The 57,671-nt window shown below is 36.8% G+C and carries 43 protein-coding genes and 1 pseudogene; 33 read left to right on the top strand and 11 right to left on the bottom strand.

Going from position 1 to position 57,671, the window contains the following annotated elements; genetic code table 11:
• The first annotated feature begins 476 nt into the window (after window positions 1-476).
• Window positions 477-3,902, top strand: coding sequence for an S-layer homology domain-containing protein (locus tag ACFCYJ_RS09300; RefSeq protein ID WP_376073565.1), 3,426 nt, complete (start codon window positions 477-479; stop codon window positions 3,900-3,902).
• A gap of 973 nt (window positions 3,903-4,875) precedes the next feature.
• Here ACFCYJ_RS09300 and ACFCYJ_RS09295 read toward each other — a convergent pair.
• Window positions 4,876-5,715, bottom strand: coding sequence for a copper amine oxidase N-terminal domain-containing protein (locus tag ACFCYJ_RS09295; RefSeq protein ID WP_376073563.1), 840 nt, complete (start codon window positions 5,713-5,715; stop codon window positions 4,876-4,878).
• A gap of 644 nt (window positions 5,716-6,359) precedes the next feature.
• On the opposite strand from ACFCYJ_RS09295, the gene ACFCYJ_RS09290 reads away from it, so the two are divergent.
• From ACFCYJ_RS09290 to ACFCYJ_RS09275, 4 genes are all read left to right on the top strand, one after another.
• Window positions 6,360-7,079, top strand: coding sequence for a stalk domain-containing protein (locus tag ACFCYJ_RS09290; protein ID WP_376073562.1), 720 nt, complete (start codon window positions 6,360-6,362; stop codon window positions 7,077-7,079).
• A gap of 664 nt (window positions 7,080-7,743) precedes the next feature.
• Window positions 7,744-9,630 carry a stalk domain-containing protein gene (locus ACFCYJ_RS09285; RefSeq protein WP_376073561.1) on the top strand — a complete coding sequence of 629 codons (1,887 nt, stop codon included), beginning with the start codon at window positions 7,744-7,746 and terminating at the stop codon, window positions 9,628-9,630.
• Window positions 9,631-10,070: 440 nt separating this feature from the next.
• Window positions 10,071-11,960 carry a copper amine oxidase N-terminal domain-containing protein gene (locus tag ACFCYJ_RS09280; protein WP_376073560.1) on the top strand — a complete coding sequence of 630 codons (1,890 nt, stop codon included), beginning with the start codon at window positions 10,071-10,073 and terminating at the stop codon, window positions 11,958-11,960.
• Between the two features lie 71 nt (window positions 11,961-12,031).
• A complete protein-coding gene (locus tag ACFCYJ_RS09275) occupies window positions 12,032-14,527 on the top strand; it encodes an S-layer homology domain-containing protein (RefSeq protein WP_376073558.1) in 2,496 nt (831 codons plus the stop codon).
• Between the two features lie 672 nt (window positions 14,528-15,199).
• Here the strand turns inward: ACFCYJ_RS09275 and ACFCYJ_RS09270 are convergent.
• Together ACFCYJ_RS09270 and ACFCYJ_RS09265 are read right to left on the bottom strand one after the other, a co-directional pair.
• Complete coding sequence (locus ACFCYJ_RS09270) at window positions 15,200-16,453, bottom strand: HlyD family secretion protein (RefSeq protein WP_376073557.1); 1,254 nt, start codon at window positions 16,451-16,453, stop codon at window positions 15,200-15,202.
• On the bottom strand, window positions 16,453-17,130 hold the full coding sequence (locus ACFCYJ_RS09265; protein ID WP_376073555.1) for a hypothetical protein: 678 nt from the start codon (window positions 17,128-17,130) through the stop codon (window positions 16,453-16,455). The genes ACFCYJ_RS09270 and ACFCYJ_RS09265 overlap by 1 nt, the downstream gene beginning before the upstream one ends.
• Window positions 17,131-17,434: 304 nt before the next feature.
• Here ACFCYJ_RS09265 and ACFCYJ_RS09260 point away from each other — a divergent pair, with 304 nt between their 5' ends.
• The 4 genes from ACFCYJ_RS09260 (at window position 17,435) to ACFCYJ_RS09245 (ending at window position 25,986) form a co-directional block, all read left to right on the top strand.
• Complete coding sequence (locus ACFCYJ_RS09260) at window positions 17,435-21,433, top strand: cell wall-binding protein (RefSeq protein WP_376073554.1); 3,999 nt, start codon at window positions 17,435-17,437, stop codon at window positions 21,431-21,433.
• Window positions 21,434-21,633: 200 nt separating this feature from the next.
• The gene (locus ACFCYJ_RS09255; RefSeq protein ID WP_376073552.1) at window positions 21,634-22,713 is read left to right on the top strand and encodes a CAP and S-layer homology domain-containing protein; all 1,080 of its coding nucleotides are present in this window, start codon (window positions 21,634-21,636) and stop codon (window positions 22,711-22,713) included.
• 220 nt (window positions 22,714-22,933) lie between these two features.
• Window positions 22,934-23,848 carry a C40 family peptidase gene (locus ACFCYJ_RS09250; RefSeq protein ID WP_376073551.1) on the top strand — a complete coding sequence of 305 codons (915 nt, stop codon included), beginning with the start codon at window positions 22,934-22,936 and terminating at the stop codon, window positions 23,846-23,848.
• A 218-nt stretch (window positions 23,849-24,066) separates the two neighbouring features.
• Window positions 24,067-25,986, top strand: a complete 1,920-nt coding sequence (locus ACFCYJ_RS09245) for an N-acetylmuramoyl-L-alanine amidase (protein ID WP_376073549.1) — start codon at window positions 24,067-24,069, stop codon at window positions 25,984-25,986.
• A 497-nt stretch (window positions 25,987-26,483) separates the two neighbouring features.
• Here ACFCYJ_RS09245 and ACFCYJ_RS09240 read toward each other — a convergent pair whose 3' ends face one another.
• From ACFCYJ_RS09240 to brnQ, 3 genes are all read right to left on the bottom strand, one after another.
• Window positions 26,484-28,502: an S-layer homology domain-containing protein gene (locus ACFCYJ_RS09240; protein ID WP_376073547.1), complete on the bottom strand. Its 2,019-nt coding sequence runs from the start codon at window positions 28,500-28,502 to the stop codon at window positions 26,484-26,486.
• Window positions 28,503-28,835: 333 nt separating this feature from the next.
• Window positions 28,836-30,215: a S41 family peptidase gene (locus tag ACFCYJ_RS09235; protein WP_376073545.1), complete on the bottom strand. Its 1,380-nt coding sequence runs from the start codon at window positions 30,213-30,215 to the stop codon at window positions 28,836-28,838.
• A gap of 283 nt (window positions 30,216-30,498) precedes the next feature.
• Window positions 30,499-31,818 (bottom strand): branched-chain amino acid transport system II carrier protein, encoded by a 1,320-nt coding sequence (gene brnQ / locus ACFCYJ_RS09230; protein WP_376073543.1) that lies wholly within the window; start codon window positions 31,816-31,818, stop codon window positions 30,499-30,501.
• A gap of 249 nt (window positions 31,819-32,067) precedes the next feature.
• On the opposite strand from brnQ, the gene ACFCYJ_RS09225 reads away from it, so the two are divergent.
• The 4 genes from ACFCYJ_RS09225 to ACFCYJ_RS09210 are packed head-to-tail and all read left to right on the top strand — an operon-like array spanning window position 32,068 to window position 34,098.
• On the top strand, window positions 32,068-32,958 hold the full coding sequence (locus tag ACFCYJ_RS09225) for a C40 family peptidase (RefSeq protein ID WP_376073541.1): 891 nt from the start codon (window positions 32,068-32,070) through the stop codon (window positions 32,956-32,958).
• Between the two features lie 24 nt (window positions 32,959-32,982).
• On the top strand, window positions 32,983-33,486 hold the full coding sequence (locus ACFCYJ_RS09220; protein ID WP_376073540.1) for a hypothetical protein: 504 nt from the start codon (window positions 32,983-32,985) through the stop codon (window positions 33,484-33,486).
• On the top strand, window positions 33,483-33,998 hold the full coding sequence (locus ACFCYJ_RS09215) for a hypothetical protein (RefSeq protein WP_376073538.1): 516 nt from the start codon (window positions 33,483-33,485) through the stop codon (window positions 33,996-33,998). Before ACFCYJ_RS09220 ends, ACFCYJ_RS09215 begins: the two co-directional genes overlap by 4 nt.
• Window positions 33,955-34,098, top strand: coding sequence for a hypothetical protein (locus ACFCYJ_RS09210; RefSeq protein WP_376073537.1), 144 nt, complete (start codon window positions 33,955-33,957; stop codon window positions 34,096-34,098). Before ACFCYJ_RS09215 ends, ACFCYJ_RS09210 begins: the two co-directional genes overlap by 44 nt.
• A gap of 214 nt (window positions 34,099-34,312) precedes the next feature.
• Here the strand turns inward: ACFCYJ_RS09210 and ACFCYJ_RS09205 are convergent, their stop codons facing one another.
• Together ACFCYJ_RS09205 and secA2 are read right to left on the bottom strand one after the other, a co-directional pair.
• Entirely contained in the window at window positions 34,313-35,206 is an 894-nt protein-coding gene (locus ACFCYJ_RS09205; protein ID WP_376073535.1) for an accessory Sec system S-layer assembly protein, read from the bottom strand.
• Complete coding sequence (gene secA2 / locus ACFCYJ_RS09200; protein WP_376073534.1) at window positions 35,206-37,569, bottom strand: accessory Sec system translocase SecA2; 2,364 nt, start codon at window positions 37,567-37,569, stop codon at window positions 35,206-35,208. Before secA2 ends, ACFCYJ_RS09205 begins: the two co-directional genes overlap by 1 nt.
• A 224-nt stretch (window positions 37,570-37,793) precedes the next feature.
• On the opposite strand from secA2, the gene ACFCYJ_RS09195 reads away from it, so the two are divergent.
• Genes ACFCYJ_RS09195 through ACFCYJ_RS09180 form a run of 4 tightly spaced genes read left to right on the top strand, consistent with a single transcriptional unit; the run spans window position 37,794 to window position 39,526 of the window.
• The gene (locus ACFCYJ_RS09195; RefSeq protein ID WP_376073532.1) at window positions 37,794-38,858 is read left to right on the top strand and encodes a glycosyltransferase family 4 protein; all 1,065 of its coding nucleotides are present in this window, start codon (window positions 37,794-37,796) and stop codon (window positions 38,856-38,858) included.
• Between the two features lie 40 nt (window positions 38,859-38,898).
• On the top strand, window positions 38,899-39,036 hold the full coding sequence (locus ACFCYJ_RS09190; RefSeq protein WP_376073530.1) for a hypothetical protein: 138 nt from the start codon (window positions 38,899-38,901) through the stop codon (window positions 39,034-39,036).
• Complete coding sequence (locus tag ACFCYJ_RS09185; protein ID WP_376073529.1) at window positions 39,033-39,335, top strand: hypothetical protein; 303 nt, start codon at window positions 39,033-39,035, stop codon at window positions 39,333-39,335. The genes ACFCYJ_RS09190 and ACFCYJ_RS09185 overlap by 4 nt, the downstream gene beginning before the upstream one ends.
• Window positions 39,332-39,526 (top strand): hypothetical protein, encoded by a 195-nt coding sequence (locus tag ACFCYJ_RS09180; protein WP_376073527.1) that lies wholly within the window; start codon window positions 39,332-39,334, stop codon window positions 39,524-39,526. Before ACFCYJ_RS09185 ends, ACFCYJ_RS09180 begins: the two co-directional genes overlap by 4 nt.
• Window positions 39,527-39,699: 173 nt before the next feature.
• On the opposite strand, the gene ACFCYJ_RS09175 is transcribed toward ACFCYJ_RS09180, so the two are convergent.
• Both ACFCYJ_RS09175 and ACFCYJ_RS09170 read right to left on the bottom strand, forming a co-directional pair.
• Entirely contained in the window at window positions 39,700-40,734 is a 1,035-nt protein-coding gene (locus ACFCYJ_RS09175) for an LCP family protein (RefSeq protein WP_376073525.1), read from the bottom strand.
• A 136-nt stretch (window positions 40,735-40,870) separates the two neighbouring features.
• On the bottom strand, window positions 40,871-41,509 hold the full coding sequence (locus ACFCYJ_RS09170; protein ID WP_376073524.1) for a YigZ family protein: 639 nt from the start codon (window positions 41,507-41,509) through the stop codon (window positions 40,871-40,873).
• Between the two features lie 167 nt (window positions 41,510-41,676).
• Here ACFCYJ_RS09170 and ACFCYJ_RS09165 point away from each other — a divergent pair, with 167 nt between their 5' ends.
• The 14 genes from ACFCYJ_RS09165 (at window position 41,677) to csrA (ending at window position 53,231) form a co-directional block, all read left to right on the top strand.
• Complete coding sequence (locus ACFCYJ_RS09165; protein WP_376073522.1) at window positions 41,677-42,825, top strand: sensor histidine kinase; 1,149 nt, start codon at window positions 41,677-41,679, stop codon at window positions 42,823-42,825.
• Between the two features lie 35 nt (window positions 42,826-42,860).
• On the top strand, window positions 42,861-43,535 hold the full coding sequence (locus tag ACFCYJ_RS09160; protein ID WP_376073521.1) for a response regulator: 675 nt from the start codon (window positions 42,861-42,863) through the stop codon (window positions 43,533-43,535).
• A 248-nt stretch (window positions 43,536-43,783) separates the two neighbouring features.
• The gene (locus ACFCYJ_RS09155) at window positions 43,784-44,326 is read left to right on the top strand and encodes a nuclear transport factor 2 family protein (protein ID WP_376073519.1); all 543 of its coding nucleotides are present in this window, start codon (window positions 43,784-43,786) and stop codon (window positions 44,324-44,326) included.
• 467 nt (window positions 44,327-44,793) lie between these two features.
• The gene (locus ACFCYJ_RS09150; protein ID WP_376073517.1) at window positions 44,794-45,636 is read left to right on the top strand and encodes a DegV family protein; all 843 of its coding nucleotides are present in this window, start codon (window positions 44,794-44,796) and stop codon (window positions 45,634-45,636) included.
• Between the two features lie 114 nt (window positions 45,637-45,750).
• Window positions 45,751-47,118, top strand: a complete 1,368-nt coding sequence (locus ACFCYJ_RS09145) for an ATP-dependent helicase ComFA (protein ID WP_376073515.1) — start codon at window positions 45,751-45,753, stop codon at window positions 47,116-47,118.
• Window positions 47,115-47,705: a ComF family protein gene (locus ACFCYJ_RS09140; RefSeq protein WP_376073513.1), complete on the top strand. Its 591-nt coding sequence runs from the start codon at window positions 47,115-47,117 to the stop codon at window positions 47,703-47,705. Before ACFCYJ_RS09145 ends, ACFCYJ_RS09140 begins: the two co-directional genes overlap by 4 nt.
• Before the next feature lie 84 nt (window positions 47,706-47,789).
• Window positions 47,790-48,203, top strand: a complete 414-nt coding sequence (locus tag ACFCYJ_RS09135; RefSeq protein WP_376073512.1) for a TIGR03826 family flagellar region protein — start codon at window positions 47,790-47,792, stop codon at window positions 48,201-48,203.
• A gap of 313 nt (window positions 48,204-48,516) precedes the next feature.
• Window positions 48,517-48,777 (top strand): flagellar biosynthesis anti-sigma factor FlgM, encoded by a 261-nt coding sequence (gene flgM / locus ACFCYJ_RS09130; protein WP_376073510.1) that lies wholly within the window; start codon window positions 48,517-48,519, stop codon window positions 48,775-48,777.
• 27 nt (window positions 48,778-48,804) lie between these two features.
• A complete protein-coding gene (locus ACFCYJ_RS09125) occupies window positions 48,805-49,305 on the top strand; it encodes a flagellar protein FlgN (protein WP_376073509.1) in 501 nt (166 codons plus the stop codon).
• Window positions 49,306-49,370: 65 nt separating this feature from the next.
• Window positions 49,371-50,918: a flagellar hook-associated protein FlgK gene (gene flgK / locus ACFCYJ_RS09120; protein ID WP_376073507.1), complete on the top strand. Its 1,548-nt coding sequence runs from the start codon at window positions 49,371-49,373 to the stop codon at window positions 50,916-50,918.
• 40 nt (window positions 50,919-50,958) lie between these two features.
• On the top strand, window positions 50,959-51,870 hold the full coding sequence (flgL, locus tag ACFCYJ_RS09115) for a flagellar hook-associated protein FlgL (RefSeq protein WP_376073505.1): 912 nt from the start codon (window positions 50,959-50,961) through the stop codon (window positions 51,868-51,870).
• A gap of 121 nt (window positions 51,871-51,991) precedes the next feature.
• Complete coding sequence (locus ACFCYJ_RS09110; RefSeq protein WP_376073504.1) at window positions 51,992-52,555, top strand: DUF6470 family protein; 564 nt, start codon at window positions 51,992-51,994, stop codon at window positions 52,553-52,555.
• A 14-nt stretch (window positions 52,556-52,569) separates the two neighbouring features.
• Window positions 52,570-53,013, top strand: a complete 444-nt coding sequence (gene fliW / locus ACFCYJ_RS09105) for a flagellar assembly protein FliW (protein ID WP_376073502.1) — start codon at window positions 52,570-52,572, stop codon at window positions 53,011-53,013.
• A complete protein-coding gene (gene csrA, locus ACFCYJ_RS09100) occupies window positions 53,013-53,231 on the top strand; it encodes a carbon storage regulator CsrA (protein ID WP_376073501.1) in 219 nt (72 codons plus the stop codon). Before fliW ends, csrA begins: the two co-directional genes overlap by 1 nt.
• 76 nt (window positions 53,232-53,307) lie before the next feature.
• Here csrA and ACFCYJ_RS09095 read toward each other — a convergent pair.
• Window positions 53,308-54,660, bottom strand: a pseudogene (locus tag ACFCYJ_RS09095) (transposase).
• A 286-nt stretch (window positions 54,661-54,946) separates the two neighbouring features.
• On the opposite strand from ACFCYJ_RS09095, the gene ACFCYJ_RS09090 reads away from it, so the two are divergent.
• The gene (locus ACFCYJ_RS09090; protein ID WP_376073499.1) at window positions 54,947-55,780 is read left to right on the top strand and encodes a flagellin N-terminal helical domain-containing protein; all 834 of its coding nucleotides are present in this window, start codon (window positions 54,947-54,949) and stop codon (window positions 55,778-55,780) included.
• 125 nt (window positions 55,781-55,905) lie between these two features.
• Window positions 55,906-57,606, top strand: a complete 1,701-nt coding sequence (locus ACFCYJ_RS09085; RefSeq protein ID WP_376073497.1) for a motility associated factor glycosyltransferase family protein — start codon at window positions 55,906-55,908, stop codon at window positions 57,604-57,606.
• The last annotated feature ends 65 nt before the right edge of the window (window positions 57,607-57,671 follow it).

The following is a 57,671-nucleotide window of genomic DNA, read 5'->3' as shown; positions in this document are numbered from 1 at the left end:
ACATTCCTCCTTTGGAAATCACGGTATATATTTCTGTTTCTTTACAATTATGACTAATTAATTACGGAAGTCTTTAATATTTGACAATTTCGTATCCATTCCAGAAAATGCTTGGATAATGTTGAGAGTCAGGTATAATAGGTAATGGTTCTATATGTTACCAACCTTAATAAGGTAAAAACATTGGGTTATAGTGGATACCATAATATAACCGGCAAAAAAACCTTCTATATCTAAATTTATGTCATAATGCTTGAATTTAGAGAAAGATAGTGTTATATTATTGTGGAAAGTGAATAAATTTACTAGAATGGTATTCTAATACTCTTTTTCTAGTGAATTTTACTAAAAAAATTTGCTTGTAGGTTTTTTTTATTATTCAAGGAAGCTATAATACATACATTTAAGTTAAGCAGTACTATAGTTTTCGTGAGGATAATACCAATTTTAAGGAAATGTTAGGGAGGAATACAATAATGGCAAAGCAAAACAAAGGCCGTAAGTTTTTCGCGGCATCAGCAACAGCAGCACTTGTTGCATCAGCAATCGTTCCTGTAGCATCAGCTGCAACATCAACAATCAAGGACTTCGATAAAGTAGCACCTTACGCTAAAGAAGCAGTTCAAGCTTTAGTTGACGCAGGAGTAATCTCAGGGGATGAAAAAGGAAACTTCAACCCAACTAACTCAATTACTCGTGCAGAAGCAGCTAAAATCTTCACAGGCGCTTTAGAATTAGAAGCTGAAGGCGATGTAGATTTCAAAGACGTTAAAAAAGACGCTTGGTACTATGATGCAATTGCAGCTACTGTAGAATACGGAATTTTTGAAGGTGTAAGTGAAACTGAATTCGCACCAAACAAAAACTTAACTCGTTCAGAAGCAGCTAAAATTCTTGTAGAAGCTTTCGAATTAGAAGGTGAAGCAGATCTTAAAGATTTCGCTGACGCTTCTACTGTTAAACCATGGGCTAAATCTTACCTAGAAATCGCTGTTGCAAACGGCGTTATCAAAGGTTCTGAAGTAAATGGTAAAACAAACCTAAACCCAAATGCATCAATCACTCGTCAAGAATTTGCAGTAGTATTCTCTCGTACTGTTGATCTTATCGAAGAAGAAGCAACTGTAAAAGTTGACAAAATCGAAGTAGTTGACGCTAAAACTTTAAACGTAACTTTATCTGATGGTACTAAAGAAACTATCACTTTAGAAAAAGCTTTAGAGCCTAACAAAGAAACTGAAGTTACTTTCACAATCAACGATGTAGAATACAAAGAAAAAGTTACTTTCGTTGTAACTACAGCTACTGCTGTTAAATCTGTATCTGCAACTAACCTTAAACAAGTAGTAGTAGAATTTGACGGTAAAGTTGATCCTGCTACAGCTGCTGAAGAAGGTAACTATTCTATTACTGGTTCTAACGATCCTGAAATTGATACTGCAGTAGTTGCTGAAGATGGTCGCTCTGTAACTTTAACTCTTAAACAACAATTTGAGAACCAAGCTGAATATAAATTATCTCTTAACAACATTAAAGCTGGCGATAAAGTTTTAAATGAAAAAGATTTAAAATTCAAGCCTCTTGATAATACAGTGCCAACAGTATCTAAAGTAGAAGCTTTAGGTAACAAAACTGTTCGCGTTCAATTCAGTGAACCAGTTAAAGCTGCTCAAACATCACAATTCCAAATTGATGGTAAAGTAGTTGTTGGTTCAATCCAAACTAACTTAAACACTGTAATCATTAAATTATCTTCTGCTTTAACAGATGGAGAACACACTCTAACTGCTGAAGGTACTGAAGATTACAACAACTTCAAAACAGTGAAAGCTGACACTAAATTCAATGTAGTTGAAGATAAAACTCCTCCAACAGTTGCTTCAGTTGTAAGTGCTTCATTCGAGAAAGTAGTACTTAAATTCTCTGAGCCTGTAGAGCAAGTATTTGCTTCAAACATCTACTGGATGCAAGGTGGAGCTAAAAAACAAGCTTCTTCTGTAAAACAACTTACTGATGATACATTTGAATTCACATTTGTTGGTGAAAACAAACTTGTTTACACAACAGATTTATATGTTACTAACGTAAAAGACTTCTCTGGTAACGTAATTGATAAAGATACTAAAGTTCAAGTAACTCCTGTAATCGATCAAACTCGTCCAGAAGTAATTAGCTCTACATTTGTTAAAGATTCTAACAACAAAAAAATCGCTATCAAATTTACAAAATCACTAGATTCAAAAACAGCTGCAAAAGCTGCTAACTACGTGATTAAAGATAAAGATGGTAAAGTACAACCAATTTCTAGTACTGTTGAAGTAAAAGATAAAGAAGTAGTAATTTCATTACTAGGTACTTTAAAAGATAATACTGATTACACATTAACTGTAACTGGTGTAGCTGATAACACTACATTGAATAATGTAATGCTTCCATACACAACAACTTTATCAGTTAAAGACGTAACACCACCTGAATTTAAACAGGTTACTCGTTTAAACAATAAACAACTTTATGTTGCATTTAATGAAGCAATGGCAACAAGTGGAGACGGTTCAATCGTTGACACAGATAAATATACTGTTACTGCTCCAGACGGTACAAAATTAACAATTGCATCATTTAATGTAACTCAAGATTCAAAAGGAGTTATTCTTAACTTCTCTAAAGATATTCCACTTGCAGGTCCTAACTTTACAGTAAAAGTACAACTAGTTAAGGATTTAGCTGGTAATCTTTTGAAAGATTTAACTGAAACGCTAGCTGTTAAAGATCACACTGATACTGTCATTAATTCAGTTGAAGCTACTGCAGTAAATAAAGTTGAAGTAGAATTCTCTAACCCAATTCAATCACTAGTTCAAGGTGATTTCTCATTTAATAATGTTGAAATTGCTTATTCTGAACTTTCAACTGATGGTAAAACAGCAACTTTCACATTAAAATCAGATTTAAATGAAGATGCTACAAAAGACAATAATGAAGTTAAGTTAACTGTTAAAGATAAACCATCAACTGTTGATGTATTAGGTAAAGCTATTGAATCTATTACAGGTAAAAAAGTTGACGACAAAATCAAGGCTACTGTTGATAAAGTATCTGCTGTTGCAAACAAAGCAAATCAAATCAGAGTTACTTTCAATGAAGCTGTTAAACTTACAGCTGATAATGCATTCTCAGATTTCACAGTAGTTGATGGTCTAGATTCAACAAATAAAGTTAAAGTAACTGATGCAACATTAGAAAATGCAATTGATGATGCTAGTAAAACTGTTATCTTAACTGTAAATACAAATTTAGTTTCTGCTACAGTTGAAGTTGCAAACCCACGTTTTGTGACTGATAAAGCTGGTAATGTTATTGCTAAGATGGAACCAATGTCTACAGAAACAGATAAAGCTGGTGCTGATGCAAAAACAGCTTTAAACACTGCAATCGCTACTGCACAAGAAAAAGTAGATGCTAATGCTGATGAAGGTGAAACAGCTGGTCAAAAAGTTGATGGATCTAAAGTAGATTTAGAAAAAGCTCTTGCTGATGCAAAAACAGTTAATACTAATGCAGCTTCTACATTAAAAGAATTAACTGATGCAAAAACAGCATTAACTAATGCTATTGCAGCTTACGATGCTGCTACAGTTGCAGATATTTCTAAATCTTTAGTTGCTCCAAAGTTATCAATGGGTGGTACAAAAACAGGTACTATTACAGGTATTACAGCTGGAGCTACTGAAGTATTAAACGTAACATCTGCTCAAATTAACTTTGTTACTGTTGATGCTGCAACAGGTTTAAAAATTACTGCTATTGCTGAAGGTACTTCTGAAATCACTGTTCAAGTGAAAAATGCAAAAGGTAAAGTAATTAAAACAGGTAAAGTTTCAGTTAAAGTTGACGCTTAATAAAACTAAAAATAACTCTATAATTTGATTGATTCAATGAAATGAGTAGAAATGAAAACCCCATCTTGCATAAAGCAATTGTGGGGTTTTCTTTCTTTTTAAATTAAAATTATCAAATAGATGTAAAAAAACTTTTTTGTAAATAGTCGATCTACAAGTACATAATCCCATTGCACCAATGCCGTGCTGAATTTCAAAAAGTATAAAGTCAAGAGAAGTTGTACTTTGCGGTTGTTGGGGAACGTTAGAAGTCTCGTTAGAAGAGGTGGACCAGAACCTATAAAACTAACAAGATGACAGCGGGTTCGTAGTAGTTTAGAAGCTAGCCGTTATATGATAACATATGAGAAGGGTAAAACTAGCAGGAGCGAAGGTATCCAGTCAGTAGTAATTCAATAAGAAAATTATTTCTTTCCAAAGGTAAATCCTGAGGCAATCATATATAATTGTCTCTTTTTTATAACTGTGAATTTTATACATCCTTAATTAACTCTACTTAACTTGATTGTTGTTTTTATCAAATTAAAACGCGTATTAGAATTATTAATAATCCTAAAACTAATTTTTTATCATTTTGAAAAGGATAGAATGGCGTAGAATAAAAAACAAAAAAATAGCCTCTATCAATCCATGTAAGAACTAATAGAGGCACTAACTAAGAAGTAAAGCTGATACTACAACCTGAATACCGATTAAGATAAATCATCATCGATTTCCTGAAAATCTTGAAGTTCAAAAATAAAAAGAGCGTAAGGAACTGTCCCATCTTCAGCAAGGAACAAGGTAAAGATTAACGATTTCATGGGTACAGTAAATTTTATAAAGAACGATACCACGCCCAAAAACATCGTGTTTTGGCAACAGCATTGCTAGAGTATTTTTATTTGTATTTTATAGAAACTCCTGAAAATCAAATCATAAGCCATTTACATTCATTTTAAGAATTTATGGTTTATGTTTATTTTCGTGGGTATCATTTTACATGATTTTTATTGATGATTTCCTGTACTGTAGTTTTAATATTGCGATCATATTTTATATCTTTAAAAGTACCCTTATATGTCTTTTTTATAGATCCGCTATTAATATCAGATAGTACGATTGTATAATCACCTGAAGCCTTACCATTAGCAACAGTTCCATCTAAAAGCATATAAGCATCGTGCGGACTAGCAAATCCTGTACCACCGTTTGATACTCGAACGGTATGCTCAGAAAAGAAGTCTCGAGTGTTATCTAGTAATGAAGTAAAGACAAAATCACTTACAACTTCTCGTGAGGAATTGGGCTGATCGACTTCCTGATAATAACGATTTTCCGAAATAAGTTCTAAATTTAGAGTTTGTAAATTCACAAAATAGTATCTTTCAGCAAGTTCATATGTTGTAATATAAACTGTTTTCGTTTGATTATTCCAATCAACCTTTGCACCAAGTGCTTCACTAATAAAACGAAGAGGTACTAGGGTTCTACCATTAATAATCTGAGGAGCAACGTCTAAAGCAATCTTTTGCCCGTTAACAGTAGCAGTCTTGCTACCAATGACTAAACCAATTTTTTTTGTACCGCGAATAGCTGTAATTGATTTTGTTTTTGCATCCCATTGTACTGTTGATTCTAATTCCTCGAAAATTGTTCGCATTGGTACTAAAGTCCGTCCATTAATAGATACTGCGCCTTGGTCAAATTGTATAACATCACCATCAATTTCTACTTTAATGGCAGTTGCAGCCTCTGCAGAAGGGGCAAATGAGAAACTAATTAAACATAAAATAAGTGCTAGAGTAATTCTAGATGTAATTTTTTTGATCACTTTAAATCTCCTTTAATCATAATTAAATTGGGTAAATAATAGATTGATTGTCAGCTAATATCGCTGATTTAAACCGACCGACCCCATCTCTACAATCTTTGTAGGGTGTGCGCTTGTTTTAAAGGGGTGGTTTAATGAAGGTCTTTTGATAGTCAGTTTTGAGGTGACTTGAAGACTATTTCTACTGTTAGTTGATGGTCGCTCTTATTTGTCTTTGACAAGTGAGTGAGTTTTTTGCCGTTCCTTAACGCCTTGCAATTATTTCTTCTAATTCTTCATTTATGTATCCAACCTTCCTCTAACGCTTATTGTATTTATTATATAAGTGTCCCTCAAGTATGAGTATTTTCCTCTGTTAGCATGATTTACCTATAAGATGCTGTATGAAGCACTACCACCCTTAATCGTTTGCTCTTTGCACATAATCGCTACTTATTACTTATCCAAGCAATTCAACTGAACATAGTTCTGAAGATTTAGATGTCATAAATAGAGTAATAGTGCTTGTCGCTTAGTTTGTATGTAATAAATAACATAACTCTGAACAAAGAGAAGTAAAAAAGTCTTGTAATATAATTGCAAATAGTTTTAGAATAGTAAGGTAAGGAAAATATTACTATTTATGTGAAGGAGGACGATTAAATATGTTTAAATTATTTAATCGTGATAAAACAAAAGGTTTTATCATGGGCGTTGTATTTGTACTAGTATTAACAGCTAGTCTTGGTACAGCATTAGCAGCAGGCAAATTAGCCAAAATTACGGTTTCAATTGGTGGCATTTCACTGTATGTTGATGAGAAGTTAACAATATTAAAAGATGCAAAAGGTAATGTTGTTGAACCTATTGTTTATGATGGTACAACTTATTTACCAATACGTGGAATTTCAAGTGTTTTTGGTAAAGATATTAAATGGGATAGTAAAAAATCAGCTATTTATATAGGTAAGGAACCATCTGTAGGGCAAATAGATATTGCGGAAGTACCAATGTATGCAGGGGGGGATATAAGAGTAGGGGAAAATGCTGCATTTGATTTATTAGATAAAAAAATTCAACCATTCAATCGTTTTGGTGGTGATAATAGTTATACCTATATTCTTAATTCGAAATACAGTGCATTGCAAGGAAGCTTCGTTATTCCTTACACTAATTTGGGCAGTGCTAGAGACGGAACAGTAAGATTTTTTAGTGTTGACCAAAAAGGCAATGAAACTTTAATTGAAGAATATTCCCTTGAAGCTGGTGATGAAGCCATTAACGTAAATGTTAATCTAACAGGTGTGAATATTTTGAAAATCGATACAAAAAAAGGTTGGCCCAATTATAGTGCCCTATACAACGTAACTTTATCGGGGATTTGATACAAGTTACCAGGACACCTACTTGGTTAGATGTTGCTAAGTGAGAGAAGTCTGTCGGAGAGAAATCTTCGACAGACTTTTCTTTTTTATCTTTAAGCAAAAGATAGGAATGATATTTATTAAAACGCACGCTAGGTAAATAAGTTGATTGAAGTGGAGACTGGGCGACTCCTCGGGGATCAGTAATAGAGGAACGAAGGCTAAAACCATCACATCCTGTGATAACGCCTTCGTGACCAACATCGTGTTGGCCCGAGACCCTGCAGCGAAGCGGATGTTTTCTGTGCGAAAGCGTAGTGCTAACGTAGCGGCAGCAACAAAAGCGGCTCATCGGACGCCCCCAGGAAAGCGCCCAGTCGGAACGGAAATCAACCACACGTTATGCTGATGAGCTATTTTTTTGAAAGCAGTTTCTATGTTTCCCCTGATTGATTCGTTATTTGGTGAAAACTATAAGAAGAATGAACACACTTAAGAGATGAATAGTAGAAGTTCATAGGGGTTTGGAAAAGCCTTAAATCTCCGTGAAGCTTTTGCAGGAATGCGGTTTAGGCATACAGTACCTAATTCTACTTTTTTCGATAAGAATGCCACATTTTGGGCTTTTTTCATGTTAAGATGAGTAATAGAAATTAGAAAATTTTTGTAGAAAAAGGAGATAAGGATGTTAAACAAATTAAAAGCTTTTTGTATGGTGGCGGCTCTTGTTTTTGCTTTCATATTGTCTGGACAAACCTCCGCGTCAGCTGCTACTGACAAAGGGATTCAGATACGAAATAATGTGACGATTAATATCGATGGAGAAACGATTCAAATCAATGATCCCATTTTAAGTAAAGCGGATCATCTTCTTTTGCCGATGAGAGCTTTGTATGAGGCGATTGGTGCGAGTGTTGACTGGAGCAAGGAAAACAATACTGCCACAGCTTATCGCAATGGCAAAGTTATTAATTTAACAATTGATTCAATGACAGCCTTAGTAGATGGGCAAGAGGTTGAAATGGATGTTGCACCACTTATCTATAAGGATAGAACATATATGCCATTGCGCTTTGTTTCTGAAAACTTTGATGGAAATGTCGCTTGGGATCCTGATACACAAACTGTTACTATTTTATTAGATGATTCTTCAGAGAAACCTCAAGAAGATCCATATATCTTACATGTAAATAATAAGCGTATTGTAATGGATGATCCAATTGTTACGAAACAATCTAGATCTTATATTCCTGCTGATTATTTATCTGATTATTTAGCGGATTCTGCAGGTAATTGGCTGCCAGATAAATCATTTGAATTACAAATTGCTGGCATGAGCCTTGTCTTCAAAGACGGTAGTAATAACGTTTTGATCAACAATGAATCTGTAACAATAGAAGAACAGCCGTTTATTCAAAAAGGTAAAATGTACGTTCCTATTACTTTTGTTGTCAATACATTGGGAGGAAACCTACGTTATATTAGCGAAAAAAGAGAAATGTATATTTATGTTTATCGCTATATGTATACAAGTGACTTCCTAGAAAAATCTTTTGGTACTACATCATATCCTCAACCTGTTCCTTCTGCTCGTTTAGAAGGAGATCGTGATTTGATGGTCAGTGATAATCCAGAAAATTTAACGCACAGTCTACTACCTAAATCAAATGCTACGCTTGCACAATATGAAGTTAAATCTACTTCAGCTACTAATAAGCATCGAATATTTGGCTGGCATTTAAATAAACTTGGAACAGAAGTAAAGATTGGTATTACGATCGAGAATACTTCAAGCACTGAAAGTATTAAGGTCAGCAGTTCTAAAGGTATTACTCAAATGTCTGGGAATAACTGGATAGGTCATGATATTGGGTTATCGATTGCAGATGCAACGTTAAATGGAAAACTAAAAAGATCTGATAGTACTGGTATTGTTATCGCACCAGGAGAAACAAAGGTTATTGAAACACTCGAGTTGTTCCCCGATTATGTCGTTGGATTTTTACATGATATAGATATCCAAGCTGTTAATGGCGGAAGTACAGATTATATGATTCGAACAGTATTAACGAAGAGTAATAGTGATTTAACAAAGATCAAGACGGACGCTGTGGCAATTGATGAATATGCGAAGCATCCACGAGGTGCTTGGCCGAGTGCTACTATTCTAGCAGAACTTCCAGAATATACAGTAGATACACAAGAGGTAGGTTATAACCTATCAAATGGAAGAACAGATCATTTGCTAACGACAGAAAATTCTCTGTCACAAATCAATGGTGCATTGGGGAATCCAGGTCACTTCGGTATGAACTATAAGGTATCGATTCCACTTGTAAATGATTCAGGAAAGACAAAAACGATCAAGGTTAAGTTAACTGGTCGAGGTGGCTTATATAGTGGAGCAGTGAAGTTCAATGGCAAAGTGTACTTAGTGCCTGCGTTGCGAACAAGTTCAGAATATGTTGAATTTGAATACAAGATGAAGGGTTCATCTGATAAGATTGAATTAGAATTAATCCATGCAGGTGGCGTAAATCTTCCGGTAGCTATTTATGTAGAAACAAAATAAATGAAGTCCCTGGCACGAATCTGTTTTTTACAACATCTTCGTGCCAGACTTTTAAATGAAGAAATAAGAAAACTAGTAGCAATTGTTGTACTATCTTTCGTTTTAATTAAAAGCCTTTTCTAACATCTACGAAACGAATACATTGGGCGAGAACCAATCGTATACGTAATGATTTCACCATTTAAGCTTTTCTCCAAATAATTTAAACTCCGTAATGTTCATATTCCATTTTTCATTTGGTGCTTTTGCTTTAATTGGTAAGAGATTGAAAGAAGAAGTTCACAGAGCCTTGGAAAATCCTAAGATTTCCATGCAACTTTTGCAGGTATAGGGTTTAGGTGCCAGTACCTAATTCGACTTTTTTCGATACCAGCACCACTTTCTGGACTTTTTTCATGTTAAGATGTTCTATAGATTAATTATGGAAAAAGGTGTTTAAGATGTTTAGTAAATTTAAGACTTCATGTATGATTACCGCAGTAGCTTTGGCTACGATATTGCCTGGACAAGCCTCTGCATCAGCTGCTAGTGACAAGATTCACGTGAAAAATAATGTTTCTATTAATATTAATGGTGAGACTCTCAAAGTGAATGATCCGGTTTTAAATAAATCTGATTATCTTTTTTTACCTATGAGAGCTTTGTATGAGGCGGTTGGTGCCAGTGTGGACTGGAAGAAAGAAACACTTACTGCGTCAGCCATTCGAAATGACAAGTCAGTTAATTTAACAATCAATTCAAAGACAGCTTTAGTGGATGGACAAAAGGTGCCAATGGTTGTTGCACCATTTATGTATAAGGATCGCACGTACATGCCATTGCGTTTCGTCAGTGAAAATTTTGGTGGTAACGTGAACTGGAATCCTACTACACAAACTGTTGATATTTCCTTAACAGATGAGACGCCAGGGAAACCTCAAGGGGACCCATATATTTTACATATTAATAACCAACGCATTGTGATGGAGGATCCAATTATCATAAAGCAATCGAGATCCTATATTCCGGCTAATTATATATATGAAAACTTAGAAGATTCTTCTGGCACGTTGTTACCTGATCAATCGTTTGAATTGCAAATTGCGGGAATGAGCTTTCTTTTCAAGGAAAATAGTAACCAAGTTCTAGTAAATGATGAAGTTGTGACAATGGAAGGGAAACCATTTATGCAAAATGGGAAAATGTATGTTCCTATTAGTTTTGTTGTCAACGCTTTAGGTGGAAATTTACGTTATATTGAAGATAAAAGAGAATTGTATCTTTATGTCTATCAATATATGTATACAAGCTCCTTCCTTGAAAAATCTTATGGTGCTACTTCAAAGCCTGGGATTGTTCCTTCTGCTCGTTTAGAAGGAGATCGTGATTTGTTGATTAGTGATAATCCAGAAACGTTAACGAACAAGCTGATTCCTAAATCTAATGCTACACTTGCCCAATATCAAGTGAAAGCAACATCAGCTGCAAATAAACATCGAGTATTTGGCTGGCATTACAATACGCTAGGGACAGATGTACAAATCGGTATTACCGTTCAAAATACTTCTAGTACGGAAAGCATCGAAGTAATCGACTCCAAAGGGACTAGCCAACAAACGGGGAATAGCTGGGTTGGCCATGATATTGGTTTAACCATTGCGGATGCAACGTTAAATGATAAGCTTAAAAAATCTAGTAGTAAAGGGATTGTCATCGCACCAGGAGAAACAAAGGTGATCGAATCCTATGATTTGCTCAATGACTATATCATTGGATTTTTACATGATCTAGATATTCAAGTTGTCAATGGTGGGACTCCAGCGTATACGATTCGCACAGTATTAACAAAGAGTAATAGTAATTTAACAAGCATTTTATCAGATCCTGTTCCGATTGATGTATCTGCGAAGCATCCGAGAGGTGCCTGGACGAGCTCTACTATTCTAGCAGATCTTCCTGCTTATTCAGTAGATTCACCAGAAGTAGGCTATAACATTTCAAATGGTAGTACAGACCATTTCCTAACAACAGAAAATTCACTTTCACAAATCAATGGTGCAATAGGGAATCCTGGTCATTTCGGAATGAACTATAAGGTGACGCTTCCACTTGTTAATCAAACTGGAAAGGCAAAAACGATCAAGCTTAAATTAGCTGGTCGAGGCGGCATATATAGTGGTGCAGTAAAGGTCAATGGCAAAGTGTATCTAGTGCCTACATTGAGAGTAGGTACAGAATATGTTGAATTACCGGATTACAAGATGAAGGGTTCATCAGAAACGCTTGAGTTAGAATTCATGCATGCCGGCGGAGTAAACCTTCCAGTAGCAATTTATGTAGAAACAAAATAAATGAAGTCCCTGGCACGATTGTGTTTCACAACATGACTTCGTGCCATACTTTTTGATTCGGAGTGAAAAAATTGGCAAAAAAACTAGTAACAATTGTTGTAGTCTGTTTCGTTTTAATGCTAGCAGTAAATCCAAGTGTTGCAAATGCAGCTGTTTTTGATAATAAAATAAAAGAAGAAAAGAAAGAAGTATCGCCACAAGTAACACATATACAGCAAACCTATAGTTCTAATTCTATTCGTGAGTTTGTCAATGTTTTAGATGTTAATTTAACTAATACATATACAAAACTTGAAGTCGGTGTACCAAAACCTATTAACTCACTTCAAACAACAACGAATATGGCGAAGCAAAACACATATGATGGACATCGTGTTGTTGGGGCTGTCAATGCTTCGTATTTCCTAGGAAATGGTATGCCTGCCAACTTGTTAGCTGAAAAGAATGAAATTATTAACTATGGTATTTTGGGAGATACATATGAAAGTCCAACACAAAAGCCTGTTGCTTTTGGTGTATCCAAATCAGGGAAGGCGATCGCAGACTATTATTCTACGAATCTATCCTTTCAAGTAAATGGTAAAAGTTATCCGATTGATCTTATCAATACAGAAAGAACGACTGATAAAACAGTATTATACACACCTGATAAAAAAACAACAGGGTCAAATAATTGGGGTGTAGAAATTGTTGTCTCAAATGCTAGTCAAGATATGAAAGTATTACATTTCGGAGATCGCCTTTCAGGGACGGTTTCAAAGGTAACGGCGTATGGTGCAGAAGGGAATTCAACAGTACCATCTGATGGCTTTGTTATTTCGGTGCAAAATAAAGAGCTGGCAACTGAACTAAGCCAAATTACTGCAGGGACAAACATTGATGTGAATCTATCTATTGATGAAAAATGGATGGACGCTCAATTTATTTTAGCTGCAGGACCTATGTTAGTGAATAATGGTAAGGTAGACATTTCTATGCCAACGAATTCTGGATTCGCTTCAGCGCGCAGTCCTCGTACTGCGGTAGCAGTAGATGCAACTGGTACAAAAGTGTTTGTTGTTACAGTAGATGGTAGATTAAGTGGTCATAGTAATGGCGCTAATTTAACAGAGTTAGCTTCGCATTTAATCTCAATGGGTGCTACTTCGGCCATTAACCTTGATGGAGGCGGCTCTACAGCGATGGTTGTTCGAAATCCGGGCGGCTATTTTGCGAACCTTGTGAACGTTCCTTCAGATGGTGGTGAGCGTCGTGTATCAGCCATTTTACAGGTTGTCAATACAGCGCCACCAGGGAAAGCAAAATCCATTACGTTAAACAATGTGAACCAAGTCATGAAAGGTTCATCCGTTGATATGAAAGTGGCTAGTGCTTACGATCAATACTTAAATCCTATGACCATCAACCCATCTAAGATGAACTGGTCGGTTGAAGGCAATATCGGTGAGATGAACGGTGCAACCTTTACAGCTACGCAAAAAGGGGAAGGCAAAATTATCGGTGAGTATGATGGTGTGCGAACATCCACAACTGTGAAAGTTGTAGATTTATCACAAGAAAAACCTATTTTACTAGATAGCTTTGATAATGCTTCATCATGGACAGTGGAAGTTGCGAAAGCAAATGCTTCCATCACAAATTCTAAAGACTATGCTAGACAGGGAACTGCTAGCTTAAAGTTAAATTACGATTTTACAACAGCAGGATCCGATACGAAAGCAGCTTATATGGTAGCTAAATCACCGATTCCTATTACTGGAAAACCAAATAACATAGGCGTTTGGGTATTTGGAGATGCTGGAAAGCAATGGCTTCGTGGAGTGCTTGTAGATGGTTCAGGAGCAAAGCAGACAATTGATTTCACTAGCCAAGGCGGTATGGACTGGAATGGTTGGAAGTATGTCACTGCGAAAATCCCAAATGATGTTACACTACCATTGAAATTCGAACGATTATACGTTGCACAGCCTACAGCCTCTCTTCAAAAGAAAGGTCAACTGTATTTCGATCAATTACAGGCTGTGTATCAAGACAATCATGAGGAATTAGTCTACACAGATGTAGCGAAAGGTTATTGGGCTTTTTCAGATATCCAAAGTTTGTATAATAAATCTCTTATAAAAGGATACGAGAATGGAACATTTAAACCAGAAGCGTCCATTACACGTGCAGAGGCAGCGACTATTATTGCAAGGGCTCTCAATTTAACAACAACGAAGGCTCCAAGCTTTAAAGATGTCAGCAAGGACCATTATGCATACAGTGCCATTGCTGCTGTAGAGCAAGCTGGGATTATTAAAGGGCAAGAAGTAGGGAAGTTCAACCCGAACGGACAGCTTTCACGTGCCGAAATGTCGGCGATTTTAACAAGAGCTTATAAATTAACAGGCTCAAGTAAAGTAAACTTTACAGATGTTAAATCGACGCATTGGGCGTATAGCGATATCCAAGCGCTTGTAGCAAATAACTTAACAGGCGGCTTCCCAGATAATACATTCAGACCAGACACACAAATTACGCGTGCACAATTCTCAAGCTTCTTGAATAGATGCTTATCATTAAAATAATAAAAGCACATATGACAAAACCCTGTAGGATTGAAACTACAGGGTTTTGTCATTTTGCAATGTTCTAGCATTTAAAAGCATTTGCGGCTGACGCTTCGCTTCTGCACATAAAACATTCATTGCTGAGCTATTATTACTATAAACTAGGAGATACTCGCTAAGTGAACTAGTTGATTGGAGTGGAGACTGGGCGACATAATAAAGTAAAAAGATTCACGCACAGTTTTGTGTGTGAATCTTTTTTTGCTCTTGGCAGGTGGATGTCGATAAAAATTAAAAGTTGGGTGATAAAACGTAAAAGTTAGTCGATAAAATTCAAAAGTTGGGTGATAAAACGTGAAAGTTAGTCGATAAAATTCAAAAGTTGGGCGATAAAATGTAAAAGCGTTCCGATAAAACTTAAAAGTTGGATGCCATTTTGTTAAAACGTATGTCATGTGGATAAGTTGATTGTGGAGACTGGACGCCCCCAGGAAAGCGCCCAGTCGGAACGGAAATCAACCCCTACTTTTGCCGAAAAGTCATACTTTATTTAATAAGTTATTTTTCGTTTTATAATGACCAATGAAAAAATCCGCTTAGATTTCTGTGAGGAGAGCAAACTGTTGCTGCTCTGTTCTTGCTCACAGAAATTGAAGCGGATTTTTACTATATAAGACTCAAAAATACATATTAGAAAACAATATATTTAATATAGTGTTTCCAATCTAATTCCTTGAAATGTTTCCATTGGATTTTTTCGATAGGCATTGTACGGAAGGCATAGGCTGAAAGATTACGTTGTTTATCGGATAGCATAGGCGTTCCTTTATCTAAGCTGTCAGTAAAAATAGCTGACTGTGCAGTTTTAAAGTTAACATGAATATCTTTTAACGCAATTTTTCCATCCTGTCCAACAATGTATATTTTTTTACCTTTCTTTTTAGTAGCATGCACCCACGATTTATCTATTTTATAAGAATCAGATGCTTCGTTGACAATAATAGAGGCTTTGCCAGTAGTCGAAAATGGAATGTCCTCCATTGCATCATCTTGTTGCAACACTACTTCATAATTCGTTGGTTGAGGTAAAGCTGTTGTTTTTGCAAGTTCATTCCCCCAAATAGAAGAATCATCTGTAGCAATCGTTTGTTTTTCAAGTACAGTGCCAGATAAGGAATCTTTCAAATGTTTTACTTTAAAATCAACGGTTTGACCTTCCGATACTTTTTGCCATTCATCCTCTGATAAATAGGCAAGCATTGTTTTTTCAGTAGAATAGATTTCAAATGTGACTGTCCCAGCTTCCTCTTTAACGGCTGCAATAACACCGTCCACTGGGCTAACGACACCTTGGCGAGCTTGTATTTGTTCAATTTGTGCATCGAGTAGCGCAATTTGACGATCTGTCTCGGCAATATGTCGATTCAACAGGGCCACTGCTGTTGATGGTGAACTTTGCTGTCCTAGCTCCAATTTTAGTGTGACAGATAATGTGCCGTTTATTTGGTCCGTATTGACGGAGCTTTTCGGATCAGCATCATCATAATCATTTTCGATTTGAGAGAGCGCATCTTCTAAATCATTTCGTTCATTTTCATAGGCTGTACGTTCTGCCTCAAGCTTTGTTACTTCATTATCAACTTCTTCTGTTTTATAGGTAGCCAGTACATCATTAGGCGTTACTTTTTGGCCACGCTTTGCATTCACCGCAGATAAGCTTGTTGCATCAGCTGTAAGCGTGTATGTTTCAGCTGGAGCAACAATCGTTTCCTTATTAACACGCTCTGTATTTGTACCTTTATAGGCTTTTTGAAATTCATCGATAAAGTAGGATCGTGTAATTTTGCTATCGTCTTTAAAGACAAAATAAGCATTTACGCCGACTAATAGCATTGTCAACACGATGGTCAAGCTTGTCCAAGGCTTTGATTTGAAAAATGCCATTATCCTAACCCCCTAGTAATCCATTCTTTAATTGGTAATACACTAATCAGACCGACAAATAAGGCCATAAATAGTTGTATACCAATAATTTTTACGACTAATAGTTTTCTACTCGCCTCTTCCTCCCATTTAGAAAGGAATGTGTACTGTACAACAATTGTTAGCATCGTCGCCACTGTCAATTGATTGAGCGTAAATAAGACGTAATCCGTATTCATCACCTGCAATGCAAGGGGCGCTAATGAAAAGAATGAAAAGAGTGTTGTATAGCCAGTTAAGTAGAAAACAGCAAATAATATTGTTTTTTCGATTAATAAAAATGTGACAACATATAATTGGACTTTTTTAATCCATGTATAGGGGATGTCCGTTAATAGATGTAAAAGGTAGGTAACACCGTAATAATGGAAGCAAAAATAGACAATAGCCCACAAAATGGCACCAAGCATCGAAAGGTAACGAGCCACGTAGTATTCATTATGTAAATCCATTGCGAACAATGTCGTTAAAGTTTCAGTACCCATCCCCCAATACTCACGTGCAGTGAATAACAGAATGAATAAGATGAAAACCGTCAACGAACGTCTTTTGTATCCAATAATCTCACCTTCTTCTACAATCTTAGTAAAGTAGGTTGGATTTTTTAAGCTATGCCAAAATTTATAACGGTAAAACATATACAGTTTCCTCTCTTCCAAAATAGTAAATATCAAAGTTGTAGTATACACCTTGTTAAACGATATTGACATATAAAAATAGCTGTTTTTTTCCAAAAAATTTGTAAAAAAAACACTTTATGAAACTACATGTCGATTGATGAAAAACATCATATAAAACTATTGTATAGTATAATAGAAAAAACTTCCTGTATTTCTATCTAGTTATTATGAAAAAACTTTTGATACGCTTAATTTTGTAAATAATGGCTTGAAATCACATGGATTACACCGATATTAAAGTAATGAATCGAAAAATGAAAGGGTGGTTCGATTGAATCGAAAATTGACGGCAGGAGTCATTACGAGTCTATTACTGGCACCTACGGCTATAGCGAATGCGCAGGAAAATGATGCACAGTCTCGCGTATCAACTCAAACAGAGCAAGTTGCCAACGTTAACGGAGTAGCTGCCGCAACGACAAAAGAACAAATGATAGCACAATTTGCGAAGCTTTCCGAGAATTCGACAGCGGATGAAATGGTTATTGCAAAAGGTGATGTAGCAAATCTAGGAACTTTTGGTTTTACTAGCGATGAGATTGTTTTTATTCAAGCGAAGTATGACTATGTTGTCGAGCAACGCCGACTATTAGGCAAATTAAAGGAAATAGGGAATAACATTAGTGCAATAACGTATACAAGTAAGTCATTTATAAATGATGTGACAACTGAAGATAATAATTTTAAAACATTTTTAGGTAGTAAAGAAGCTGGTGATTCCTCTTATTTAAGTGTCCAAGATGCTTTTGGCAAAGCAGTGGGAATCGCTCTTGTTAAAGCTAGCGATATTGCCTCTACAATTCGCGGTACATCCTTACAATATGGCTATACTGAAGCAGAACACAATGCCTATTTTAAAACAAAGGGTGCAGATATTGATCGGCTAAAAAAATTAGTGGTTGATGCAACGGAAGCAGAGAAAGCCACTACCAAATTGGATGCTTTAGTTATGATTTTGAAGCAAACATCAGTAGATCCTTTAGAGATTGCTAAAGCAGTAGAAGCTGTTACAACAGAATATAATGCACTAACAGCGGATCAAAAGAAAGTAGTCGTAGCCTATAATCCAAATAACGATTCTGAAACACCTTATAAAAAGTATACCGATGCATTAACAAATATGTCTTCGGCTAATAAGGTAGTGCTGAGCATAACACAGTTAAAGGCAAAGCAGCCAGCAGACTTTACTTCGGCAACGAGTTATATCAGTGCAGTGACGGCTATTGAAACAGCTTATACTAAATTAGATGTAGATTCACAGAAATTAGTGACGAATTATCAAGATTTACAGCCTTTTAAAGAGGCAGCAGATATTTCTAAGCAAATTACAGCTTTACGCATTTCGAGTGATGCTTCTTATCGTACTGAGGTAGATACATTAAAAGCCTCTTACGATAATTTATCGATTAATAAAGGGTATGTAAAAAATGGAGCGGATCTTGAAGTAGCTGCAGCTAATATTGCTTCTGCAAAAGAGATTGAAGGGCTGATTACTAAAATTAAAGGTGACACAGACAAAGTGGCGGCCATTATTGCTGCACGTGCCGCCTATAATACACCTCCTGCCTTAAATGGATCAACGATTAATGCGGCAAATGTGAAAAAAATCGTCAACAATCTAGCTGAGTTAACAAATTGGGAAAAGATTTATAGTGCGTCTTTAAGTGTGGATAAATTAATCGTTGCCATAGATCCGAAATCTTCTACTTTTGAAAGCAAAACATTTGCTGCCCAGACTGCCTTCGATAAGCTTGGAGTCAATGAAAAAGAACTAGTGAAAAATAAAAGTAGACTAGAGCTATTGTTCTCATTCGCTGATGTATCGAAAAAGGTAAATGCACTAAGCTCGTCTATGAAAGATTATAATGCACAAATAACATCATTACAGAAAGATGTTGCTGCATTAAATGCTGCGGGTAGCGAAGATGAAGCGGTGCTTAATGAAATTAAAGAAAAGCTAACGAGCAAATTGAACGCTCTTGAGAATGAAGAAAAAGCAGTACTAGACGTTATCAGTGAAATTGATAAATTAAAAACCTCTAATAATCTAGTAGTAGATATGCTAAAAGCACGCTCCGACTATAATGCACTTTCATCGGCAGCTAAAAGTCGTGTGACAAACATTAAAATCCTAACAGATTTAGAGAAATCACATAAGGCTGTCGTAAATGTTATTGATCAATTTGAAAAGTTAGATCCAACATCTAAAAGTTATATTTCAAAAGCGAAATCTGCTTATACAGCTTACGCAAAGTTGGACGAGACAAAACAAGGGTATGTCAGAAATCATAAGGATTTAAAAGATAAGGTCGCTGTAACAGAAGTGATTGTTCAAATAAATGCCTTAAATCCATCCCAAAAGACATATAAAGACAATGTCGCGAAAGCAAATAGTGCGTTTAATAATTTGGCTGTAGACCTTAAATCGCAAGTAGTCAATAGTGGTGAATTAGCAAAAGCACAGGGCTATATCGATACTGCCAAGGCATTTGATGATCGTGTCATAGCATTAGCGAATGAACATCCAGATACTTTTGTGGCGAAGGTAGCTGCATTATCTGCAGAGTACAAAACAATGGATAAAAATGCGAAGAAACTAGTGGAGCAGGCAAAAACCTTAACCAATTACGAAAAAAATAATAAAGCGGTTATCAAGGTTATTCAAATGATCGATGCCTTAAATCCAACAAGTAAGGATTATACGAAAAAAGTACTCGCTGCGCGTAAGGCTTATAATGCACTGGATGAAGTATCGCAAAAACGTGTAACGAACTATGCGAATCTAACTGCTGTTGAAGATGTGGCTTCATTGATTGGCCTCATTGCAACATTAAAGCCATCAAGCAAGACATTCTACCAAGATATGAAAACAGCACGTGAGTTGTATGATGCACTACCTCCAGAGAAGCAACAAGTGATTATTAATTATGATGCACTTGTAGCGGCAGAAAATGAGCAAGGAGTAGCACATAAAGTTGTTGAGCTTATTGATTTAACGAAACAACAAGATGGCGACTATTTAACGAAACTCCTGAATGCACGTGTAGCGTATGATCAGCTAACTCCAAATCAAAAGAAGTTAGTTACAAATATTAAAGATTTAACAGCACGTGAAAAAGAAGTAAAACCTATTTTAAATGTGATGCTGCAAATTAATAATTTGGATCCGGAATCCAATAATTTTGTCAGCAAGGTCAATTCTGCGCGTAAGGCGTATGATAATTTAAATAAAGATCAGAAAAAATATGTTACTAATATTGATATTCTACAAACTTATGAGCCCGTATCAAAGGTGATTGAATTAATTAGTAAACTGAAATCTTCAAGTAGTACATATCTTGAGGATACATCTCGAGCACGTTCGCTTTATGATGCGCTAGCGCCAGATAAGAAGCAATATGTAACAAACTATTACTTATTACAAGCAGCAGAAACAAGCATTCTAGGTGCTGGTAATGTCATGCAGATGATTAATGATTTACCGTCTGTTGATCCGAAGCAATATGTGAAACGTATTCAGGAAATTCGTGCAGCTTATAACGCTTTGCCAAAGGACCAACAAAGAGCCGTACAAAATTACAAAGTGTTACAAGATCAAGAGAAGCTTTTAAAGCCTGTTATTAGTGTTGTGGAGGATATTGATCGACTACTTACTGCTAAAGACATGAATAGTCAATATCAAAAGATCTTAAAAGCCTACGATAAGCTAAATGCCGAACAAAGACGATACGTCTATAATGACGATCTATTATTATCATTAGATAGCGTAATAAAAGTATATAAGAGCATTGCAAGTTTAAATCCAAAGGACAAATTTTACTTTGGTATGGTGGAAGCAGTACGAAAAGAGTACGATAGCTTAAATACGACAGATAAGCAAAGGATTACGAATTATTCGATTTTGTTAGAAGCGGAGAAAAGTATGGCCGATGTAAAGAAAGTCGTTGAACTAATTGCCGGCCTCTCACCAACCTCTTCAACGTATTTAGAAGATGTAGCGAATGCAGTCGCAGCCTATAAAGCTTTAGATTCAAAACTAAGAGGACAAGTCATCAATGATGATGTATTAAAGAAAGCTGAAAAGGATGTAGAGGCTGTTCTAAAAGTAGTTCAGGCTATCTCTGTTATTGATCCAGACAACGCGTCATTCGAGAAAAAGGTGTTAGCTGCTCAAAAACTATATAGCTCACTTACGCTGGAGCAGCAGGATTTAGTATATAACTACCGCATTTTAGAAGAATATCTAAAAATGCTTGATTAGTATTAGAAAGGAGGAGTTTTCCCATGCATATTTTGGGGAAACTCCTTCTATACTATATAAAACAAATTTATAAAGTTATAGCCTGTGAAATTCCCAAAAAAAGTGAAACTTTATCAATCAAGAAATCGTATGTAATAGGGAGGTTTACTATAATGTTTTGAGGGGTATTCATTTAAATAATATTAATATAGGAGGTAGCCATGTTTAAAAGGGTGATCAGTATAGTGGTACTTTCAATTGTATTACTAGCTACAACTATTGGAAATTTATCTGGGATTAGTAAGGCAGAAGCGGCATCCTTCATAGCTGTTGATGTGTCTAGTTCATACTGGGCAAGTTCGTCGATTCAACATATGCTATCGAAGCAATATATGACTACATATACAGACAATACGTTTAAGCCGGAGCAAGCGATTACGAGGGCAGAGGCGGCATCTGCAATTGCTCGGTCTATTCAAACAAACTCAGATACTTCGATTTCATTACACTTTAAAGATGTTCCTGCTTCACATCCTTATTACAAAGAAATTCAGAAACTTGTAGAATTAGGTGTTATACAAAATAGTGATGCCTTTCATCCAAGTGAGCCTTTAAAGCGTATGGAAGTTGCAAAAATGCTAGCACTAGCCTATCAGGTTAAAGTGGATGGTAAAAATAAAAGTAAATTTGATGATGTTCCTCCAACACACTGGGCAAAAGACTATATCGAATCACTAACAGACATAGGAATTATTGGCGGAATAGATGCTAAGCATTTTGCACCCAACAAATTAGTGACACGGGCACAAGTAGCAGTTTTTGTTGAACGTAGCCTAAATTTTCAGCAAAAAGTAAAGAAGCTTGAAGTAGCTTATGATTATTTAGCAAAAGATTATATACCAACAATAAATCTTTCAACAGCTTGGTCAAAAGAAGTCATTCGGTTAATCAATGTGGAAAGGGAAAAGAATCAGCTAGCGCCTGTTGAATATGATTCGAAACTGACACAAATCGCTATTATAAAAGCGCAGGACATGGTTAAACGTAATTATTTTGAGCACATTTCTCCTTATTACGGCGCCCCTTGGGATTTAGCGACATTATTTGATTATTCCTATACGAGCTTTGGAGAGAATATTGCAAGATATTTCAAATCGCCGGAAACAGTTGTAAAAGGATGGATGGCTTCTCCTGACCATCGAGATAATATTATGAAAGAGCATTATACAAATACAGGTGTTGCGGTTACACAAGATAGCAAAGGAAATTATTATTGGGTTCAACTGTTTTCGAGTCAATAATTGGTTATGTAACAAAGAGTTGCTAATGTTACATTTACGTTACAGATGTTAGAAAAAACCATTAAATTTTTTCCATTTTTACGCTGATAAAGCCAAGAAACGTTGGTATATCAGCGTTTTTATTATTTCTAAAATCGTTACACAATTGAAAAATTAAAATACCACCTTTTATGATAGTCTATTTATAGGCAAAAAAGTTTAGAGGGGGTATAACAAAAGTATGAATAAAAAATGGTTATTACCGATTTTTGCATCTTTCATGTTATTTTCAACAACTCATATCGATTCAGCTGAAGCAGCGACTAAAACAGAAGTCACTGACACAGCTTCTAAATATTTAGGCATTCCATATAAATATGGTGGCACAACTACAAGCGGTTTTGATTGCTCTGGCTTTACTTCTCAAGTATTTGCAGATTTAGGCATCACATTAAACCGTACGTCAGGCGCACAATACCAACAAGGGACAGCAGTAGCTAAAAGTGATCTTCAAGTTGGAGATTTACTATTTTTCAACACAAGTGGCAGAGGTATCTCACATGTATCTATATACATAGGTGACGGTAAAATGATCCACTCTCAAACTAATCAAGGTGTTAGTTATTCGAACGTAAACGATCCATATTATTGGGGTTCTCGTTACGTAGGTGCAAAACGTGTTGCTACATTTGATGCAGAACAACAAGCTGAAGTAAAGAAAGTAGCAGTTGATTTTACAGTATATGCTTCACGTGCTGAAGCTGCTTCACAAATTGCAAAAGCTTTAAACTTAGATACATCTAACAAAAATAGTGATTTTATCGATGTAAAACCAACATATGAGCATGCAGGTGCTATTGCAGCTGTTGCAAAATTAGGTATTTTTGAAGGCGATGCGAATGGTAAATTCAATCCATCATCACCAATTACTCGTGCACAAATTGCGAAAGTATTAGTTATTGCTTTCGGACTTGAGAATGCTGGTCAAGAAGTAACATTTAGTGATGTACCACAAGATAGCTGGGCTAATCAATATGTTTCTATTCTTGCATCTAACGGTGTTACAAATGGGGATGGCAATGGCAGCTTTGGTATGGATGAATTACTAAAAATCAAAGAACTAAAAATGTTTATTGAAAGATTACAATCTAGATAATATTTTCATAGATGCATTGATTGCAAGAAAAGATCTTTTAAAATAGCTTATAATTAGAGGAGAGTTTGCAATTGCAGACTCTTCTATTTTTATGATAATTTCATTGAAAAGGAAGTGATTGGAAAAATAAACTTAAAAAGTGCTGTCGTATGATGATTTATTTAGTTAATTTTGTTAAAATGAATACTTAAGAGAACAGGAAGGGAGGAAATAAGACATTGAATCTTAAAAAAATTAGTCTTATTTTGTGCGTCTTATTCATTTCAGCTTCTATGTTTACTATACATAGTGAAAGTGTAATGGCAGATACAACTACAAATGTAACATTTGCAGATATCTCCAAAAATCACGAAGCTTATGAAGAAATCAATTATTTAGTAAATTTGGGTGTTATCCAAGGATATTTTGTAAATGGGAAAAGAGTCTTTGGCCCAAATGAGTCTGTGACACGTGAACAAGTGGCAAAAATGGTTGTCGTTGCCTCTGGTAATAAACCATTAGTTGTAAACAAATCAAGTTTTTCTGATGTAACAGTAGGCACTGAAATGTCAGGTTATATCGAACGAGCTGTGCAATTAGGATTCTTTTCAACGAACACACAAGGCAAGTTCTTACCAAAAAAGGCTATAACTCGTGATGAAATGAGTTATGTACTAACAAAGGCATTTAACTTGGACACAAGTGAATATGAAAACTTAGATTCACCATTTACTGACGTAGGTATTACACACCCTTACGTTAAATATGTAAATACAATTTACTATAATGGTATTACAAATGGAAATGGTAAAAATTATTTACCAAATAATACGGTTACACGTGCACACTTTTCATTATTTGTAGCACGTGCGAAAAATGAGAAATATCGTTTAGAGCTACCTGTTAAAGGGACATCTGTACCTGATACAAAAGAGGTTATTGGGCTAGTCAAAGTGTCGACAGATGGTCTAAATATCCGCAAAACACCGGATAGTTCATTAAATACTAACATTGTTGGTACAGTCAATAAAGGCGGCAAACTATCAGTTTATGAAGTTCAGGGCAAATGGCTAAAGGTAACATATAAAGGTGCATTTGCTTATGTTTATAAAGATTATGCACAATTTTTAGATGCAGATGGCAATGACTTAGGGTCTGTCCAAAAAGAAGTGGCATCTAAAGGTGCTATTAACTTATATGTTAAACCAACTTCTTCATCAAAAATCATTCAAACTATTAAAGCAAATGAAAAATTACCAGTTTACAAAACTACTGGCGGCTATCATTTAACGCAAGTAAATGGTTTACCAGGATATATTGTAGCGAACAGCACAACAGAAACAGGTAAAGAAGAACAACCTGATCCAACTCCACCTCCAACTCCACCTACAGCTTCAGGTGATGTAATAGGACGAGCAACTGTTGGAAACCTAAATGTACGTAGTGAAGCAAATGCAACTTCTACAGTACTATTTAAGCTTAACAAGGGCGACTCTGTTAAAGTTAACGACATTAATGGTTATTGGGCAAAAATCGAATACAATGGTAAAGCAGGTTATGTCCATAAATCTTATTTAAAATTATTAAATCAAAATGGCAAACCGTTGCAAAATCGTATTATTATCCTAGACCCAGGTCATGGTGGTAAGGATCCAGGGACAGTACTAGGTTCTTTCTCTGAAAAGAACATTACATTAAAAGTGAGCACACTTGTTAAGCAAAAGCTTGAGAATGCTGGCGCAAAAGTGTACATGACTCGTACTGGTGATACGTATCCTACCTTACAAGGTCGAGTAGACTTTACGAATGCAAACTATGGCGAGATTTTCGTGAGTGTGCATGTAAACTCTGCTACTAGTACATCAGCATCAGGTACTGAAACATATTATTCTGAATCGCCAGGTGATATGTATCAGGAGGATATTGATTTAGCCACTTTTGTAAATAGTCAAATTGTAACCAATTTAAATATGAAGAATCGTGGCGTTAAAAAATTTCCATACTACGTAATTAATAATATGAGCATTCCGTCAATTTTAGTCGAGCTCGGCTTTTTAACAAATACCGAGGATCGCCAAAAAATGACAAACGATGAATCCGTAAATAAATTTGCAGATTCTATCTATAATGGAATTGAGCAATATTACAAAAAACAATAGTTTAGTTGATAAACATAGAAACTGTCTCAAAGGTGATTGACTCACTTTTGGGACAGTTTTTCTATTGTTAAGGAAAGGAAGGGCGGGTAGTCTTTATCCTGATCAATTCTATTGTTTGTCCACTGATTATTTTTATGTTTGAATGCAGGTTCTTATGCATAGATAAATAAATTTAATTTGAGGCTTTGAAGAGGGCTGTTTCAAAAGCTCGATTAGGTTAGGTAACTGCTCGGGTTTACAGTAGAACGGATCAGGTAGGGGAAAGAAGTGCATGGGTTTGCAGTAGAACGGATCAGGTAGGAGAGAAAGAAGAGCTCGGGTCTATCGGAAAACTGATCAGGTAGGAGAAAGAAGAGATTAGGTCTGCTGGAAAATTGATCAGGTAGGAGAAAGAAGTGCTCGCATAATTGATTTAGCCATCGATTTTGGTACAGCTCGCTGATTTTCGCAACATGAAAAAGGCTGCCCCGAAAATAATCGGAGACAGCCTTTATTTGCTACTTCACGGTATTAATGAACTTAACATACTCTTTATTGATGTAAGCTGGTTGTGCTTGGGGTTTATCAGAAAGTACCTCATACCAACCATTAACATTTGTATCGGTTACAATAACGGGCATACCGCTTTTATTAAATGTGTAAAGTGGACTTTGACTTGTTGATGCATCTGGACGAACATTTAGACCAGCTGTTGTCGTACGGCCAATTTTGTATGGATTTTTTGCATCTTTAAAGCCTAAAGCTTTTTCGTTACGGTAGTAGTGTCCAGCAATTTTAGAACCCCAAAATGGATCAGAGGCATACTTCACGTTAAATCCGACTTCCTTAGAGCCAATCACTGCACCATTTGTGTAAGGACCGCCTGGTGTAATGTAATTTGGCTGCAAGAACTTATCAACAAGTTCATTAATATTGTCCACTACACTATCAAACTTTTTATTTAGTGGATTCGTATCATATACATATAAACCAAATAAGTTGTTGAGATCTTGAGCATGGGGACTCATACCATATGCACTCTCATGCTGGGCAAGCGATAAAATAAGCATGGCGTTAATTTGATCATTTGCTTCGACTTCTTTTAAAACTTTCCCTAAACCGATTAACTTACTTTTTTTAGTCGCATTCTTATAAAGACTAGCCCCTGAACTTTCAAGCTCAGCTAACTTTTGCAAAATGTAATTATCTAGTTCCTCTGCTGTATATTGAGTTTTCGCACGTGCAGGTAAAAATTGATAGTAATTATAAGCTTCACCTATCGATGAGCCACTAGCATTTGTGAAATTAATGCCATTCCAGCTAAAGTACTTTTCGCCTTGCTTCATGAAGTCTGGTGCTTTTCCGTACACATAGCTAGAAGAATATTTATTTGATTTATAATCATATAAAGTATGTTTAATCTCACCATTCTCGTTTGTATAGTAAGAACGACCTTTACTTAAAGCAGATGGGATTAAAGTGACATCGGCATGTTTTAAATACCCAACATGACCTGCTAAACTAACTTTTACTTGTGTCGCATCACTGCTTAAATACTGCATTTCTGTATTAGCAGCAACACCGATTTGATCGTTAATTGTTTCAGATTTAAGTGCTACATAATTATTGGTTACAACATAACCAGATGACATTTTCATAATTTTATCATTTAACGTAATGACAAGTGTATTTTTTGACAATGCTTTTTCAGCAGCGTCAAAGCTAGAAAAGCCTTGGTTCCCAACAAGACTACCATTTGAAATTTCTTTTACGATGTACTTAGTAGAGTTGTCATTACCAGTTTCACCATTGTTCCCTGTATTGCCGTTGTTACCGTTATTACCGTTATTTCCTGTATTGCCGTTGTTACCGTTATTACCGTTATTTCCTGTATTGCCGTTGTTACCATTATTACCACCATTATTTTTAACATCGTCCGCTAAAAGTATTAAGCGTAGTACAAATGTAGATGCCTCGCCAATTGTGGCATTATCTTTTGGTAAAAACATTCCATTGGAGCTACCTTTAATAAGCCCTAATTGTGCGCCAATCGCAATGTCTTGGCGGAAGTCTTTAAAAATAGCTGCATTATCCTTAAAAGTAATGGATGACGTACCTTTAGGGATTTTTAGATAATCAACAGCTCTAATTAGCATAACTGCCATATGCTCTCTTGAAATACGGGCATCCGGTTTAAATGAACCATCTGTATAACCGGTGATGATCCCAGCAGAAGCAGCGAGTTTAATATCTGCTGCAAACAAATATGTATCTGGGACATCTGTGAAACTAATATTATCTTTTTTCTCAAGGTTTAAAGCCTTTGCTATGTAAGTAGCAAATTCACCGCGCGTGACAGTGTCATTTGGACGATAGCTTCCATTTGCATCTTGCAGTAATGCATCTTTGGAAATTAAATAGCGTAAACCACTTTCATGCATATGTCCTGAGAGCTCATCAGCATATGCCATATTGGGTTGCCAAATAAGCAAGCTAACAAGTGCCATTAACACCGTTATCATTGATAGTTTTTTCATAGTTTTAATCCTCCTAAGCTTCTATTATTTTAACAAAGTTGGAGAATTAAGATAAGGGTCAAATGTTAGAAATTACATAAAATAAACCAACATAAATTTGCCATTAACTATACTTTTGAGCTATGTTAATAGAAATAGATGGTTAGACAATGAGGTGAAGGACATTTGCGTTTTAGAGGCTTTACAATGAATCAGTAAGGTATTTAATTGGTTTTTCAGTCAGTGGTTTTAGTTAAAAGTGCAAAGTTGAGACGACGAATAATGCACGAATAGAAAAAAACCTCTCACCGACATTAAGTCATGGAAAGCTACTTAAATGGTGAGAGGGATTTTTTAATTTTTGATTGTTATACGCTGATAAAAACCTTGCTGCACTTTGTTAGCTTTTTGTGTTTTTGGATGGACAAGGAGCATATATTCTCGCCCTGGAGATAAAGGTTTGGATGGGGTTACAATTAATGAACGACCATCTATTTTAGCTGTAATAGGCACTTCATTAGCACCTAAAGCAATTAGCTGAACCTTATCCTCAGACAGTTGTGAAGAAAGTGCAACAGGGACTTTCACTGTTAATTTTTTAGTATCCGAAACATTTTTTAAGCTTACCAGTTCTTTATAATTTGTATATTGTGCTTTGATCGCATCATAATGTGCCTGGAAAATAGGGGGAGTCTTTGTTTGAATGTTCGGTTTTACACCGACCTCATTAATTGTCTTCCCTAAAGGACCTGTAAAATTACCGATAGTAAGTTTTAAATAGCTACCATCCTGCAGTTCAAAAAAGCCCTGCATACAGCCTTTTCCGTACGTAGTTTCTCCATATAAAATAGCAGATTGCTGATCTTGTAAAGTTGCTGCTAACATTTCAGATGCGCTAGCACTATAGCGGTTTACAAGAATACGTGTATCAGCTGGGAATTTTTCGTCTTGATTGACTGCACGCACTTTATAAGAGGCATGCGCTTCTTCCAGTAAAAAGGCAATTTTTGCTTTTGGGAAAAGCCCTGTAATCTCCTGAGCCGTTGTTACATAGCCTCCGCCATTGTTTTGTAAATCCAAGATAAAAGAAGTTGCACCACGCTGTTTTAACTGAATTAGCGCATTCTTTACAAGCTCTGCACCATCTTCTGAGAAGGATGACATAGTAATATATCCAACATTCCCAAATAGTAATGCAGATTCCACATTCGGTAATGTGAATTTTTTTCGTGTAATTGTTGTAGTAGAAGTTGTACCATCTGCATGTTGGAGTGACACGCCTAATTTAGTATTTTCATCACCAATTAATAGGGATGAGACTTCTTGCGTGGAGCTTCCTACAACGGATTGTCCGTTAATGACAGTAATAATGTCTCCAGCAACGACACCTGCATCTGATGCACCGCTACCCTCAAATACTTGTAAAATATGAATGCCATCTTCATGTTCTTCGATAATCACACCAATCCCAATTGTTGATAGATCGATGCTATTGATAAATTCCTCAAATTCCTTTTTCGTAAAATATGTAGAATAAGGATCTAACATTTCAATGATTTCAGGAATCGTTTTAGCTTTTTGCAAATTTCCATGGATAGTTCCAACATAGTTTTCCGCAATAATTCCCTTGATTTCTTTTACAAGCTGTTGTTCATTGCTTGCAGCAGAAGCATTTGTTAACGGAAAGATGAAAAAGCTTAGAACGAATATAAATGACCACAATACTCTTTTCATAGGACACCTCTTTTCTAATATATAGTATACATGATTTCCCATATAACTGTAATAGGGCTTTCACCAAAGTTGTAGATGACATTTGTTCTTCATTTAATAGAAGAATCCCACTTCTGATGAATAGTTCTTTTCCTTCGTGCAACGGACGGGATTTCCCACAAAAAAAGAATCTGCTACCCTTTTGCGAAAAAGTAAAGTGATGCAAGATTCATAGACAGTCGTTGTCTAAAGTCTTATTCGCAAAAAAGCAAGCAGATTCTAGTTATCTAATATAAATTAGATTTTATTTTTTTGTTAGTTTATGAATAATCAAGCCGATAAGCGCACCGACTATTGCAGGTACAAGCCATGCTATACTTTGCTCGTATAATGGTAAAGTTTTTAAAATGTTTACATATGGTGCAATAGTAATATCCATTTCCTTAAAACCATCATTTAGACTAACAAAGAATGTAGGAATTAATGCTAAAATGTAAACAATTTTTCCACCTTTAAAGAAGTTATCGAAAAGCGACAGAACCATTAACACTATCGCTAGCGGATAGATGATTAATAATACAGGTAGTGATGCACTAATAATTGTTTCAAGACCTACGTTTGTAATAGCCGCACTGAATATTGTGAAAATTATTAAAAACGTTTTATACGAAACACTAGGAAATAGTTTATTGAAAAATTGAGCATTGGCAGTCAGTAAACCTACAGCAGTAGATATACATGCTAGTAAAATTGTAGCAGATAATATAATAGTCCCGAGTGTACCAAAAAGAGCTTCAGCTGACTTCGCAATTATAGTACCACCATTATCAAAAGCACCAATTGCACTAACACTAGTGTTACCAATTTGTCCAAGTGCTATGTAGACAAATGATAAGCCAATAGCCGCAATAATTCCTGCGAAAATTGTCGTTTTGACTTGTTTTTTAGTATCTGACATACCCATGTCACGCAATGCTTGCAAAATAACGATTCCGAATACGAGTGCACTTAGTACATCCATTGTTAAATAGCCTTTAACAAAGCCTTCAGTCAATGGTGACGTAGTGTATTTTCCTATAGCTGACCCTGGTTCACCCATTGGGGAAATAAAGCTTTTAATAGCTAGTAATAGAATAACACCTAATAGAACAGGCGTTAAAATTTTCCCAACACGATCGACAAGCTTTGAAGGGTTAATAGCTAATAATAGTATTAAGGCAAAAAATATGACAGAAGTAATGAAAAGTGGTGCCCAATGATCTGCTACTCCCTCTGGAAGAAATGGGACGATCCCAATTTCATAGGATACAGAACCCGTACGCGGCACTGCAAAAAATGGTCCAATCGCTAAATAAACAATTGATGTGAAAATAATACCAAAGGTAGGGCCGACACGATTTGCTAGTATTTGTAGATCGCCACCCGCCTTCGCAATCGCAACGATGGCTAATAGTGGTAACCCAACACCTGTTATTAAGAAGCCAATCATTGCTGTCGTTATATGTTCACCAGCTTGTTGACCTAATAATGGGGGAAAGATAATATTTCCGGCGCCTAAAAATAAGGCAAATAATAGTAAACCTACAGCTAAATTTTCCTTGATGAAAAGCAAAATGTTTTTCATAAAAATTAAAACTCCTTTAAGATTGAAAAGATTAAACTTTCTAAAAATTTTAAATACAGAAGTGTATGTTATCATAGGAATACTATTCTTGCAATAAACAAACTCTTATTATTTGTCAGAATATGTAGGATTCAGTAAGATTCAAAAAATGTTTGAAAAATAGTCAGTTTTTCCGATTTCTGATTACTAAAATATCTAGTATGATAGACACACAAGGAAATATTTTAACACGAACGGAGGAAATTTGATATGAAAAAAATAAAAAAATTAAGAATCCTTGCTTTAAGTACTATTGCTACTTCTTTTTTAGCACTACAGACCGCGGAAGCAGCAACATATACCGTACAAAAAGGAGATACTTTATCTAAAATCGCTTCAAACCATAAAGTATCAGTACAAGACATAAAAAGTTGGAACAATTTAAAGGATGATATGATTTATGTCGCACAAAAGCTTGAAGTTTCAAAACAAGCTACTAATGAAACGGTAAAACCTTCAAATCCATCAACAACAAAACCGACAACACCATCAAAGCCGACAGCGATTTCCCATACAGTAGTTAAAGGCGATTCCTTATCCAAAATCGCTAAGCAATATAATACGACAATAAAGGAAATTAAAGACTGGAATGGACTTAAGGTAGACACGATCTACATTGGACAAGTGTTAAAATTATCTTCGGTAGCTTCAGTACCCGAGGATGAAACAGTACATAATAACGGATCTTCAGGTGCAGGAACATCTAAAGATCCTACAGTTAATGGACAAGCTGTTTATAAGAAAACAGTAGAAGTAGCTAATTCATTAGTAGGAACTCCATATGTCTACGGTGGCAACACACCTGAAGGTCTAGATTGCAGTGGCCTTATTTACTATGCCTTTAATCAAGGTGGTTTAAAAATTGGAAGAAACAGTAGTGAAGGATATTACAGTAATACAATACAAGTTAAAAATCCGATAGCGGGCGATATAGTATTCTTCCAAAATACGTATAAAGAGGGTATCTCTCATATGGGTATTTATATAGGTAACAATAAATTTATCCATGCAGGGGCAGACGGTGTTGAAATTTCGGACGTTACATACTCTTACTGGTCTACAAGGTTAGTAGCTTATAAACGATTCGACGCTATAAAATAAAGTAAAAGCGATTTTTGCATATACATGCAGAAATCGCTTTTTTTTATGGAGCTAGGTAGCAGAGAATACCCGCGGAAGAGAGGCAAATACCCGCGGAAGAGAGGCAAATACCCGCGGAAGAGAGGAAAATACCCGCGGAAGGGAGGGAAATACCCGCGAAAGGAAAGAGAATACCCGCGGAAGGAAAGGGAAGCGAATACTCGCGGAAGAGAAGCGAATACCCGCGGAAGGGAAGCGAATACCCGCGGAAGAGAAGCGAATACCCGCGGAAGGGAGGGAAATACCCGCGGAAGAGAGGGAAATACCCGCGGAAGGGAGGCAAATACCCGCGGAAGGCGGAGATACCCGCGGAAGAGAAGTGAATACCCACGAAAGAGAAGCGAATACCCGCGAAAGAGAAGCGAATACCCGCGAAAGGGAAGTAAACACCCGCGGAAGGAAAGAGAATATCCGCGAGAGGCAGAGATACCCGCGGAGGGGAAGCGAATACCCGCGGAGGGGAAGCGAATACCCGCGAAAGGAAAGTGAATACCCGCGGAAGAGAAGCGAATACCCGCGAAAGGCAGAGATACCCGCGAAAGAGAAGCGAATACCCGCGAAAGGGAAGCAAATACCCGCGGAAGGAAAGGGAATGCCCGCGAAAGGCAGAGATACCCGCGGAAGGAAAGAGAATACCTGCGGAAGGAAAGCAAATACCCGCGGAAGAGAAGCAAATACCCGCGAAAGGAAAGAGATACCCGCGGAAGGGAAGCGAATACCCGCGGAAGGGAGGGAAATACCCGCGGAAGGGAAGCAAATACCCGCGAAAGGAAAGAGAATACCCGCGGAAGGCAGAGATACCCGCGGAAGGGAAGCGAATACCCGCGAAAGGCAGAGATACCCGCGGAAGAGAAGCGAATGCCCGCGAAAGGCAGAGATACCCGCGGAAGGAAAGCGAATACCCGCGGAAGAGAAGCGAATACCCGCGGAAGAGAAGCGAATACCCGCGAAAGGAAAGTGAATACCCGCGAAAGGCAGAGATACCCGCGAAAGGAAAGTGAATACCCGCGGAAGAGAAGCAAATACCCGCGGAAGGGAAGCAAATACCCGCGAAAGGAAAGAGATACCCGCGGAAGGGAGGCAAATACCCGCGCAAAGTAAATCAAAAAAATCCCTTCTTTCTATAAAAAAGAAGGGATTTCAATATTTGATCTAGCATGAACAGGCAATAATTAATCCGTGTACCGAAAGCGAAGCGTCAGGTACAAGACTCCCTCTTCAAAAGCAGGGGGATGAACGGCCCGTAAATGCCGGATTGGTGGAGACTAAAAATCAGTGGGGGAAAATGAAAACCCCCTCTGATTAAAGTTTCAGTTTATTGTGTTACGCGTGCTGTCCAACGAGATAGATCGGCATCTTTTGCGTCAACAAGGTCTGCAGGGAAGACAAATGTCCAAGGCTTCGTTGAGTTTGGTTGTACAGTTAATACTGGATCCATTGTAAATGAGCCGTTAGCAATTTGTTTACCTGTTGCATCTATAATTTCTAGTGGTAATTGTTCTAGGTTAATAGCTTTATTGTGTCCATTACGGATAAAAATCGATACATTTAAGTTGCCGTTATCAGCCAGCTTTGCTTGTAAGCCAGTGAAGTTTACTTCAGTTTCACCTAACTTTGGTAAAGTATCAACGATTTTGGCTAGCTCTTCTTTTTGAGCTGCTGGTAATTGTTTTTCCCATGATGGGTCTAGTTCTAATTGATGGCCACGAAGGGAAACGAGATTGAAGGCAATTTTCCAGCCATCTTCAGGAATTTCGTCTACTTTAATTGTAGATTTTTCGAACTCAAATACCCATGGGCGGGCGCTTTCTGCTGGAATTGTGCCAAGTGCTTTAAAATCGAATTTTTTAGATGCTACTAGCTCGTCATTTTTATCCATGATGAAAAGCTCAATTTCTCCTAGCTCGATTGCTTGTGGTAAGGATGAGCGGAAAAATGCACGAACAAGCCATTTACGTTTGTTTTCTTCAATACTAATAGAAGAAAGAGATAGTTGATTTGGTTTCAATGGTTCTAGCTCATTTGCTAGGAAGTTGAAAATGTATTTTTGCTCCTGTGGTACATCCCAATCCGGATGGAATGAAAGCTTTGTCTCAACATCGCGATTATCGCCTGAATTCGTAGTAGCTTTTCCTAGTAAGTCTTGTGAGTCAATTGTGTTTTCTTGAACGATTTTGTCTGATTTTTTAAAGAATGAAAATAAGCCCATTATTGTACCTCCTGTTGTGTCTCAATTGATTTCATGAAGCCTGTAATCTCTATAATGATAGAACGACGTAATTCTTGGAAATTCTTACCGAATAACTCAAGTCCTTCACGTTGGTAAATTCGCATTGGATCTTCTTGCTGGTAATGACGTAAGCCAATACCTTCTTTTAAATGAGCCATTACTTCCAAGTGTTTTACCCAGCCACTATCTATGTAACTAAGCATGATCTGTGGAAGAACTGATATTACTTGTTCATTTTCAGCGAATTTCTCTATATGATTGAGCAGTTCTTGTTCTGAAGGTTGAACGTCAGCTAAAATTTGTTTTACTTTGCCCACTTCTCGGTCAATTGTGACAGGTGTAATGAAAAGTGAGTTAAGTGAGCTCTCCATTTGATCATAATTCCAGTCAATAGAATTAATTTCTTCTGGTGCAGCGTCGAGAACAGCAAATTCAACCGTTTCACGAAGCATTTTTTTTAGCTCGCCCATCAAGTCCTCCCCAGCTAAGATTTTGTCACGTAGACCATAAATAACTGTACGTTGGTCATTGATAACATCGTCTAATTTTAGGTTGTATTCACGCATACCGTATTGGGAGCCTTCAACAATTCGTTGTGTACGGTCAATGAGTTCTTGAGCATCTTTATTTTGAATAATGCCTTCTTCGTTGACAACCATTTTTGTAGAGAATTTTTCAACTTCGTCTTTTGCATAACGGCGGAACATATCATCTTCAATAGAGAGAATGAAGCGGCTTTCACCTACGTCGCCTTGACGACCTGAACGACCACGTAGCTGATTATCTACACGGCGGCTTTCATGCTTTTCGGTACCGATAACATATAGACCTCCAAGTGCATGAACTTCTTCGCCTAACACGATATCTGTACCGCGGCCAGCCATATTGGTAGCTACTGTAACACGACCTTTTTGCCCTGCTTGAGAAATCAGTTCAACTTCTTGCTCAACTGTTTTAGCGTTTAGCAATTGGAATTTTAAGCCTTCTTTTTTTAAGCTATCGGCAACTGTTTCAGACTGCAGTATAGATGTTGTCCCAACTAAGACAGGTTGTCCCTTTTCGTGACGACGTTTAACTTCAGCTGCTACATATTTATATTTATCTTCTTGCTTGTTGAAAATAACATCAGGCTGATCGACACGTTGACGTGGACGATTGGTTGGAATTTGAATAACTTCCATGCCGTACACTTCTCGAATTTCTTTTTCCTGTGTTTTCGCAGTACCTGTCATCCCTGAAAGCTTCGGATACATACGGAAATAGTTCTGAATTGTAATTTGTGCCTGTGCTTTATTTTCATCGGTAACCGTTACATTTTCTTTTGCTTCAATCGCTTGATGTAAGCCATTAGATAGTGAACGACCTTCTAAAATACGACCTGTGAACATATCAACTAGCTCGATTTTGTCATCCTTGACGATGTAATCAACATCACGTTCAAACATGACATGAGCACGAACAGCTTGGATAACATAATGGAAAAGTGATTGGTGCTCTAAGTCATACAGATTATCTATATTGAATGCAGCCTCAACTTTTTCAATACCTTTATCTGTTAGGGAAGTAGCTTTCGTTTCATCATCAAAATCATAATCTTCATCAACTTTGAAGCGTTTTGCTAACATAGATGAGATGCGATGTAATTCATCGTTAGATGGCATTTTACCAGCGATAATCAGTGGTGTTTTTGCCTCATCGATTAGTACACTATCTACTTCATCAATAATGGCGAAGTGATAAGGACGCTGTACTTTATCAGCTAAGCTATATGCCATATTATCACGCAAGTAATCGAAACCGAATTCAGTCCCAACACCATATGTAATATCTGCATTATAGGCTTCCTTTTTCTCGTCTGCCTCCATCATTGGTAAATTTAAACCAACTGTTAAGCCAAGGAAACGATGAATCTGTCCAACGAGCTCAAAGTCACGTTTAGCTAGGTAATCATTGACAGTAATAACATGAACACCTTTGCCTTCTAATGCTCGTACATATGAGGGAAGGGAAGCAACAAGCGTTTTACCTTCACCTGTAGGCATTTCAGCAATATTGCCTTCAGTTAAAACAAGACCACCAATAAGCTGTACATCAAAATGACGCATTCCTAATACACGTTTTGAGGCTTCGCGAACAACAGCAAATGCGTCTGGGATGATGGATGCAATAGGCTCATCTTGTTGTAAGCGATCTTTGAAAATAAAAGTCATTTCTCGTAATTCTGCATCTGACTTATTGACATATGTTTCTTCGAGATTATTAATTTGTTCTACTATTTTATAGTAGCGTTTTAATTGACGAGCACTTGTTTGCTCTTTATTACTTTTGAAAATTGAGAACATGAAATATACGCTCCTTTAAAGTTGTCTAAATGCTAGACACTACATTATTCTATCAAATTTTACGTAAGGTGACTACATTTGGCATGCAGCGTTCTTCCAATCTTAAAAAGAAGAATAATATTTGTGAAATGGTGGAAAATAAATAGAAAAAGTATATTTCGGCGCCGGTTCGTGCTATAATCAATTTGGATTTAAATGTAGATTAATTTTTGAGGAGGAGAGACATGCTCTACGTGTCTATAATAGCAGCATTTGTTGCTTCAATATTGTTAACTCCACTAGTTAAACGATTAGCGTTCAAAATAGGTGCTGTCGACGCACCAAACTATCGAAAAGTACATGCACGAATTATGCCAAGACTCGGGGGATTGGCAATTTTCCTTTCTTTTTTAATAGCTGTGGCTATATTTCAGCCAATTTTAATATACAATGAAAATGGTAGTGATTTTCTACTGGCAATTATTATTGGTGCTTGCATTATCGTAGCAACAGGTGTTGTAGATGATATGCGTGAAATTTCCGCAAAGGCAAAATTAGTTGGCCAACTTATTGCGGCACTTATCGTTATTTTTGTAGGTGGCATTCAAATTGATATGGTTAATTTACCATTTATAGGTGAATTAAATTTTGGAATACTAAGTATCCCTTTGACAATTCTTTGGATTGTTGGGATTACAAATGCCATTAATTTAATTGATGGCTTAGATGGTCTAGCGGCAGGTGTTTCAACGATTGCCCTTATTACTTTAGCTGTCATGGCGATTATTATGAACAATATGTTCGTATTAGCAATCGCAGCCATTTTAGCAGCAGCAACATTTGGATTTTTATTTTACAATTTCCATCCGGCGAAAATCTTCATGGGAGATACGGGAGCATTGTTCCTTGGTTTCATGATATCAGTGCTCGCATTGCTTGGATTTAAAAACGTTACGGTCGTTTCATTAATTATCCCGGTTATTATTCTAGGTGTGCCGATTTCTGATACATTCTTTGCGATTGTTCGTCGTGTACGCATGAAGAAAAAATGGTCTGATCCAGATAAATCACATTTACATCACCGTTTACTGGATATGGGCTTTACACATCGACAAACAGTGCTCATTATTTATGGGATTGCAATGATGTTTGGCTTGGCCGCAGTTATCTTCTCTATGGCAAAAGTATGGGGTGCGATTTTACTCGTGGCTGTCATTTTAACGGCCATTGAGATTTTGGTTGAAGTCATCGGACTCGCGGGTAAAAACTATAAACCACTATTGAATTTTGTGCGGATATTTAATAAATAATAAAGTGAAGGCAATCATACATTTTGTGTGATTGCTTTTTTTGTCGACTCTTTTTGGAATGATTTTGGAGGAATACCCGCGGAAGGAAGGCGAATACCCGCAAAAGGGAAGTGAATATCCGCGGAAGGAAGGCGAATACCCGCGGAAGAGAAGTGAATACCCGCGCGAAGAGAAGTGAATACTCGCGCGAAGGAAGGCGAATACCCGCGGAAGGAGAGCGAATACCCGCGGAAGAGAAGTGAATACCCGCGCGAAGGAAGGCGAATACCCGCGGAAGGCAGAGGAATACCCGCGGAAGGAAGGCGAATACCCGCGGAAGGGAAGCGAATACTCGCGCGAAGGAAAGCGAATACCCGCGGAAGGGAAGTGAATACTCGCGCGAAGGGAAGCGAATACCCGCGAAAGAGAAGTGAATACTTGCGAGAAGGAAGGCGAATACCCGCGAAAGGGAAGCGAATACTCGCAGAAGAGAAGTGAATACTCGCGCGAAGGGAAGCGAATACCCGCGGAAGGAAAGCGAATACCCGCGGAAGGAAAGCGAATACCCGCGAAAGGAAAGCAAATACCCGCGGAAGAGAAGCGAATACCCGCGAAAGGGAAGCGAATACTCGCGCGAAGGAAAGCGAATACCCGCGGAAGGAAGACGAATACCCGCGAAAGAGAAGTGAATACCCTCGGAAGGGAAGCGAATACCCGCGAAAGGCAGAGAAATACCCGCGAAAGGAAAGCGAATACCCGAAACGCCTCTCACCAGGTATAGAAAGCAACTTTCAATAGAATTCCATAAAAAAAACCTTTCCACGAATTGAAAGTGGAAAGGCTATAAGTTTTATTAAGCTAGTTAATTTACCGAAGATTCTTCACTTGAATCACTGTCAGTATCGTTATTTGTGAGGCTTGATGAAGTTTCATCTAAGCCAAGGTGGTTTTTCAAAATTTCTTTTGTTTCATTAACAGACTTTTGATCTAATTGATAATAATATATACCAGTAGACATATCATCAGTGCCTTCTAAATTTAAAGTATCAATACGTGGTACACCTTTTGTTAAATAAGATAAGAAGGATTTCATTTCATCAAATGTCATATCCGTCTTCATGTTATTACCAAGTGCTTGAATGACATCATCGTATTTTGATATAGAACCAACAGAAGCTACTTTATTGATAATAGCTGTAAGAATTTCTTGTTGACGCTTACCACGCTCAATATCGCTATCTTGTTTACGTGTTCTTGCGAGTGCAAGTGCTTCACTACCGTTTAAATGCTGCATACCTGGCTTCAGGTTGATTGTAAACTTGTCGAATTCGTCTAACTCATGTAAAGCATAAGGTACTTCAGCTTCAATGCCGCCTAATGCATCGACTACGTCAATAAAAGCATTGAAGTTCATGCGTACATAATAGTCAATTGGGATATCTAATAAATTTTCAACTGTCTTGATTGTTGTCAGTGTACCACCTAAAGCATGTGCATGGGTAATTTTATCTCTATAGCCTACTTTAGGAATATAAACGTATGAATCACGTGGTATGCTGAGCATTTTAATTGTATGTGTTTTATTATTTAATGTCGCTAAAACTAGTGCATCGGAACGTGAATGATCAGAACCTTGCCCACGATTATCACTATCGTCAACACCGACAAATAAGATTGATACATTATCATGTATCGGCTCTACTTTACTATCGCGAAGTGCAGAAACTTCACGGCCTTCTAATTTTTCGTGTGCTGAGTCGGCTGCATGTTTCACTTGTTTCGTTAGATAAACACCATAAGCAGTTACACAAATGGCCAAACTAGCAACGAGAAGTAGGGAAACTTTTATAATTAAGGAAGCTTTAGAAGACCTCTTTTTGTACTTTTTATTTTTCATTTATATTCTCCTCTAAGTTATGGGGATTATAATACGATTAAACTAAAATTTATACAAATACAAGAAATAATATGCAGTTGATAAAATAGCTTAACGTTAAAATTATACTATGCATAAATAGTTTCGGCAATTAAAACTATTTATCTACAACAAATTCAATAAATTGAGCATTCTCAAATGTAATGTTTGCTTGTCCGTTTGTCATTTCCGTTACCCAGTTTCGGAACTGTTCTTCCTCCTCTTTTAACACGGATACAATAATGTCGACGCCTTCCAAATAGCGAATTTCCTCTAAAGTATACGAAGAACCTCGAATTTCATTTTCTACTTTGCCAAGCCATGTGTAATCAACGGTAATTTTCATCAAATGATGGAGCTTGCGTTCGACAACCTGGGCAGCTAGTAAACCTTCTGTTGTCGCTTTTCCGTACGCACGAATGAGACCGCCACCGCCAAGCTTAATGCCACCAAAGTAGCGTGTGACGACAACGACCGTATCTTTTAAACCTTGTTTTTTTAGGACTTCTAACATAGGGACGCCAGCTGTGCCACTAGGTTCCCCGTCATCATTTGCTTTTTGAATATGATCATGCTCACCAATCATGTAGGCTGAACAATTGTGTGTCGCATTATGATGCATTTTTTTTATGCGTTCAATAAAAGAAATTGCATCCTCTTCCGTTTCTACACGTTCTATATAAGTAAGGAAGCGAGATTTAGAAATAACAATTTCGCTTTCTCCGTATCCTTTTACTGTTAAATAGTTTTCTCTCATCCGTACCAATCTCCTTTTAGGTAGAGTTCTATTCGAGTTCTATTCTATAATTTTCATAAAGAAAAAGCATTAAATTTTAACAGGGTGATGATATAATAGGTGTAGACTATGTAATTGGTCTATTGAAATGGTAAGTAATCATAAGACATTAGACTGGGGAGTAAACTATGTTTTCAAATGATACCTTCGATTTAAAGTCGCTTGATGACATATTTAATCGAATGTTAGAAACAATCATGAGCTCAAAGGACGATATCTTTATTATAAGCGAACAAAGCCGTAGAAGTTTCGAAGATATGCAAAAAGAGCTAGAAATTGTTCGAAAACAAGTTTCAATTGTTATTGATGAAGGCGATGCTTTAGAAAAAAGTACACAGCTTGCCAAGCAAAGACTTGTGTTAGTAAGTAAAGCTTTTGATAATTATACCGAAGAACAAGTTAGGGAAGCATATGAAACTGCACAGGATTTTCAAGTGAAGCTCTCCGTTATTAGAACACAAGAAAAGCAGCTACGTGATAAAAGAGATGATTTAGAGAGAAGATTAAGAGCACTACTCGATACGATTGAACGTGCAGATCATATTGTCAATCAAGTAAATGTCGTTTTGAATTACTTAACTTTAGATTTAAAAAATGTTGGTTTAGCACTTGAACAAGCAAAAATGAAACAAGATTTTGGTATACGTATTATTGCAGCACAGGAAGAGGAGCGCAAACGTCTATCTAGGGAAATCCATGATGGACCTGCTCAGATGCTAGCAAATGTACTAATGCGCACTGATTTAATAGACAGAACGTATCGTGAAAAGGGCATTGAATATGCTTTGGCTGAAATCACTGATTTAAAGAAAACGGTACGTAATGCATTATCAGAGGTGCGACGTATAATCTATGATTTAAGACCAATGGCACTTGATGATTTGGGAATTGTTCCGACATTAAAAAAGTACTTATCGACAGTGACTGAATATAATCCTGGTGTTGAAGTTCATTTCCAATCAAGAAGCACCGAGAAGCGTATACCATCAAACTACGAAGTATCTATTTTCCGCTTAGTGCAGGAATGTGTAACGAATGCCATGAAACACGGAAAATGTAAGGATATTTGGGTAAAGCTTGAGTGGTTGAAAAATGGCGTAAATATCGTTGTAAAGGACGATGGCATAGGTTTCGACCCACAGAAAGTAAGAGACCATTCTTTTGGGATTTTAGGTATGAAAGAACGTATCGAAATTTTGGATGGGACAATCTCAATTACAAGTGAGATAAATCGAGGGACGACGGTTTTATTTAAAATTCCGTTAGAAGTAGAGTAAAATGATTGTTGGAGAAATTTAGGGGGTAAAGACAAATGACGAAGATTATTATTGTAGACGATCACCAGCTATTCCGCGAAGGAGTAAAGCGTATTTTAGATTTTGAAGATACGTTTGATGTGGTAGCAGAAGGTGATGATGGTACAGATGTGGTTTCTTTATATGCTGAAAATCAACCTGATGTTGTCCTAATGGATATTAATATGCCGGGGAAAAATGGCGTAGAGGCAACAGCAGAGTTAGTTAATGAATACCCAGATGCAAAGGTTATTATGCTTTCCATCCATGATGATGAAACATACGTAACACACGCGCTAAAATCTGGATCACTCGGCTATATGCTGAAAGAGATGGATGCTGACGAAATTGTTGAAGCTATTAAAGTAGTTGCGAATGGTGGATCTTATTTACATCCAAAAGTAACTAAAAATTTAGTAGCGGAATTCCGTCGTCTTTCTGAGCATGAAAATAAAGGTAACTTCCATCAAACAGAAATTCGTCGCCCATTCCATTTGCTAACAAAACGTGAATGTGAAGTATTACAATTATTAACAGATGGACAATCGAATCGTACAATTGGTGAGACACTGTTCATTTCTGAAAAAACAGTTAAAAACCACGTTTCAAGCATTTTACAAAAAATGAATGTAAACGACCGTACACAAGCTGTTGTTACAGCCATCAAAAATGGCTGGGTTGAAGTACGCTAATAGCATATATCTGAATTTAAAGCTGTTTTTAAAGGCTACTATATTATTTAGTAGTTTTTAAAGCAGTTTTTTTAGTAGGAACGAATCCTCGAAAAGTGTAACAATTTATACATAGGGATCGATTAAATCGTGCAACATTTTAAAAGCATGGGCGTCATAAGGAAGATGTAGCACCTAAATGTTGAAAATACACAACAAAATTCCTACAAGGGGATTTATATGCTACAATATGCGCGGGAGGTTTTTTGATGTTAAAGAAAAGTTTTCTAGCAGTTCTTACCTTATTAATGTTAACTGCCTGTGGTAATAAAAAAGATGAAATGAGTGCGGAAGATCGACAAAAAATCATTGATGATGGAACCGTCGGATTTGAAATGAATGGTGGACAAATAACAAAGGCAGAAAATGTCCCTGCTGATGAAGGAAAAGCGATATTAGCTGCCTTTAATGAATATATTGAAGCTTTTAATTCAAAAGAAATTGATCGTTATATGCAAACGCTCTCGAAGGATCCAAAAGGGTTCAACTATGATGAAGAAAAAAAATTCACGATAGAAGTATTTAAAGAGTCAGACGTTAAACGAGATGCTAAAGATAATACAATCATAAAATATAACGAAAATGAAGCACAGGTCCATTCCAATATAACATTGCATTTAGTACAAACTAAAACAAATGTGAAGCATGAAAGTGCAGGACAACAAGTGACAGTATTCGTCAAAGAAGATGGACAGTGGAAGGTCACTAGCGTCTTTTATATGGACGACACGAAATCAAGTACTGGCAAATAAAAATGAGGATATCTTCATTCAGGCTCATCGCTAAAAGTTGAGGTTGAGCGATTTCCCGGGCATTAGCGTTAAAGTTAAGCCCTTAGAGCGAGCGCAGTAGCGGAAAGATTAAAAGCATCACGCCTAACCGCTTATTGGACTTGCTTCATTAGAACGGAAATTAACCCCTCATTATGGTGATGAGCCTTTACTCATTCAGAAAAGGATTAATAGGATGAAGATCAACCTCAGGCGAATTTAGTTTGGCTAAGAGGAGATAAATTCTTTACTATATAGGGAATGAATGTGAAATGAATGCTAAGTTTAACTTCTTTCAAAGGGTGTCAATTTAGCAGATGTCTAGAATGATGAAAGAGTGAAGTGACTTCCTCCTATTCGACATTTAGACAAGATTACGTTATGTCGTAATTCATTTCACATTCATTTCTTTTTATTGTAAACTATTTAGAATAGGAGAGTGGACATGGATGAGGACAGCAATCGTAACAGATAGTACTGCATATATTTCGGCTGAGGAACGAGCACGCTTGAACATTCATATGATTCCGTTAAGTGTAAATATCTCAGGTCAACTATTTGAAGAAGAAGTAGATATCACGGCATCTGAATTTTATGATAAAGTACGCGGGGCAAAAGAATTCCCCAAAACAACGCAGCCTCCAATTGGAGAATTTGCCGCTCTCTTTGAAGAGCTGGCAAAAGAGTATGATGAGGTAATATCTATTCATTTATCAAGTGGAATCAGTGGTACATATCAAGGCGCCATTCAAGCAGGCGAGATGGTGGAAGGCATTGAGGTGTCCACTTTTGATAGTGAAATATCCTGTGCGGTGCAGGGTTTTTACGTTCTACGAGCAGCTGAAATGGCGGCTCAAGGCGTTTCAGCAAAAGAAATTCTCGCTTCATTGGCGGACATGAAGCAATCAGTTCGTGCTTACTTCATTGTAGATGACTTAGCGCACTTACAACGTGGGGGACGTCTGTCTGCAGCAGCGGCATTAATAGGTGGCTTATTACAAGTGAAACCTATACTGCATTTTGCGGACAAGGTCATTGTACCTTTTGAAAAAATTCGTACACGAAAAAAAGCATTAAAGCGTGCGGAGGAGCTACTAGCGGAGGATGCTAGTAAGTATGAAGCGATGGACGCTGTAGTGATTCATGCCAATTGCCAGGCAGAAGCCGAGGAATGGCTAGCACAACTAGCAGCAACTTACCCGAACGTTAACTTTAAATTGAGCTATTTCGGTCCCGTCATTGGCACACACTTAGGTGAAGGCTCAATGGGTCTAGGCTGGACAAAAAAATAATAGTAAGTGAGACAGTCTCTACAGCAACTATGTAGAGGCTGTTTTTTTATTTAGCTTATTACTGATAAACCGGAGAACATCACCGATAAAAAACCACATGAAAGGAGCAAAGCAATGACATACAAAGGTTGGGTGTTGCCACCTGCATTACGAGATTTTCATGAAGGACGTATTTGGTTAAAGGAGCATGCCCCATTTTCCAAGGAAGATATCGAGAAATCAATCAATCTTCAATACTTCCATATAATAGAAGGGATTCAAAAAGAGCCACATTTAAAATGCAATCGTTGCCATAATGATCATCCTCAGCAATTTACGACGTTTGATTGTTCAAAGTGCCAGCAGCAATGTATATATTGTAGACATTGTCTGAATATGGGCAGAGTGAGTAGCTGTACGCAATTGATGATTTGGACAGGCCCTCGCGCAATTAGGACAAGAAAGCATTCACTCAATTGGACGGGGCAATTTACAGTGCTTCAACAGCAGGCGGCAAAGGAAATGCTAGAAAGTGTTAAAGCACAACGTTCCCACCTTATCCATGCAGTATGTGGGGCAGGAAAAACAGAGCTACTTTTCCCGTCTGTTCATTATGCGTTAGAGCAGGGCTTGCGAGTATGTATCGCTACGCCGCGTACAGATGTAGTGCTAGAGTTATATCCACGCTTTCAAAAAGTTTTCCCGCAAACGATGATCCATGCTTTATATGGTGGATCACCAAAACAGGTTGGCTATGCCCAGCTTGTGTTGGCGACAACTCATCAGCTTTATCGTTTTGAACGAGCGTTCGATGTCATGATTGTTGATGAGGCGGATGCCTTTCCATATACATTTGATGAAACGTTGCAAAGCGCAGTGCAAAAGGCAAAAACAGAAAACGCACCAATAATGTTGGTCACAGCAACACCTTCGCATAAATTACTTACTCAATATCAAAATGAAAGCTATTCATTTATCCCGAAGCGCTATCATAATCGTCCATTACCAGTCCCTCGATTTCATTCCCTATGGAGCTATGAAAAAAGTTTAAAACGAGGAAAAATCCCACGAAAGCTAAAACAATGGACAGAGGAGCGCCTTGCACGTAAAGAGCCTTTTCTATTATTTTTCCCAAAAGTAGAGTTAATGAAAATAGCTACACCTCTTTTTCAATTATTAGATGACAGCATCATGGCAGTACATGCTGAGGATCCTGGACGTAAAGAAAAAGTGCTTAAATTACGAAATGAAGAAGTTCCGGGTTTACTGACTACGACCATTTTAGAAAGAGGGATTACGATCAAGAATGTACAGGTTGCGGTGATTGGGGCAGAATCAAACATTTTTACTTCAAGTGCACTCATACAAATTGCAGGGCGAGTTGGTCGAAATGCCAATTTTGCAGATGGAGATGTCGTATTTTTTCATCATGGCATTACGACTGAAATGGATGATGCGCGTACAAAAATTCTTTATTATAATAAGAAAGGATTTTCATCATGAATAAAATTGAAACACTGTGCTTATTATGCTCACATCCTTTGCAATCAGCAATCTCATGGAAACTACTTTTAACAAAACAATTTCAACCAACCATTTGTGATAGGTGCTCAGCTCGATTTGAATATTCCTCAACAACAACAGCACTTTACCAATATAACGATGCGATGAAAGATTATTTACATCAATATAAATTTCTTCAGGACGTTGCTCTCGCTAAAGTATTTCGGCAGGAACTATATGCGCGCTTCAAACATGAAAAAGCAACCATTATACCGATTCCTATGCACCCCATTAAGCAAAGGGAACGTACCTTTTCGCATATGGAGGAGTTATTAAAGGCGGCTAATATTCCTTTTGTGCAACTCTTAGAAAAGACGACGACAGAAACGCAAAGCTCCAAAAATAGAGAGCAGCGAATCCATGCGGCTCCTCTTTTCCGCCTAATAGAAGGAGCTAATGTAGAACATAAAGAATACCTTCTTTTTGACGATATAAAAACGACAGGGACAACTTTAAGGCATGCTACAGAGGTTTTATTAAATGCGGGTGCCGAAAATGTCAAAAGCTTCACACTAATTAATGGATGAAAATGCTAATGTGTTGTGTATAATAGATTACGAGTTATATAAGGTTCGTATTTTGTTGTTATTATGCAAGAGGAGGAAGAATAGATGGCAGAGGTTCGCAATTGTCCGAAATGTAATGAGTTTTTTAATTATATAGGGGTCAGAGAAGTATGTCATAAATGCGCTCAATCTGAAGAAGATTTATATCAAATCGTTTATCGCTTTTTACGTAAACGTGAAAACCGTGCGGCGACAGTAGAGCGTATTGTTGAAGCAACAGGAGCTGAAGAGGAGTTATTGTATAAATGGGTACGCAAGGGGCGTTTACAGCCTGCGATGTTCCCGAATCTTGGCTATCCATGTGATAACTGCGGTCATCTAACGACAACAGGCAAGCTTTGTACAAAATGTCAGGATGAATTGAAGTCGGAGCTACGCACATTCGAAGCGGCGAAAGAGTTTCGTGAGAGTGTGGTAGATCGTGATCGTGTAACCTATCACGCAGATCGAAAACGTTAACTTCTTTCAACGAGTGTCCAAACACCCGCTGAAATAGAGGAACTCAGTCTAATACCTTCACATCCTGTGAAAACGCCTGAGTGACCAACATCGTATTGGCCCAAAGCCTCCGGCGGATGTCACGGAATCGGCAAGGAATTCTTTGTGCAAGCACAAAGCCGATTCAGGACGCAATTATGCCGAGGCATAATTGATAGACCTAAAGTGTGTTAATTTTAAACAAAATTAGCACACTTTTTTATATTTGAAAACTTAACATTATGTGAGACAATCCGAAATAATAAGAAGATAAGCTTTTAGATAGGGGGATTACATGAAAATTACATCATATGGGATTAATGCAGTGAACGCCTATAATCATCAGGTGCGCAATGCACAATCAAGCACTAATAAGGCATCCTTCGCAGATAAAATAGAAATTTCAAAGACTGCACAGGAGATGCAAGGGATTTCAACATACAGCACAGAGCGTACAGAACGCGTAAAACAATTAAAAGAAGATATCGCTTCTGGTGAATACAAAGTGGACGCTCGCAAAGTGGCAGAAGATATGCTGAAATATTATCGTTTCTAAGGAATATCAGAAAGGGTGCTTCGCAATATGTCTGTAGACACGATCTGTTCTACACTAACAAAACTAGAAAGAATGCATAAAAGCTTACTTGAACTAGCCATTAAAAAAACCGAAATCATTACAGCTGGCGATATCGAAGCACTGGACCAAATGCTCAAGGATGAGCAGGCACATGTAGCAGCCATTGAAAAGCTCGAGCAACAGCGTCAGAAACAGGTAACGGATTACCTTGGGGCAAAAGGATTTGCTTCAACTGACAAAGCAACTGTCGCTGATGTCATCGAGGCTGCTGAACAACAGACTGAAAAGGACACGCTCACAGCTGTTCGCAATCGATTATTGCAAATTATCAATGACTTAAAAAAACAAAACGATTTAAATCAAAAACTCGTGTTCCAATCACTACAATTTGTCAATCTGACATTGGATAATGTACGACCTCGGACTGAGCAAATGAACTACTCTGGCAGTGAGGTTCGCGGCACAAATTCAATGGCCAAAAAATCATATTTCGATTCTCAAGCATAGTTTCTTGCACCCATGCAAGAAACATTTGCTTGAAATTAAAAACGTTATAAAAGGGAGGAAAAAAAATGCGCTCAACATTTATGGGCTTAGAAGCAAGTAAACGCGGTTTATTTACACAACAAACGGCTTTATATACAACTGGACATAATATTTCCAATGCAAATACATTAGGTTACTCTCGCCAACGAGTAAATATGCAAGCGACGCAAGGTTTCCCACAAGCAGGTTTAAATCAACCTAACTATCCAGGACATCTCGGAACTGGGGTTGAAGCGGGATCGATTCAACGTGTCCGTGACGAATTTATCGACCGTCAAGTCCGTCAAGAAACAAACAAGCTAGGCTATTGGGAATCACGTTCAAATGCGATTTCTCAAATGGAAGATATCATGAACGAACCGTCTCAATATGGTTTAAATGCAGCATTAGAACAGTTCTGGAAAGGGCTTCAAGATGTCAGTACAAACCCAGAAAATGCAGCCTCTCGTCAAGTAGCGATCAAACGCGCTGAACACCTAGCTGAATCCTTTAGATATATGGACAAGCAGCTGAAAACAATTCAGGGTAATTTAGGAAACGAAATTAATGTAGCGACGGATCGTATCAACTCACTCTTAAAGCAAATTGCTGCCATCAATAAACAAGTGCAGGAAGTAGAACCGAATGGTCATGTACCGAACGATTTATACGATGAACGTGATGTGTTAATCGATGAATTAAATAATTACATACCTGTATCCATTAAACGTGTCGAATCTGGCGGAAATGCTAGTGCTGTGGCTGAAGGAAGCCTTACAGTTGTGCTCAAATATGGTACAGAGGAAATTGAACTAGTGAATGGTAGAGACTTTGCTACTATCGAAGTAAATGGCACTGTCGCAGATCCAAGTGGTTCCAAGCAAATTAATGGCAACGACTTGTCCAATGTGTTCTCATCTATTCAAGTAAGTGGACTTGGTAAATCAGAATCCATTACATATGACCAGTTAGAATCAGGTAAAGGGAAACTGTTATCTCTTATTGATTCGTACGGATATGATAGCCCAGATGGGCCAAAAGGTTATTACGTTGAAACATTAGAAGACCTTAATGATTTGGCAGCTAAATTTGCTAAAGCCTTCAATGACCTGCACAAGGAAGGTTATGATTTATCAGGTGTTAAAAATGATGATGATTTCTTTACTGGGGAAAACGGAGTAATAACTGCAGGCAATATTAAGGTAAATGATGTTTTCGTAAAAGATCCTTCTAAATTAGCTGCTTCTGACGCAGCAAATGAAGAAGGAAATGGTAAATTTGCACTTGAACTAGCTAATCTTCAATCAAAAAGCCAAGCTGATTTAAATGGTGCGACATTTAACTCTTTTTATCAAGGAATGATCGGGAAACTAGGAACAGATGGTGAAGAAGCATATCGCTTAAACATGACTTCAGAAAAATTATTAGTAACACTTTCTGGTAATCGTGCCTCAGTTAGTTCAGTGTCCCTTGATGAGGAAATGACAAATATGATTACGTTCCAACAAGCATATAATGCCAACGCACGTATGATTACAGTTGTCGATGAAACATTAGACAAAATCATTAACGGCATGGGCCGTGTAGGACTATAGAAAATACTCTAGCATTATGATAGAAAGGGGCTTTTAAAAAATGCGCGTAACGCAATCCATGTTATCTAATAATATGCTTTTAAATTTAAATAATAGCTACGGTAAAATGTCCAAACTACAAGATCAAATCACTTCAGGTATGAAGATTACTCGCCCTTCTGATGACCCAGTTATTGCAGTAAAAGGAATGGGCTATCGTCGTGATTTAGGTCAAGTAGAACAATATACACGTAATATGAATGAGGTTAATAACTGGTTAGACACAACAGATGAATCGCTCAACCAAGTTGGTGAGCAGATGAAGCGTGTGCGTGAGCTAGTTATTCAAGCAGCAAATGATACGAATACTCCAGAAGATCGTGCGAAAATTAAAACTGAAATCGATCAAATTCGTCAGCAAATTCAGGATGTCGGAAATACAAAAATTGCTGATCGTTATATTTTTAGTGGTACGAAAACAGGTCAGCCGCTTTTTGAAAATGGTACACTTAATACAAATGTAAATTCCGAAGACGTAAAGATTGAAGTTTATGATGGGATTCAAATGAATGTTAATACACCTGGGATTGATTTATTTAAAGGTGTTGATGATTTAATGAATAAAATTTCTGATTTATTAGATCCGAATAGAGTTCCACTTGCTACAGCTGATGAAATAAGTTCAACTTTAGGCGGCTTTAGTAGTACAAGTACGTCGGATGATATTACAACTATGCATAATAAAATACTTGAGGCGCAAGCTGATGTCGGAGCGCGCCAAAATCGTGTAGAATTAATGGAAAATCGATTATCTATACGTGAAGTAAGTGTAACAAAGCAGTTGTCTAATAATGAAGATGTTGATTATGCCAAAGCAATTACTGAAATGGTAACTCAAGACTCCATTCATCAGGCTGCATTATCAGTAGGTGCAAAGATTATTCAACAAACTTTAGTAGATTTTATTAGATAAAATAGTCTTTCTTATGGAAATTTCTACAAAAGCATCAGATTTGAGAAATTTTAGTGCATAAGATTAAAAAGAAGCGTTTGGACATTTTGTTCAAACGCTTTTCTTGGAAGGTGAGAGGTAGATGAGACTCCCGCAAATTCAAATTCATACAACAGATGCAAAAATAGACCTTAATATATCTAAGCCACAACAGTATATTAAACAACCAAAAGCAACACAGCATATTGAACAACCCGCAGCTATTCTTGAAATAAATACAACGCGCGGCGTACTAAAAATCAATTCTTCACAGGCTAGACGCGATTTAGGTTTAATTGGTCCTCTTGAATCAAGCGAAAACTACGCAGAAAAAGGAAAACAAGAGGCTCTCAAGGGAATGGCACGAAGGGCAAAAGAAGGACGTCAGATGATGGAGAACTCTGGTAAAGGACAAGGACGCGCAATAATCCCAAATATTGCGAAACAAAACCACGGTCCCCGCCATGTGCAATTTAATATTAAGTTTGTACCATCTGTAGGTTCAGTTAAAATAGACTACATACCAGGTACTACAGACGTCAATATCCAACGTAGAGAGCCAAATATTGACGCAAAGGTGAACAAACCTATTCACGAATACACACCTGGTAAAGTAACTGGTACAATGGTACAAAGACCAGATGTTGATATTAATGTCATCATATAAAGGAGTGCAAATTAATGAAAATCGCTACAAAATTTTTAGGTGATGTCGAAATTGTTGAACAAGACATTCTGACGTTTGAACATGGTTTGTTAGGATTAGAAGATCAAAAAAAATTCGTAATACTTCCTCTCGATGCAGATCTTCCATTAGCGATATTACAATCAATTGATCGCATAGAAATTGGCTTTGTAGTTGCCTATCCATTCGCCTTCAAAAAAGATTATAGCTTTGACATCAGTGAAGAGGATCGAGAGCAATTACAAATTGAAAAGGAAGAAGATGTTCTTACATACACTATTGTTACAATGAAGGAAACATTCCAGGACTCTACCATTAACCTGTTGGCACCAGTAATCATAAATATAAGTGCAAAATGTGGTAAACAAATTGTTCTTCAAGATAATAAATCCTATCCATTACGCTACCCAATGCAATCATTGGAAGGAAGTGCGAAATAATGCTAGTGCTTTCACGTAAAAAAGATGAATCTATTATGATAGGCGATCAAATTGAAATTAAAATTTTAGCAGTAGAGGGCGAACAAATTAAAATCGGCATTGTCGCACCAAAAACGGTTAAAGTACACCGTTCCGAAGTTTTTGAAGCCATTCAAGCACAAAATAGAGAAGCTCTCTCCACCTCATCAAGTTTCTTAGAGCAGCTGAAGAAAAAATAATTTGGAATCAATTTCATAAATCATATGTTCCAAGAGCTTAGACTGCTCCTTTGAAGAAAACTTACGTTTATAAAAATTACGCTGCTTGAGTTTGTACTTGTAATAAAGCATTTAGACGATCCACTGCCAACTTGCAGGCATTATAAATAAACGTCACCAGGTTGAAATGAAATTTGGCTTTTCTTCCTGTTCTATGACGGATGTTGTTTAACTGAAAATATTGTTTTAAATAAGCATTCACACGTTCTACAGTGGTACGTTCCTTATAAAGTTGTTTCCAAAGTTCAGAGCCACGTGCTGGATACGTGAATTTCCGTAAATCCGTGTCACATTTGATTTTGAAACCCTTCTGACAGAGGGAATCATCACGTAACGGACAGGTTGCACATTCCTTTGGTCTTGTGAATTTTAGTGTGCGGTACTTTTCATCGAAGCTGTCGTAACGGTAGCTATGTTCACGTACACATGTCGGTCTGAAATTCTCATCAAATCCAAGATATTCGCCTTCATTACGGACATTATAGGGAATGACTGTACGCATTTGATACTTATGTAGCTGACGGTAAATTGGTTCATAATCATCCTCTGCATCGAATATAGCGGTCGTGAAATGTTCAGAAAATTGGTTCTCTACTTTCTTTAAAAGAGGAATCGCGGCTTTACTATCTGACAAATTGGCAGATGTCATGAGGCGTCCAACGATATATTGCCCTTTTGTTGTCACGGCGAGATGACCTTTAAAGCCAAACCAAAACGTATTTTTGCCGTCACTGTTCTTTTGGATGCCCCAATTCGGTTCGATGGGTGCATCTTGCCACAGTGTCTCCAGGGGTGTATCGAGTTGATGCCTGATTTCTTTTTCATAAGTCGACTGATTGGCTTTAATTTCCGCTTGTTTCGTAAGCCAATCCTCGCGTTCTTCTTTTGATTTCCGTCCCCGTTTTTTGGGTGGTGTAGGTCCTTTTTTCTCAGAAGGTTTCGCTGCATCGTGTGATTCGAAATGCGTGGCATCGATCGCGAGGTGCTCATCACAAAGTAACCCTTCTATAAAGGCTGTTTCAATCAATGTATCTTGCATGAAATCAGACATCTGATTGACTAATGACGTCGATCATAGCGAATAAGACGCTTCAGAAGGCACAACATTTGAAACAAGAAAACCACAATCTAAGCGGAATAAAGGGTCATTGACCAAACGTTTGATTAAATCCTTGATCGTTGGAATACGCTCGACATTGCGAATAATCAGTGATTGGATCATCGCACCATAGTTTAGTTCACGTGGGGCACCATGCAATGTTCTTTTTAAAAATAACTGAAAAATAGGTTGTACGTCGAAAGTGGCGAAAATTGCATCAAAACGACGGGAACTTTCCATTTCCAATAATTCTTGGATGTCAAATAGGCTCATTTGTTTTACAATAGTCATAGGGCATTCACCTCATTCAGTATGTTAGTTTCGTCGCTACCATTATACCGAATTTGGGGAGGTGCCCGATTTTTATTGTTTCAGAATCCCTGATGCTAAAGGGATTAGAATTATGAAATTAACTCAATTACATAAAAAAATAAAAAAAATTCTAAAATCTATTAAACATTTCCAACTAATTACGATATATAGAGTGTAAGGGGCAGGAAGTACATACATACTACCTAAACCGATATTCCACACGGATGTGGAATAACAAAAACAAACATTCAAGGAGGAATTCCAAATGAGAATTCAACACAACATTTCAGCTTTAAACACACACCGTAACCTAGCTTTCAACAACACTCAAACTTCTAAAGCATTAGAAAAATTATCTTCAGGTTACAAAATCAACCGCGCTGGCGATGACGCTGCAGGTCTTTCTATCTCTGAAAAAATGCGTGGACAAATCCGTGGTTTAGACATGGCTTCTAAAAACTCTCAAGATGGTATCTCTTTAATCCAAACTACTGAGGGTGCATTAAACGAAGTACACTCTATTTTACAACGTATGCGTGAGCTTGCAGTACAAGCGTCAAATGATACAAACGTAACTGCAGACCGTAATGCAATTGGTGACGAGCTTGCAGAACTTGGTAAAGAAATCACTCGTATTAAAGATACAACTGAGTTCAATACTAAGAAATTATTAGATGGTTCTGCTGCAACTGTTAACTTACAAGTTGGTGCAAATGCATCTCAAGCCATGCAAGTAGATTTCACAACTTCAGGTATTGATTTAACTTCTGTTGAATCAGCTGTTGGTAAACTTACATCATCAAATGTAAAAGATCATGATACTGCTACTGCTTTAATTGAAACTATCAATAGTGAGTTAGAAAAAGTATCTGCTGGTCGTTCTTTACTAGGTGCAACCCAAAATCGTTTAGAGCATACTATCAATAACTTAGGCGCTGCATCAGAAAACTTAACAGCATCTGAATCGCGTATTCGTGATACAGATATGGCTGCTTCAATGATGGACTTTACAAAAAATAACATCTTGATGCAAGCTGCACAATCTATGTTAGCTCAAGCTAACCAACAACCTCAAGGTGTACTTCAATTACTTCAATAACAATTAATATTTGAACTTTAAACCGTAGACTTTTCAAAGAGTCTACGGTTTTTTAGATTAGTAGTTTATATTTCATAATTACTACCGATAAAATAGATATGATAAATTTTAAGGGGAGCATAGAAATGGAGTTTCAAATAGAACACCTTTATAGTAAGAATGATTTACCTATTTTAAAAATAAATAACTTTTTTTTGCATAGTAAATATAATCCAATTAGAGAAGCTGAGCAATTTGTTCATAATAAATTTGAAGAAAACAATATACATATATTACTTGGATATGGTTCAGGATATATAGTTAACGCTTTTTTGAATAAATTCCAATTTAAAGAGAAACTAATAGTTATTGATCCATTTATGGAAACTGAATTGATTAATGTTCAAGAAGAACATAAAGAACAAAAGAACTTAGTTTTTTTTAAGAGTGAACAGATAGAACATTTAGCATATTTCTTAAGAAAAATGGAAGTGCAAGATTATCAGACAGCTTTTACAGTTGTTGTCTCACCAAATTATGATAAATTTTTTGGAAAATTGCATCTAGAGGTACTAAAACAAGTTAAAGAAAGTCAATATCGTAGTATCATTGATATAAATACAATCTATAAAAGTACTGATTTATGGCAAAAGAATATTATTAAAAGTTTATTCTATTTACAAACAGATGTGAGTTTGAATGTATTAAGGAATAAATACGAGATGCCAGTTATTGTTGCATCAGGAGGACCATCGTTAACAAAACAGCTACCTTTATTGAAGCAAATAGAAAAAAAAGTAATTATTATAGCAGCGGGATCTACAATTAATTCGTTATTAGCCTACGATATTGTCCCTGATTATGTTGTTGCTATCGATGGTTCAGTAGAAGCTTATATGCACTTTAGAAATAATACATTCGATAACTCAAGATTAATTTACACACCTTCTAACTATAGTGAAATTAGAAAATCGTTCAATAGTGTAGCATATTTGTTTGGAATAAAATCAGGTGACTTGGAAAGTATTTTAAAGAATAAATTTCAGATTGAAGTTCCTCTAATAAGGGGGGGAGGAACTGTAGCCCAGTATAGTTTACACGTTGCTCGTTTCATTTCTTCAGGTCCAATAGCTTTAATAGGGCAGGATTTAGCTTATACAAATAATCAAACACACGCTGAAAATAATGAAAGGTTTGAAGTTGTTGAGTTGTCAGATTTGGATGAAAAGATGCACTTTTTTATCAAAGGTTATAATGAGAAACCGGTATTGACATCTACCGTATTTTATGATATGAAAAGAGATTTTGAGAGACTAATTACGTTGCTTGAGAAACCTGAATGGATTTTTAATTGTACAGAAGGTGGAGTGAAATTAGAAGGTTATAATCAAATTTCTTTTATATCATTTATTAATCAATATGTTTATATCAACGAGATAAATAAGTTTGAAGTTCTTAAAGATGCTAGTCAAAGTAACGTGTCGAAGAAAGAAATTATAAAATATTTAACAGAATCTTTGGAAATTTACTCATTTATTAAGAAACATTTGAATTCAGGAATAAAATTATTAAGTGGCAATATAAAACTTTCTCCAAATCAAATTAAAAAATTAAAGACCATAAATCTAGAAATTGATAATTCGTTCAAAAATATTCCAATTGAAGAAATGATAAGTAAAATTAAATATAGTGCTTCAAGAATATATTTAGAAAAACAAAATGAAACTAGTTTGGAAAAAAACGAAAGAGTCATAAAAGGAACACTGTATATATTTCAACAATTGCTAGAGTCGATTGATACAATTGAGCATTATACAAAAGAGTTATTAATGGAAAGGAGCATCTAAAAGAATAATTTAGTTGATGAAAAAATTATTTATTATAATGATTAATTAGATAAATTAAAAAATGA

This window comes from Lysinibacillus sp. NPDC056232, assembly GCF_042267565.1.
Classification (GTDB): Bacteria; Bacillota; Bacilli; order Bacillales_A; family Planococcaceae; genus Lysinibacillus.
This window is presented reverse-complemented; position numbering and strand designations above follow the sequence as displayed.

Bases quoted from the DNA above. Each gene is read 5' to 3' on its own strand.
- ACFCYJ_RS09285 (WP_376073561.1), top strand. From the start codon at position 7,744: ATGTTAAACAAATTAAAAGCTTTTTGTATGGTGGCGGCTCTTGTTTTT.
- ACFCYJ_RS09290 (WP_376073562.1), top strand. From the start codon at position 6,360: ATGTTTAAATTATTTAATCGTGATAAAACAAAAGGTTTTATCATGGGC.
- flgK (WP_376073507.1), top strand. From the start codon at position 49,371: ATGCGCTCAACATTTATGGGCTTAGAAGCAAGTAAACGCGGTTTATTT.
- ACFCYJ_RS09205 (WP_376073535.1), bottom strand. From the start codon at position 35,206: ATGGGCTTATTTTCATTCTTTAAAAAATCAGACAAAATCGTTCAAGAA.
- ACFCYJ_RS09280 (WP_376073560.1), top strand. From the start codon at position 10,071: ATGTTTAGTAAATTTAAGACTTCATGTATGATTACCGCAGTAGCTTTG.
- ACFCYJ_RS09090 (WP_376073499.1), top strand. From the start codon at position 54,947: ATGAGAATTCAACACAACATTTCAGCTTTAAACACACACCGTAACCTA.
- ACFCYJ_RS09270 (WP_376073557.1), bottom strand. From the start codon at position 16,453: ATGGCATTTTTCAAATCAAAGCCTTGGACAAGCTTGACCATCGTGTTG.
- ACFCYJ_RS09250 (WP_376073551.1), top strand. From the start codon at position 22,934: ATGAATAAAAAATGGTTATTACCGATTTTTGCATCTTTCATGTTATTT.
- ACFCYJ_RS09165 (WP_376073522.1), top strand. From the start codon at position 41,677: ATGTTTTCAAATGATACCTTCGATTTAAAGTCGCTTGATGACATATTT.
- brnQ (WP_376073543.1), bottom strand. From the start codon at position 31,818: ATGAAAAACATTTTGCTTTTCATCAAGGAAAATTTAGCTGTAGGTTTA.
- fliW (WP_376073502.1), top strand. From the start codon at position 52,570: ATGAAAATCGCTACAAAATTTTTAGGTGATGTCGAAATTGTTGAACAA.
- ACFCYJ_RS09225 (WP_376073541.1), top strand. From the start codon at position 32,068: ATGAAAAAAATAAAAAAATTAAGAATCCTTGCTTTAAGTACTATTGCT.
- ACFCYJ_RS09160 (WP_376073521.1), top strand. From the start codon at position 42,861: ATGACGAAGATTATTATTGTAGACGATCACCAGCTATTCCGCGAAGGA.
- ACFCYJ_RS09220 (WP_376073540.1), top strand. From the start codon at position 32,983: ATGCAGAAATCGCTTTTTTTTATGGAGCTAGGTAGCAGAGAATACCCG.
- flgM (WP_376073510.1), top strand. From the start codon at position 48,517: ATGAAAATTACATCATATGGGATTAATGCAGTGAACGCCTATAATCAT.
- ACFCYJ_RS09300 (WP_376073565.1), top strand. From the start codon at position 477: ATGGCAAAGCAAAACAAAGGCCGTAAGTTTTTCGCGGCATCAGCAACA.
- ACFCYJ_RS09265 (WP_376073555.1), bottom strand. From the start codon at position 17,130: ATGTTTTACCGTTATAAATTTTGGCATAGCTTAAAAAATCCAACCTAC.
- ACFCYJ_RS09140 (WP_376073513.1), top strand. From the start codon at position 47,115: ATGAATAAAATTGAAACACTGTGCTTATTATGCTCACATCCTTTGCAA.
- secA2 (WP_376073534.1), bottom strand. From the start codon at position 37,569: ATGTTCTCAATTTTCAAAAGTAATAAAGAGCAAACAAGTGCTCGTCAA.
- ACFCYJ_RS09195 (WP_376073532.1), top strand. From the start codon at position 37,794: ATGCTCTACGTGTCTATAATAGCAGCATTTGTTGCTTCAATATTGTTA.
- flgL (WP_376073505.1), top strand. From the start codon at position 50,959: ATGCGCGTAACGCAATCCATGTTATCTAATAATATGCTTTTAAATTTA.
- ACFCYJ_RS09155 (WP_376073519.1), top strand. From the start codon at position 43,784: ATGTTAAAGAAAAGTTTTCTAGCAGTTCTTACCTTATTAATGTTAACT.
- ACFCYJ_RS09255 (WP_376073552.1), top strand. From the start codon at position 21,634: ATGTTTAAAAGGGTGATCAGTATAGTGGTACTTTCAATTGTATTACTA.
- ACFCYJ_RS09150 (WP_376073517.1), top strand. From the start codon at position 44,794: ATGAGGACAGCAATCGTAACAGATAGTACTGCATATATTTCGGCTGAG.
- ACFCYJ_RS09235 (WP_376073545.1), bottom strand. From the start codon at position 30,215: ATGAAAAGAGTATTGTGGTCATTTATATTCGTTCTAAGCTTTTTCATC.
- csrA (WP_376073501.1), top strand. From the start codon at position 53,013: ATGCTAGTGCTTTCACGTAAAAAAGATGAATCTATTATGATAGGCGAT.
- ACFCYJ_RS09145 (WP_376073515.1), top strand. From the start codon at position 45,751: ATGACATACAAAGGTTGGGTGTTGCCACCTGCATTACGAGATTTTCAT.
- ACFCYJ_RS09170 (WP_376073524.1), bottom strand. From the start codon at position 41,509: ATGAGAGAAAACTATTTAACAGTAAAAGGATACGGAGAAAGCGAAATT.
- ACFCYJ_RS09240 (WP_376073547.1), bottom strand. From the start codon at position 28,502: ATGAAAAAACTATCAATGATAACGGTGTTAATGGCACTTGTTAGCTTG.
- ACFCYJ_RS09175 (WP_376073525.1), bottom strand. From the start codon at position 40,734: ATGAAAAATAAAAAGTACAAAAAGAGGTCTTCTAAAGCTTCCTTAATT.
- ACFCYJ_RS09110 (WP_376073504.1), top strand. From the start codon at position 51,992: ATGAGACTCCCGCAAATTCAAATTCATACAACAGATGCAAAAATAGAC.
- ACFCYJ_RS09135 (WP_376073512.1), top strand. From the start codon at position 47,790: ATGGCAGAGGTTCGCAATTGTCCGAAATGTAATGAGTTTTTTAATTAT.
- ACFCYJ_RS09085 (WP_376073497.1), top strand. From the start codon at position 55,906: ATGGAGTTTCAAATAGAACACCTTTATAGTAAGAATGATTTACCTATT.
- ACFCYJ_RS09125 (WP_376073509.1), top strand. From the start codon at position 48,805: ATGTCTGTAGACACGATCTGTTCTACACTAACAAAACTAGAAAGAATG.